The sequence below is a fragment of the Miniphocaeibacter sp. genome, assembly GCF_049276255.1.
Classification (GTDB): domain Bacteria; phylum Bacillota; class Clostridia; order Tissierellales; family Peptoniphilaceae; genus Miniphocaeibacter.
Window position 1 is genome coordinate 120,344 of sequence record NZ_JBASWB010000054.1, and the last position, 57,671, is coordinate 178,014.

Below are 57,671 nucleotides of genomic sequence, written 5' to 3' on the forward strand. Positions count from 1 at the left end.
ATCAAATAACATTTCTATAAAGGAAGGGTAGTAGGATAAAAATTTATCTTCTTTTATTAATTTTATGATTTCATCCTTACTTGCCCATTTTACTCTTTCCACTTCCTCTTTTTGTAATTTTAATCTACTTATATCTATTTCTTTTTCTAGTAGAAAAATGTCATCAAATCCGGTAGGAAAGTTTAAGGTTAAATGAGGTCTAATATCTTTTAAATCCAATTTTATACCAAGTTCTTCAAAGGTTTCCCTCTCAGCAGCTTGGTAACTTTCTTCTCCTGTTATGGCATTACCACCTGCTGTTAAATCCCACAAACCAGCTCTTATTTTCATAAAGGCTTGTCTTTTTTGTATTAACATTTCCCCCTTGGAGTTAAATATACAAACATGAACTGCTAAATGGTATTGGTTATACCCTATTTTACAATCTGTACCTGTTACACCTATTTTATTTCTATATTTATCATATATATCCCAAGTTTCCATACTTTACCTCTAGAATTTTAAATATCTTTTGCTAAATTATATAAGGCTAAGGTATATATTTCAAGGTTTTTTAAAAGATCTTCTTCTGTCATATATTCATTTTCCTTATGAGCTATTCCCTTTTGTCCCGGAAAGGATGGTCCAAAGGCAACTATATTAGGCATTTTTCTTGCATAGGTTGCTCCAGTTGTTGTTACAGGTCTTCCATCTAAGCCGGTAGATTTTTCATAGGCATCCTGTAATAATTTTAGTCTTTTATCATCCTTTGGAAATATTACACTTGGCATTGATTTAATTATTTCCATTTGGCTGTTTTCAGGAATATTATTTTTTAAATTCCTAACTAATTCATCTTCTTTTATAGTTACAGGATATCTGGAACTAAATTGAATTTCTATTTTGTTATTTTCTTTTTTTATATTGGTTAAGGAAACTTGAGTTACTCCTGAATCTAAATCTTCAAATCTAATTCCTAAATTTTTTCCTTCATAATCTGAAAAGGAATCATAAAGCCAAGTCATATATTTGCTTAATTTATTATCTGAATCCTTTAAATCCCTTGCCATTAAAAGTATTGCATTGTTTCCCATTTCCGGAGCATTTGAAGGTGATTTTTTACCCTTGTATATTTTTTCTTCTTTGTTTTTATATACTATTTTTACCTTATCCGGTATAAAACTGGAACTAAATTCTCCACTTATTTTATTTATTATGTCCAGCTCATTATTTTCAAATAAAGTTGTTAGCTTTATTCTAACAACTCCTCTTTCGCCATAAACTACAGGATATTTACAATCCGGCGTATAGCCAAACACCGGAGGTTTTTCTTTTTGTAAATATAGGTCAATATCCTTTGAACCATTTTCTTCGTTGGAGCCGAAAATAATTCTTATTGGTGTTTTAGGAAGAATATTTAATCTTTTTAATATATATAATCCAAATAAATTAGCTAAAATCGGTCCCTTGTTGTCCAGTATTCCTCTGGCATAAAAGACACCGTCCTTTAAGGTTAATTTATATGGATTTGTACTCCAACCATCGCCTGCTGTTACTACATCTAAATGTCCAAAAATTCCAATGTATTCCTTACCTTCTCCATATTGAATGTAGGTCATTGCATTATTTACAATTTTACCTTTAAAGCCTAATTTTGTTCCAATTTCCAATATTTTTTCCAATGCTTTCTTAGGATATTTACCAAAGGGAGCATCTTCTTCAGCTTCTCCAAGTTCACTGGGTATTTCTATTATTTCTTCTAATACTTTATAAAAATCTTCTTTTATTATCTCTATTTCTTTTTTTATAGTATTATATATTTCCAATTTATTTTCTTCCATATTCATTTCCGTTCATTTCATAAAAATGATAACCTGCTCCTATTAAGTTGGCATCATTTCCATAATTTGCCTTTCTAATGTCAGGATATAAAGGAGAGCGTTGACCATATTGCATTATTTTATCCATTTCTTTTTCAATATTTTCAACTAGGTCCTCTTTTGCTGTAATTCCTCCACCAAGTACAATAATTTCTGGATCTATTATATATTGTAAATTATAAATACCTAAGGCCAGATAGTGAAATAATTCCTCTACAGCTTTCTTACATATTTCATCGCCTGAATCTGCTAAATTAAAAACCTCTTCTCCTGATAGTTCTATATTTTTAATTTTAGACACTTTTTCAGCCATATGAACTGCTGAGCCTAGTATTGCCCATTCATTTCTTCCATCAATTAACATCATCCCAAATTCCCCTGCGAAAGAATGAGAACCTTCCTGAATTTTCCTATTATATACTATAGAACCTCCAATTCCTGTTCCTATTACTACAAATATCATATCTCTCTTGTCCTTTAAGGATTCATGGTTAATTTCTGCAATACATGCACAATTAGCATCATTTTCAAAAGTTACAGGTATTTTAAACTCCTGTTCAAATATTGTAAGAAATTCCGGATTATGAATATATCTTAAAGAACTGGCACCATCTATTTTTCCTGTGTCATAATTAGGAATACCTGGAACACTAAAGGCTATACCTTCTATATTTTCTATTTTTTTATATTCATAAATTGTTTTAAATAATTCTTTTTCCATATCTGCCCAATTATCAGGCGATGAAAAAGATTTTTTGTTTTCTAATTTTTCATTATTCCATAAGGCGGTTTTTACACTGCTTCCGCCAATATCTATTGAAATTATCATATAATTATCCTAATCTAATGGTTTTTTTATTCTTTTTTCATAAGCGTCAAGCCATTCTTGAGAAGCTACTTCCACTAAGGTAGTTTTGTTTGGTCCCGGATTGGCAATGTAAATTTCTACTTCTTCAGTATCGGTACCAACTACAAAAGAAAATTCAACATTTGTAGCTATTCCCCATTCACCTTGCTTATTCATACATACTAAGGACATTGCTCCAGCTTTTCCCCTAAGTTTTTTTAATCTCTCATCAAAATCATATAAGGCTTTATTTGCAGCTTCTTGAGGGTGAAGTCCTTCTTTCATAAGCCTAACTATTTCATAGCTTAAACAGCCCTTCATTAAATCTTCACCAAGTCCTGTTGCAGCTGCTCCACCAATTTCACTATCACAGTAAAATCCTGACCCAGATAAAGGAGAATCTCCTATTCTTCCTTCCTTCTTCATAAATAATCCACTACTTGAAGTTCCAACTGCCATACTTCCCTTTGTGTCAAGAACAACCATTCCAATAGTGTCATGGCCGTCATAAGGAGATAAACCCTTTGATTCAATTTCCTTTAGTCTAATTTCCCACATTCTTTTAGCCCTATCGGAAAGCATGTTTTTTATTTCAAAATTATTTTTTGTAGCGTATTTAGTTATTCCATCGCCAACTAAAAATATATTAAACCTTTCATGACTTAGATTTTCAGCAACTTCTATTGGATTTTTTATATTTCTACTTCCTGCTATAGCACCTATGTCAAAATTATCTCCATTCATAAATGCAGCATCAAGCTCTACTATTCCTTCTTCGTTAGGAAGTCCACCAAAACCAACAGATTTAAAAAATGGATAATCCTCTGTTTTTTTTATAGATTCGACTAAGGCCTCTCCACAGGACAAACCTTCTTTTAATTTAGGAATAGTGTCTATAATTCCTTCATAGGCCATACGCCAAGTTGCTATCATTCCATATTTCATATATTTCACTCCACTAATTTATTTAAAGATGATAAATTTGAACATCAGATGCTAAAAATAGATTTTCTATTGATTTTTCCGGTTTTTTGTCTGTAAAAATACCATTAATATCATCAAAATGTGCATATTTATAGGATTCGTTAAAATAAAATTTTTCATTTTCTATCATAACGTATTTATGACGACTATTATTTATTATTGCTTTTTTAGTAAGACCATCCTCGGCCCCTAAAGTAGTAAAGGTACTATCTCTAATGTCTATTCCACAAGTTCCTAAAAAAGCCTTGTCAAAACTATAATCGCCAATATATTCTATTGTTAAGGCTCCCATAAAACCATTTACTTTTGAATGCATTGTTCCACCAGTTCCTACAGCTGTAATTAAAGGATTTTTTACTAATGTTTGCAATATATCTATCATATTACTTACAACTAAGATTTTTTTATTACTCTCTGCCAATAATCTGGCTAATAAAATATTAGTTGTTGAAATATCTAGAAATATTGTTTCATTTTCCTTTATGTATTCAAAAGCTTTTTTAGCTATACGTTCTTTTTGAGCAACATGGTACATTTTTCTATCTACTACTTCTCTTTGTAAGGGATAATCTTTAGACAATATTGCTCCACCATAAGTTCTTCTTAATTTACCATCATTTTCTAAAACTTTTAAGTCTTTTCTTATACAGTCATCAGTTACTGAAAAAATATTACTTAATTCTTTTACTTTTACTTTTCCTTCTTTTTTTAATATTTTTTCAATTTCTGCATGCCTTTCTTCAGCAAACATAATTAATCAACTCTTTCGTTTTTTAAGGTCACTTCTAATACTGTATCTATATTATCCGGTAATATAGGGTTTTCACCTAGATTGGCAAATACAATATTAGGATAATCGCTATGAACCCAGCTTGTAGATATTGGTACTTCTGCTCCTGAATATAAATATTTTATAAAATCTACCTCTTCATGTTTAATACCAATTAAAGGTAATGGACCTATTGAATTTTCGTAAATATGAAAATATACTTTATTTCCTTTTTGTGTTACTCTTCCATAATCTGGTTTTTCAATTGAAGATTTCCCACATCCGTATATACTTTCACCATTATCCTTCATCCAATTTCCAATTATTTCCAATCTTTCCATTGATTCTTTCGGAATATTCCCCCTTGCATCAGGACCAACGTTTAAAATCATGTTTCCACCTTTAGATACACATTCTACTAATTTTTTTATAAGCATATCTGCCGGTTTATAGAATTTATCTGTAGCATGATATCCCCAATTATTATTCATTGTAACACAAGCTTCCCATACTAAGTCTTCCCCGTTTACATCTTGAATACCATTTGGTGGAATCATTTGTTCCGGAGTTACAAAATCTCCATGATATGGTGTAGGGTTTCCTTCTGCTAGTGAACCATACCCTTCTCCACTTACTTCCAATCTATTATCTATTATTACATCTGGTTGTAATTTTCTAACCATATTCATTAATTCTGTTCCACGCCAAACTTCTCCTCGCATATTATCATAGGAGAAATCAAACCATAACAAATCTAATTTTCCATAATTTGTACAAATTTCCTCCACTTGTTTATGCATATAGTCTAAGTAATTGTCAAAATCTATTTCTCTTTTATTATATTCTTCATTATTTCTCATAGGATGAATTCTATCATTTAATGAGGGATAATCATTATGATACCAATCTATTAAGGTAAAATATAATCCGACTTTCAATCCTTCTGCTCTTACTGCTTCAACAAAATCCTTAACTATATCCCTTCCAAGTTTAGTGTTTGTTGATTTATATTCAGTATATTTACTATCAAATAAACAAAAACCATCATGGTGCTTCGCAGTTAAAACTACATATTTCATTCCTGCATCTTTTGCTGCTTTTGCCCAAGCTTTTGGATTATAATCTACAGGATTAAATTCGTCAAAATATTTTTGATAATCCTCGTTAGATAATTCTTCATAACTTCTTCCCCATTCACCTCTTGCAGGAATAGCATAAAGACCCCAATGTATAAACATTCCAAATCTAGCATCTACATACCAGGACATTCTCTTATTATATTCTTCTCTATTAAATTTATACATTAAACTTTTCCTCCATTTCCCTTGCATAATGACACCTTACAAAATGTCCCTTTTCTATTTCTATATATTCAGGTTTTTCATTTTTACATTTATCAGTTGCATAAGGACATCTAGTTCTAAACAAACAACCTGATGGTAGCTTTGTTGGACTTGGAATATCTCCTTTTATAACAATTCTTTTTCGTTTTTGCTCAGGATCAGGTATTGGAACTGCTGACAATAAAGCTCTTGTATAAGGATGGGTTGGACGGTCGTACAAATTATCTTTTGAGGCTATTTCTACAATAGTTCCTAAGTACATTACTGCAATACGATCTGATATCATCTCTACTACACTTAGGTCATGAGAAATGAATAGGTATGTTAAATCATATTCCTTTTGAAGATCCTGCATTAAATTTAAAACCTGAGCTTGTATAGAAACATCTAATGCCGATACCGGCTCGTCAGCTATTATTAATTTTGGTCTTACTGTTAAAGCTCTAGCTATTCCTATTCTTTGTCTTTGACCTCCTGAAAACTCATGAGGATATCTTTCTCCATGTAATGGACTAAGCCCAACTACTTCCAATAATTCATGTACCTTTTTTAATCTTTCTCCACTGGACATGTTAGTATGAACTAAAAGAGGTTCTCCTATTAAATCTTGGATTTTCATTCTAGGGTTTAAAGAACCATATGGATCTTGAAATATCATTTGTATTTCAGATCTTAAACTTCTCATTTCCTTTTCTTTAATATTTGATATATTTTTTCCATCAAATATTATTTCACCACTATCAGGAGAAACTAAATGATTAATTAATCTTCCTGTTGTAGATTTTCCACATCCGGATTCTCCTACTAAAGAAAAAGTTTCACCAGCAAAAATATCAAATGAAACATCATTTACAGCATGAACAAATTTTTTCTTACCAAATAATCCCTTGTTTACTGCAAATGTTTTAGATACATTTTTAACGGTAACTAATTTATTTGCCATTTTTAACTTCTTCCTTTCTATTTGATTTACTAACTAAATAACATCTACATCTTCTTTCTGGATTACCTTCAATATTCTCTAGTTCAGGTTCTTGTTCTCTACAAATATCCATAACGTATTTACATCTTGGTGCAAATTTACAACCTTTAGGTAACATTGATAAATCCGGAACATTTCCCGGTATTGAATTTAATCTTTTTATTCCACTACGTAAAATTGGTACTGAGGCTATTAATCCTTGAGTGTAAGGATGTAATGGATTTTTAAATAGATCTTTTACAGGTGCTTCTTCAACTATTCTTCCGGCATACATTACAATTACTCTGGAGCACATTTCTGCTACTACTCCTAAATCATGAGTAATCATAAGTATCCCCATATCTTTTTCTTTTCTAATTTGTTCCATTAATTCGAGAATCTGTGCTTGAATAGTAACATCTAAAGCTGTTGTTGGTTCATCAGCTATTAATATTTTAGGATTACATGACATAGCCATAGCTATCATAACCCTTTGACTCATACCACCTGACAATTGGTGTGGATAGCTTTTTAAAGTTACATTAGGGTCAGGAATACCTACAAGTTCCAAAGAATCAAAAGCTATTTTTTGAGCTTCTTCTTTAGAAATATCATTATGAAGAAGTATTGCTTCTGTAAGTTGTTTTTCAACTCTCATACTTGGATTTAATGAATTCATCGGTTCTTGAAAGATCATAGATATTTCACTGCCTCTAATTTTCATCAGTTCCTTAGTATCTAGCTTTAAAATATCCCTTCCTTCCATTAAAACTTCACCTTCGGGATTTCTACTGGTATCTTTGTCAAGCAATCTCATAATAGACAAAGATGTTACAGATTTACCACAGCCGGACTCTCCAACTAATCCTAATATTTCTCCACTATCTATATGAAATGAAACTTTATCTACTGCTCTTGTCCATGTTTTATCTTTTTTAAATTCCGTACTTAAATTTTTTACTTCTAATAATTTTCCCATTTTAGCCTCCTAGTTCATTTTTGGATCTAAAGTATCTCTTAAGCCATCACCTAATAGGTTAAAGGCTAAAACAGTAACAAATATTATTAAACCCGGAAATAGTACAATATGTGGAGCGGTGTTTAAATAATTTCTTCCTTGAGACAACATAGCTCCCCAATCAGGTTCTGTTACATTTGCACCAAATCCCAAGAAACTCAAAGATGATGCTGCTAATATTGCAGTACCTATTCTCATAGTAAAATTTACTATTAAAGATTGTATGGTTCCCGGAAAAATATGAACAAACAAAATTCTTCCATTAGAACAACCTATTGATCTTGCTACTTCTACATAAGTTTGTCCTTTTACTGAAATAACTGCACTCCTAACTATTCTAGCAAAAGATGGTACTGTAAAAACTGCTACTGCTATCATTACATTTATCATTCCTGGTCCAATTATTGCTACAACTGCTATTGCCAATAAAATATCCGGAAATGAAAATAAAACATCACAACATCTCATTATAAATCCATCTATTAAACCACCATAAAATCCGGCTATAAGTCCTAATATTACTCCTAAAGCAGTTCCTATAACAGTTGCTATTAATGCACTCGATAAAGATAATCTCGTTCCTGTTACAAGTCTACTAAACACATCTCTACCAAATTCATCTGTTCCAAATATATGTTTAGCACTTGGTCCTTGTAATATATTTGCATAATCAGCTTCAGATGCATTAAAAGGAGCTATATATTCACCAAAAATTGCAATTAAAAACAAAAAGATTATTACACAAAAAGAAATAACCGCTGTTTTTCTTCTTAAAAACTTCTTAATGAATTCCTTGGTTTTGCTTTTTGGTTTAGGTAATTCGTTTTCAGATAATATTACATTTCTATTTTCAGACATAAGAATCCTCCTAATCGTATCTAACTTTAGGATTTATTACACCATATAATAAATCAACTACTAAATTTATAACAATATATTCTAATGCAAAGAATAATAGTAGTGCTTGAACTACCTTATAATCCCTAAAGTTAATTGAATCAACTAATAATCTACCTAGTCCTGGAATAGAAAAAACTGTTTCTGCCATTACAGATCCAGATAATAACCCTCCTATTTGTAGCCCAGCAACTGTAATAATCTCTATTAATGAATTTCTAAATGCATGTTTCATTACTACAAATTTTTCACTAAGTCCTTTTGCTCTTGCTGTTCTTATGTAACCTTCTCTCATTGTCTCTAACATTGATGATCTTGTAAATCTTGCTAAAACAGCCATAATTCCAGCTCCCATTGTTAATGATGGTAGAACATAACTTTGCCAACTTTCAAGACCACCTGTTGGAAACCAACCAAGAACAACTGAAAATTTTTGAATAAGTTGAAGACCTAACCAGAATCCTGGTATAGATATTCCTGAAATAGCTATTATCATACCAATATAGTCTAGAGTCTTTCCATGTTTTATTGCTGAAACTATCCCTATTCCTATTCCTATAATTGTTGCCCATATCATTGATGAAATTGTAAGCATAATAGTTGGTTTTAATCTTGGTATTATTGTATCTGCTACTGTCTTATTATTTTTAACAGACATTCCTAAATCACCTTTTACTAAACCTGTCATATATTCTTTGTATTGGGTTAGTAATGGTTTATTTAACCCTAATTGTTCACGTACTAATTCCACTTCAGCTTTAGTGGCATCTGGTCCAGTAATCATTTTTGCTGGATCTCCAGGAATCATATGTACAAACATAAAGATTAGAAAAGATATTACTAATAATAAAGGGATAATACTTAAAATTCTTTTTATACTATAACGTAACATTATTACCTCCTAAAAATAAAAAGCCATCTAATTTCCTATATACTGGATTAATTAGATGGCAATCTTCTATTATTGTGCTAATTCTGCATTTGCAAAATTAAACGCTCCATCTGGTGCTACATAAACTCCAGAAAGATATGATTTTGTTGCATAAATTATTTGATCATTTCCTAAAAATAACCAAGGTGCCTCATCCCATACTATTTTTTGTGCTTTTGCATATAATTCGCTTTGTTTTTCTGTATCAGCAGTTTTTAATCCTTCATCTAGTAATTTATCAAATTCTTCATTTTGGAAATATGCAGAGTTTGCATTTGTTGGAGGTATCATTGTACTGTATAACAACGCTCTCATTGAACTATCCATTGTAAAATCTGATGCTGACCAGTTAACATACCACATATTTACTTCAGCTTCTTCTTTTTCAACATATATTTTGTCATTTCTTGTTGCTTCTTCCATTGGTAATACTTCAACTTCTATTCCTATTTGTTCTAACTGTTGCTTAACAAATGTCATTCCTTTAATTTCTTGAGTCGTATTATCTCCCCAAATAGTTAATTTAAAACCGTCTTCGTATCCGGCTTCCTTCATTAACTCTTTAGCTTTTTCTAAATTATACTCATATCCATCTTGTTCTACATAACCTTCAATTATAGAAGGAACTGCTGAAGTTGCAGGTTTTGCATATCCTGAATACATAAGTTGAACAAATGCCTCTTTGTCTATTGCATAATTCATAGCCTGTCTAACTCTTACATCGCTTAATTCTGGTATTAATTTATTTAAAGCGACAAATCTCATAATGTTAGAATCGTTCTTTAATATATTAATATCCTCTGAATCTTCAACTGCTGCTAATTGATCTGAAGTCATTGGGTAAACAAAATCAGCTTCTCCTGTTTGTAACATTGCAGTTCTTGAACCAGCTTCTCCTACTTCTTTTACAGTTACAGAATCCACACCTGGTTTTTCTCCCCAATAATCTTCATTTTTTACCATTTTAGTATGACTTCCTTGCTCCCATTCTACAAATTTAAACGGACCTGTTCCTACTGGATTATTCATTATATCATTCCCAAATTCTTCAATAGCCTTTGGACTTACTATACAGAATTGGCTTAATCTATTTAAGAATGGTGACCAAGGTTCTGTTAACTTAAATACTATTGTATAATCATCTGGTGTTTCTAAACTTTCTACTCTAAAATTTTCTGTACCATCATCTTTAGTTTCAACAAATGTACGTCTTTGACGTAATTCATTATCTTTATTTATAACTCTTTCATAATTTGCTTTTACAGCTTCAGCATTAAAATCTGTACCATCATGGAATTTTATACCTTCATTTAATTTAAATGTATAGGTTAAAGAATCTTCTGATATTTCCCATGATTTAGCTAATTGACTAACCATTTTTTGATTTTCATCAAATTTAACAAGATTTTCAAATATTCCTCTTGTTGTTGCTATAGAGTTAGTATCTCCTATATTTGCTGGATCCATTGAATTTATACTTCCTTCTATAGCTATTACTAAATCATTATCCGGTGATTTCGCATCACTATTAGATGCTGTTTTTAAATTACCATCTCCACTATCTGTAGTTTTCTTTCCATTATCTTTGTTTCCACAAGCAGTTAAACCTAATACAAGTAAACTAGCTAGTAAAACAAAAACTAACTTCTTTTTAAACTTCATAATTTCCTCCTAAATATGTAATAATTTAAACATAAAATCGTTTTCTTATGTTGATTTGATTATACTATATGAATATTATTATTGTCAATTGTTTTGTATTGTTTTATTCAAATAAATTATTGATTCATATTAGTCAATAATTTATTTTTATATTTCTACCGATTTTATTAGTTCTCATATTATAAAATAATAAAGAGTAGGACTGTTTTAAAAAAACAATCTTACTCTTTATTGTTTACTTCTTTCTTATTTACATTAAATTTTCAATTATAGGGAAAATAAATAGTTTTATAATAAATAATACGCCAAGTATCCACATTACTATTCCTGGTTTATTAGCTTCTCCTTGTACAACTTTAACTAATAAGTAGGACATAACTCCCCACATTATACCTGCAGAAATTGAATATCCAACAACCATAAATATAATAGCAAATACTCCTGGGATTATTACATCTGCTTTATCCCATTCAAAATCTCTCATAGGCTCACACATCATAATACCTACCATTATTAAGGCAGGAGCTGTTGCAAACCCTGGTATAGCACCAATAATTGGGAAAAATGGTATAGCTAGTAAAAATAGTATTGCAGTAACTACTGCAGTTAATCCAGTTCTACCGCCTTCTTCTACTCCTGATGCAGACTCAACGAAAGTAGTTACAGTTGAAGTTCCTAAAATAGCTCCACAAGTTGTAGCTATAGCATCTGATGTAAAGGCACGTCCTGCACCTGGGAAGTTGCCATCTTCATCAACTAATTTAGCCTTTGTTGCTACTCCGGCAAAAGTTCCTAAGGTGTCAAATATGTCTACATATAAAAATGTTAGTATTACCATAACAAACTGTAATACATTTTCAGGACTTGAAAAAGCTGTTTTCAAACCTGTAAAACACAGTCCAAATGTTGGGGCTATACTTGGTGGTAAACTTACTACTCCTGATGGAAATAGTGAGAATAATCCTGCATCTGGATTTACTTGATACCAACCGCTTACTTGAGCTAGCATACCTAAAATCCATGTAGCAAATATTCCTATTAATAAGGAACCCTTTACTTTTTTAATCCATAAAATAATAGTAATAGCAAGACCTATAATAGCTAATGCTGTTGCCGCTTCTGTTAAATTAGGATTAACTGCTACTAATGTTGCAGGGTCACCAACTATAATATTTGCATTTTGAAAACCTATAAACATTATAAATAATCCAATACCTGCTGATATAGCCAAACGTAACTGTTTTGGAATTGCTTCCATTAGTTTTGTTCTTACATTTGTAACACTAAGCAAAATAAAAATAATTCCTTCTACTAAAACAGCTGCTAGTGCAAAAGATGGTTCATAGCCCATAGTTAATACAACTGTATAGGCGAAAAATGCATTTAAACCCATTCCAGGTGCTTGAGCAAAAGGTAAACCGGCAAATAATCCCATTAGCATTGTACCTATAACAGCTGAAAGGGCAGTTGCCATAAATACAGCACCTGAATCTAGTCCAGATTCAGAAAGTATATTCATATTTACCGGTAATATGTAGGCCATAGTAACAAATGTTGTTATACCAGCTATAATTTCTGTTCTTACATTGGTATTTCTCTCTTTTAATTTAAAAAATCTTTCTAAACTTTCCATACATCCCTTCTTTCTTTAAAACTATTTTCCCTTACTTTTATTATATATTTTATAATTATATGTAGCAAGTTAACATATTATTAAATTTTAAATACTAATATGAATTTAATAATACTATTCCTTGATTTATTATTTTTTTTAAGTTATAATTTTTGTTATTAAGGGGAGTAGCTATAAAAGTTTAATCGTCAATACGGAATCTTCACTAGGAATTTTCCCGGTTAAACACCCAAAGTGGTAGCAAGACCTTTGCCTTCATTATAGTGAAAGCAAAGGTCTTTTTTTATTAAGCTTCCAACCCAAATTTTAAAGGAGGTATTAAATGGAGTGGTATAATAAAAAACCTGAGGAAATTGAACAAGAATTAAATTCAAATTATTCTCAAGGTTTAAGCTCTAGTGAAGCAAAGTCAAGACTTGAAAAATACGGTCCTAATGCTTTAGAAGAAGGTAAAAGAAAAACCATCTGGGCAAAACTAGCAGAACAGTTTTTAGATCCTATGATTCTAATTCTTCTTATTGCTGCTGTATTGTCAATTATATTAAAAGAGGTTTCCGATGCAATACTCATTATGCTTATAGTTATTGCTAATGCTTTACTTAGTATTTATCAAGAGGGAAAGGCAGAACAGGCTATTGAGGCTTTACAAAAAATGGCTTCTCCCAATGCTACTGTTTATAGAGATGGTGAATTTGTAAATATTCCTTCCTCTGAACTTGTTCCTGGAGACATTGTTGAGTTAGAAACAGGAGATATTGTTCCGGCAGATTTAAGACTTATTGAAAGCTCCAACTTAAAAATCGAAGAAGCTTCTTTAACTGGAGAATCCGTTCCTGTTGAAAAAGATGCAGAAATTACTTTTGATGATGTTGTTGAAATTGGTGACAGGGATAATATGTCCTTTAGTTCTACTATTGTTTCCTATGGTAGAGGTAAAGGTGTAGTAATTGGAACTGGTAAAGAAACTGAAATTGGAAAAATAGCAACTAGGATTCAATCTTTTGATGATGAGCAAACACCTTTACAAAAGAAACTTGCTCAACTTAGTAAAGTTTTAGGAATTATTGTCGTTGTTGTTTGTGCTGTTGTCTTTGTTACTGGTTTACTATATAAACATCAACCTGTGAAAATGTTATTAACTTCAGTTTCATTAGCTGTAGCTGCAATTCCTGAAGGATTACCTGCTATAGTTACTATAGTACTTTCCCTAGGAATGACAAGAATGGCTGAAAAAAATGCCATTGTAAAAAAACTACTAGCTGTTGAAACTCTAGGAACAACTACCTATATATGTTCCGATAAAACTGGTACTTTAACTCAAAATGAAATGACTGTTGTTAAAGCCTATGTAGATAATAAGGAAATTGAAATAACTGGAACAGGTTATGAACCTAAAGGTGAACTTTTAATTGATGGAGAAAAAATAGATGAAAATAATTCAGGAAGTCTATATACTTTCTTAAATATTGGTGCTTTAACTAATGATGCTAGACTTATTGAAGAAAATGGAGTTTATTCATTAGCAGGCGATCCAACTGAAGGCTCTCTTTTAACCTTAGCTGGTAAATTAAATATTACTAGAGAATCAGCTAATGAAATGTACCCTAGAATAGAAGAAATTCCTTTTGATTCTACTAGAAAAATGATGACAACCTTCCATGATAAATTTATAGATAAAAAAGTTGTTTCTTTCACAAAAGGTGCTCCTGATATTATTATTGACAAGTGTACTAAAATATTAATTAACGGTAAGATTAAAGATTTAGATGAGGTTACAAAACAAAATCTATTTGAGCAAAATATAAAATTCGCTAGACAAGCCTTAAGGGTTTTAGCCCTAGCTTTTAAAACTCATGATAGTCTACCAACTAATATTGATTCAGAAAATATTGAAAATGAAATGATATTTGTAGGACTTGCTGGTATGATTGACCCTGCAAGACCGGAAGTAAAAGATGCAATAAAAGAATGTAAAACTGCTGGTATTATACCTGTTATGATTACGGGAGACTATTTAGAAACAGCTTTAGCAATAGCTAAGGATTTAGGTATTGCTGAAAGAGAAGACCAAGCTATAATGGGTAAGGAACTTAACACTATGTCTGAAGAGGAAATTAGGCAAGTTGTTAGGGAAAAAACCGTATTTGCCAGGGTTTCTCCTGAAAACAAGGTACAAATTGTAACGGCCTTAAAGGAAAATGGAGAGATAACCGCTATGACTGGTGATGGTGTAAATGACGCACCGGCTATTAAAAAGGCAGATATTGGTATTGCAATGGGTATTACAGGTACAGATGTTGCCAAAAATACTTCTGATGTTATTTTAACAGATGACAACTTCGCTACAATTGTTCATGCTGTAGAAGAAGGTAGAATTATTTATTCAAATATTAAAAAGTTCGTTTCCTTCCTACTTAGCTGTAATGTAGGTGAAGTACTGGTAATATTTTTAGCTATAATATTTAACTGGCCTACTCCATTATTAGCAGTTCAATTACTTTGGTTAAACCTAGTAACTGACCTTTTCCCTGCCTTAGCTCTAGGAGTTGAACAAGGTGAGAAGGATATAATGGAACAAGATCCTAGGGACCCTACAGAACCGATTATAGATAAAGAATTAGTAATTTCAATAGCTGTTCAGTCTATTGCTATAACAGTTTCTGTTCTTGCAGCTTACTATATATCCTTAGAATTATATGCAGAAGGCTGGAGAGAATTACATGCTGGTGGAAAAGCAATGGAAGCAGCACTGGATATACAGTTAAGGGAGCCTAGATCAATTGCCTTTGTTACCTTAATAATGGCTGAACTTTTAAGATCCTTCTCTGTAAGAAGTACAAAATATACAGTATTTGAATTGGGACTAACTACAAATAAAAGACTTGTTCAAGGAGTTACTTTCTCCTTTATAATAACTTTAATTGTTATTTATGTTCCACAATTACATGACTTATTTGATACCTACTCTCTAGGTTTAAGGGATTGGGCCTTAATATTACCATTGTCCTTCCTACCGTTTGTCATGGGAGAAGTTTGGAAGGTAATTAAGAGAAAGAAAAAATAATTAAACTTAAAAATGTGTGAATTAAAATTCACACATTTTTTTCATGCTTTCCATTTTTTCGTAAATCTTAGAAAAAGTATTTCCATTTCTTAAGCTAGTATATTCATATCCTTTACTTTTAGCTAGTTTTGCATATAAACTCCTACTATATAATCTTCCATCCCTATATATTGAAGTCCAAAAAATAACATTATCTACTACTTCTATTCTATCTACCTCTTCATTTAAAGGCTGTAAATCTTTAACTATATCTTCTATTTTATAATTATCCAACACAAAAATTATATTATGTAGATATTCTTTATTTTTATTCCACCATACAGGTCTATTTTTCACTAAGTTTTCTATTTTTTCATTGCTGAGAATAATAATCTTTAAATCTATTTCAAATATTTCTATTAATTTACTTTCTATATTTTCTGTATTTACTTTTTCATCTGATTTAAAAATAACAACTCCGGTATTTCCTAAAGTTATTACATTTTTAAATCCTAAGTCTGTAAAAACTTCTTTTAATTTTCTCATTTCTATTTTATTTTTACCACCTACATTTATAGCCCTGATTAAACAAGTATATATTTTCATATCCTGCTCACTTTCTAAATTTAAATATTTTATAATATTCTAATGATATAATTATATATGAAAGGAGAATATTATGTATAAAAATATATTATTTGATGTAGATGGTACTTTAATTGATACTGAAAAGCCAATTATATATTCTTTACAGAAGGTTTTAAGGGAAGAATTAAACATACAAAAATCCTATGATGATTTACTTTTTGTTCTAGGAATTCCTGGTAAATATTCTTTAGAAAAATTAAATATTCCTAAGGATAAATTAGACTATATTCTTAATAAATGGTCCTATACAATATCCTTAAATCAAAATAAGATGAAATTATTTGATAATATGGAATATGTTTTGAAAAACTTATATAATAAGCAAGTTAATTTAGGAATAATTACATCAAAAAATGACGAAGAGATGAAAAATGAATTTAGTCCATTTAATATAGATAAATACTTTACCTGCATTGTTACTGCATCTGATACAAGGTTACACAAGCCAAATCCTGACCCTATTTTAAAGGCTATGGATAATTTAAAGATTACTAGAGACAGAACAATTTACATTGGTGACTCTGTTTATGATATGAAATCTGCAAAATCTGCCGGTATAGCTTTTGGTTTAGCAAAATGGGGTACTCCAACACCTAACGCCTTTAAAAATCCAGACCATTCTTTTAATAAACCTACGGATATTTTAAAATTAATCAAGTAATTTATTAAAGATTGTTAAAATAAATGTATTTTTTTACAATTACTATATTATTATTTTTCCAATAAGCTATAATATAGTAGAGGTGATAAAATGGATTTAAAATATGAAAAAAAGAATATTTGGCAAATTTCAAATCAAGAGGAATTAGACCAAATATACGATTACGGTGAAAGATATAAATCATTTTTAGACAGTTCTAAAACCGAAAGGGAAGCTTGTTCTGAAATAATAAGACAAGCCAAAGAAAATGGATATATTAGCCTTGAAGAAGCTTTAAAAAACAAGATAAAAAAAGGCGATAAAATCTATTTAAATAATAAGGATAAATCAGTTGTAATGATGATTGTTGGAGATGATTTATCTGAAGGTATGAATATTGTTGGAGCCCATATTGATGTACCAAGACTTGATTTAAAGCAAAATCCTCTTTATGAAGACGGTGACTTAGCTTTATTTAAAACTCATTACTATGGTGGCGTTAAAAAATATCAATGGACTACTATACCTCTAGCTCTACATGGAGTAATATTCACCAAGGAAGGTAAAAAAATAGATATTAGGATTGGTGATGAAGAAAACGATCCAGTATTTTATATAAATGACTTACTAATTCATCTATCAGCGGATCAAATGAAAAAAACACTATCTGAAGGAATTACTGGAGAACAACTTAATGTAGTAGTTGCCCATAATTCAAAATTCCCTGAAAAAGATGCTAAAAGTCCTATTAAAGATAATCTATTAAAATATTTAAATAAAAAATATGGAATAGTAGAAGAGGATTTTCTAGTTGCAGAGTTAGAAATAGTTCCTGCATCAAAAGCAAGGGATGTTGGTTTCGATAGAGCAATGATAGCAGCTCATGGCCATGACGATAGAGTTTGCTCCTATGCTGCATTAGAAGCTATTTTAAATACAGCTTCACCTAATAGAACTGCTGTAGCCTTATTTGTAGACAAGGAGGAAATTGGCTCTGTTGGAAATACTTCCATGGGTGCGATTTTCTTAGAAAATATGGTAGCTGAAATATTATCTAACCAAAGAGATGATTATTCCGATATTTTAGTAAGAAGAGCTATGGCTAATTCTAAAGTTCTTTCTGCTGATGTTACAGTTGCTTATGATCCAAATTTCCCAGAAGTATTAGAAAAAAATAATGCTTCCCTACTTGGACATGGAGTTACTATGGCAAAATATACAGGTTCTCGTGGAAAAGGTGGCTGTAATGACGCTAATGCAGAGTTTATTGCTGAATTAAGAGACTTATTTAATAAGGAAAATGTAATTTGGCAAACTGGTGAACTTGGAAAAGTTGATCAAGGCGGTGGTGGTACTATAGCTTATATTTTAGCTGGCTATGGTGCAGAAGTTGTAGATATGGGAACAGGAATGCTTTCAATGCATGCCCCTATAGAATTACTAAGTAAGGCCGATGCATTTATGACCTGTAAAGCCTACAATGTGTTTTTTAAATAGATAAGAAAAAAGTCGGAATTTTCCGACTTTTTATTTTATATCTTCTTCCCTATATATATTTTCAAATTCTATTTTGTTTTCCCTAGATAAATTTTTAATTATTTCAACATCTTCCGAATTTACATAGGCACAATTACCACAGGAAGAACTAATTTTTCTTGGTACAGGTCTTAATTGTACCTCTATCTTATTTTTTTTAAGTAATTTTTCAAACTTTAATACTTGACTTATAGTATGAAAAGTAAATATACTTTTTTCCATCATTATTTTTTACCTTTTATAGAAAATTCACCCTTATTTTCTTCAATTTCCACCTTGAACTTCTTTCCCTTTAAAAATCTAGTAACATTTTCCTTAGCTATATTTGTGTCTACCTTTACTTCTATTTCATCTGTATTTCCCTTTACTGCATTCATAGTTAATATAACCGGTTCTGGACAGGAAAGTCCTCTTGCATCTACTTCTATTTTTGCCATATTATCCCTCCTTGTTGGAAAAATTAGTCATAGTATAAGCTATAATTATCGTTAATACTAAACAGATTAGTACTGCAATTTTACCATTAGCTGTTGCTCCTTCAGCACTGGATGCCAATCCAAAATTATGAGCAATAGCAGAGCCTAAAATAATACCAAATATTGTTACTGTAGCATCTCCATCACCTTCTGATGAAAGTACAGTTTGCCTAATTGGACAACCACCAAGTAGGACTGCTATTAAGCCTACTAAAGTCATTCCTAAAAAGTTCCATAAGGTATTATTATGAGCTACTGGTTGATTTTCAAATCCAATATTTAAATGACCTTTTGTTAATATTAAACTTCCTAATAAAGCTGCTACAAAAATTCCTATTATTCCCCAAAGAAAATGCATATCCTTTATTAAAAATACATCTCTAAAAGCTCCACCTGTACAAATTCTTGTTCTTTGTAATATTACTCCTACTATTAAACCACCAATTAAGGAATATATTATTTTTGCATGCATTGAGCCTGGGCCTTCTTTTGAGAAAAATATAAATGCAGGTTTAATCAATAAGAAAATTAACAATATTACGCCTAAAGCCGGAATAATCATTCCTACAAGCTTAGATTCCTTTACTGATTTACCAAGGCTATATCCTCTTTTTAAGAAAAATATTCCTATTAAAACTCCAAAAATAAATCCTAAAAGTCCAATAACTGCATTTAAATCACCAGCTGCAATTCTAAATATCATTCTTAAAGGACATCCTAAGAATACCAAGGCACCTATGGACATAAATACACCTAGTACAAATCTTATAGCAGGATTTGAACCACCTCTGCCTTTAAAATCCTTTGATATTATTGATGAAATAAATGCCCCACCTATTATTCCAATTATTTCCGGTCTTATATATTGAACAACTTCTGCCCTATGTAAGCCTAAAGCCCCTGCTATATCCCTCCAAAAACAAGCTATACATATTCCCATATTATCCGGATTACCAAGATACATTAATAGAATTCCAATAATACCAATAATAAAACCACCTATAAAAATCTTAATATTTTCTTTTCTCATACCTTCCTCCTTTTATTGTATATTTAAATAAATTATAACATATTTTAATAATTCTTTTTAAATATTATACAATTAACAGCTTAATTTATAATAGCTGTGTTTTAAAAAAACTTTATTTGTGTTATAATTTTATACAAATAAAAATTTATGTGAAAGCATTAATCTATTGCTTTAAGAAAGGTAATTAAAATGAATTTTTTTAAAAAAAGAATATTTGAAGCAAAATATATATTAAAAAATGACCCTGCCTGTAAAAGTCTTTTTGAAGCTATGTTTTTATATCCTTCCCTAAGGGCAATTATGTCCCATCGTTGGGCTAAATTTTTCTATAATAAAGGACATACAACATTAGCTAGATGGATTTCTCAACGTTCAAGACATAAAACCGGTATAGAAATACATCCTGGTGCTACAATTGGCGACAATGTCTTTATAGACCATGGAACAGGTGTTGTTATTGGTGAAACTGCCATTGTTGGAGACAGAGTTACCATATACCACGGAGTTACTTTAGGTGGTACAGGAAAGGTTAAAAATAGAAAAAGGCATCCTACAGTAGAAAATGATGTTTTAATAGGAACTGGAGCAACTATTTTAGGTGATGTAACAATAGGTAGCCATAGTAAAATAGGTGCAGGTGCCTTGGTCTTACAAGATATTCCTGCTAATAGCACTGCTGTTGGCATGCCTGTTAGAATTATTCCTCATGGACCAGACTATGTTTTTTAAGAAGATTAAAAAATCCTAGGTTAAGATAACCTAGGATTTTTTGTAAATATTTTTTTGTAAATTGGATAAAGTACATACTTAGATAATAAATATCCTACTGTGTAGCCTATAAAATTCAATATTACATCATCAATATCGACCACTCTATAATTATATCCTATAAAGAAACCTATTAGTCCTTGAATAAACTCTATATCTATAGCGATTATTAAACCAAATACCAAATCCCTTTTTAAACTATTTTTTTTATTAAATAGAAATGGTAAATATATTCCTAAGGGAAGTAGTAATATTAGATTTCCTCCTATTTGTAATTTTATATTATACCAGGTTCCGGTTTTTAAAATTTCAAATATGCTTTTAAATGGAATAAAATTACTAATATTTTCTAAATTTTCTACTCTTAATATTTCCAAAAGTTCTTTTTGAAATGGAATAGGGAAAAACACTATTTTTATTACTACTAAAACATATATAATAAAAGTTGTTTTTATTAAAAAATCAGAAATTTTTCCTTTGTTTTTTATTAATACTATAATGTTTTTTAAAAATAAAATAACAAAAACAATAATTCCAAAAAATGTAAAATCTAACATATTCAATATTTCCTTACCTAATATTATTAAATAGAGCCTATACTCCTATGATTGTAACATATTTAAATTAAATTTATTTTTTAATATTATTACTATATATTAGATTTCATCCATGATTTTTAGTGTATCCTCTATTCTACCTTCATTTGTTTCTGACCCCATAACAACACATATATATTCCTTATTATTTTTTTCAGCTATAGTTGCCCAACAAAAACCAGCATTTTCCGTTGTTCCTGATTTTCCACCAATAATTTTAAAATCTTTTTGTTCATAATCCGAAAGAGCTGTTAATACAGTACTTTTTATTTCTATTCCTTCTGGATGGTCTAATGTAGAGGTTGAAATATATTCTTCCTTAGTAAATATTTCCCTAAATTCACTATTTTTTAATGAATTTTTTATTAATTCTGAAATATCCTTAGCCGTAGAATAATTATTTTCTTCATCTAATCCTTCTGGATTTGTAAAGTTTGTATTATTTAAGCCTATTTCCTTAGACTTTTCATTCATTAATTTTACGAACTCTTCAGTGGTTTTTGAAATATTAATAGCCAATGAATTTGCACATTCTCCACCAGAAGCCAACATTGTTCCATATAATAAATCCCTATATGTAGTTTGTTCCTTTCCATAAAAACCTGCCATTGAAGAATTTACCGCCACCATTTCTTGATAACTTGCCTTATCTACTGGAGCAAGGGCCGATAAATCATCTATATTTTCTAAAGATGCTATTACAGTCATTATTTTTGTAAGAGAAGCTGGAGCTACTTTTTCCTCCCCATTTATATTTAATACTTCCTTTTCATCTGTAATATTATAAACATAAATATTTTTACTTTCAAAGGTTAAATCCTTAAACTTATTATTTTTAAATATTCCAAAATAAACTAAAATCAATGCTGTTATTACTATTAAAAAAATTCCAATAATGAGTAATATTTTTCTGTTTTTTTTCATTAAATATTATCTCCTTTACTTTCACTTAGCCTAAATAAAATATTTTTCTTATTTTCATAATAGCACATTTATTTTATAAAATACCCTTTTATTCTAATTGTAGATTTTTCTTAACTAATTGTATATTTTTTAAAAACAAAAAAAGGAGCCTTGGCTCCTTAATTCCCCTTAATTTTTAACCTTTAGGTGGTTCGTTTATATCTCCAATTTCTTCCGGTCCTCTAATTTGTTCTTTATTTATTACTTCTAGTAATTTATCTGGTAATTTGTTTTTTCCACCTACAACTATTAATCTTGTAATATTACCATTTTTTATATATTTAACAATGTCTGAATCTATGGCTTTTGAATTAGTTAATAGTATTGGTCCATCTACATATTTTGATAATGTAGATGCTGATAATGCATCTGGAAAATCTTCCCCACTTGTAACTACAACGGTTTTTACATTACTAAATCCCTTTTTGGCTATATCTAAAGATGTTTTATATCTATCTGAACCTGAATAGGTTGCATAATTTACATTATTAGGAATTAGTTTTGGTGAAACTGAAGAAGTTCCTCCAACTATTATGGCCCTTCCTATATTATATTTATTTATAAAATTCTTATTATTAGTACTAAGGGTTTTATTATCTGTTAAAAGCAGTGGAATTTTTGTATTTGCTAAATAACCACCAACTGCAAGAGCATCTGCAAATTCATTTTCATTAGCTAGGGCAAAATATCTAGTATTTGATGTATAGTCTGTTAATGTTCTAATGAAATTTGCAACATTTGTTGCAGTTTCTGTTCTATCACTACCATCTATTCTTTTTATATTGTAGCCACTTAATGAACTTTCAACCTTTTTAGATACAGAGTTAGTTCCACCTACAATATATATATTTTTTACGCCAAGTCTATTTATTTCATTTTTTACTGATGTTGGTACTGAATCCTTCTCTGTTAGTAGTACTGGTCCATTTAAAACAGATGCTAATACTCCACCTGTTAAACCGTCTGGATGTTTTCTACCACTTACAAGTACTGCATTTTCAGATTTTTTATAGGATACATTACTTACTTCTACAGATGTTTCAAATCTATCGCCACCGGAAATCCTATAGATATATACTTCAGAGTCTGCCTTTGTATCTTTAGGAATTAAACCTATGCACATGGTAAATATTAAAATAAAACTTAAAATTTTCTTTTTCATAAAATCTCCTTGAATATGAAGAAATTAACTATTGGTTTCTTCAAGTTCTTTTCTAAATTTTTCTATTATTTTCTTTTCCATTCTTGAAACGGTCATTTGGCTAATTTTTAGTTCTTTTGCTATGGAAACTTGAGTTTTCTTTTCAAAATACCTGTCTATTAATATTTTTCTTTCAACCTCATTTAATTTTTCCATAGTTTTTTCTATAAAATCCTTAAGCTCTATTTTTGCAAAATCATCATCTTCTTCTCCAATTAAATCTTGAAGATTTACATCCTTATCGTCATTTTGTGAATCAAAGGAAATATCTAAAGACTGAGGAGCATAAACTCTACTTCCCTCCATAGCCTCTATTACTTCCTCCTCTGTTATTTCTAAATATTCTGCAATATCCTTTATTGTTGGAGAACGTTGAAGATTTTGACTTAGTGTAGTTTTAGCATTGTTAACTTTTTTAGATAATTCTTGAATTCTTCTAGGAACTCTAATTACCCAACCCTTATCTCTAAAATATTTTTTTATTTCACCTACTATAGTAGGTGTGGCATAACTAGAAAATTCAAATCCCTTACTAATATCGTATCTTTCTATTGCAAGGATTAAACCAATACTTGCTACTTGTAATAGATCATCGTATTCTATTCCTTTATTTACATATTTCTTTGCCAATATTTCAGCTATATATAAGTTTTTTTCAATTAATATATCTCTAGTTTCCTTATCCCTAGTTTCACTATATACTTTAAACAGATCTTTTATTTCTTGTTGTTCTGTTTGTCTAACATTATTGCTCATATAACTAACCCTTAAGTTTTTTTGACAGATGTATTTTATTTTCTCCAAATACAACTTTATCCATTAAAGTTTCGAGTATCATTTTTGCAAATTTATCTGAACTTTCATTTATTTCTTTTTTGTATAAATTTTCATTAATTACATCTATTTGTATTTCGTCATTAGTTATTAAAAATTCAATTTCAGTTTTTTTTGAAATATTTAATTGATAGTTTACAGCTTCACTTACTGAAACTGTAATATCTTCAATTTCCTCAATATTAAAATCTATTCTACTTGCTATAAATGAGGTATTTAATCTTACTAAAGATATATTTTCAGAAATATTATCAATTATTAATTTATAAGTTTTATCCATTTATTACTCCACTATGTTAAAAACTTTATCTAATTCTGTTATTTCGAATATTTTTTTAACATTTGATTTTATATTCTTTATAGTTATACTCTTCTCTTCTTCTTTTATTTTATTGTAAATACTTATTAAACTACCTAAACCAGTTGAGTCTATAAAATCTAATCCAGTAGCATCAAAAATTATATCTTTAGGAGTGTCTAAACTTTTAATAACTTCATTTTTAAAATCATCACTAGCATATGCGTCTAAATCACCATTTAGATCTATTACTAATTTGTCTACATTGTTTGATATATTATAGTTTAATCCCATACTATCCTCCTGTTTAATTAATCTTCAATATCTTCAATATACTTTGTTACTGCTACTATTTTATCATCTTCACTTTGAACGTCTCTTATTTTTACGCCCATTGTATCCCTACCTTTTGTAGAAACTTGTCTTACAGATAGTCTAATTATATCACCTTTTGCTGACATTAATATAATTTCATCTTCTAGGTTTACTAATCTAGCAGAAATTAAGTCTCCTGTACGTTTAGAAATCTTATAGGTTTTTACTCCCTTTCCACCTCTATTTTGTACCTTATACTTGTCTATATTGGTCTTTTTACCATAACCATTTTCTGATACTACCAATAAATATCTATTGTCATCAATAATATCCATGGCAACTACATAGTCATCATCATTTAATCTAATTCCCATTACTCCTTGGGCTGTTCTTCCTATTGGTCTAATATTATCTACCTTAAATCTTATTGATAATCCTTTTTTTGTAACCATCATGGCTTGAGCTTCTTTTAATACGGATCTTACAGCTATTAGCTCATCGTCCTCTTTTAAGGTTAAGGCTATTAAGCCAGATTTTCTTAAGTTTTTAAATAGATCCAATCTTACTTTTTTAACTAAACCGTATTTTGTAGCCATAAATAAATATGATTTACTATCAAAAGATTCAAAAGGTATTGCTGCTTGTACTTTTTCATCTCTTGAAATTTGAAGTAGATTAATTATTGCTTGACCTCTTGCCTGTCTTTTTCCCTCTGGTATTTCATAGGCTCTTAGACTGTAAACTCTACCCTTGTTGGTAAAGAATAAAATAGTACTATGGGTTGAAGTTATAAATAGTGTATCAACAAAGTCCTCATCTTTTAAATTAAGACCTATAACACCCTTTCCACCTCTATTTTGTACCTTATAGGAGTCTGCAGGTATTCTTTTTACATAACCATGTTTAGTTAAGGTAATTAATACATCTTCTTCTTCTATTAACTCTTCTAAATTAATTTCATTATAAGCAGGTTTGATTTTAGTTCTTCTTTTATCACCAAATTTATCTTTAATTTCATTTAATTCTGTTTTTATTATATTTAATAGAAGATCTTCATTTGCTAAAATCTCTTTTAATCTAGCTATTTCTTTAATTAATTCATTATATTCATCCTGTAGTTTTTCTCTTTCAAGTCCTTGTAACCTTCTAAGTCTCATATCTAAAATAGCTTGGGCTTGAATTTCAGAAAACTCAAATCTATCCATAAGTTTTTCTAAGGCGTCTGAATAAGATGTTCTTATTATATGAATTATTTCATCAATATTGTCTATGGCTTTTAATAGACCTTCAACAATATGAGCCCTTGCTTCAGCCTTGTCTAAATCAAATTGAGTTCTTCTAGTTACAACTTCTTCTTGATGTTCAACATAATAGGATATTAATTCCTTTAAGTTTAATACCTTTGGAACACCTTTAACTAGTGCTAGGTTTATAATACCAAAGGTTACCTGCATCTGCGTATATTTATATAGATTATTTAAAACTATTTGAGCATTTGCATCTCTTTTTAATTCTATAACAATTCTAAGGCCTTTTCTACCTGACTCATCTCTTAAGTCAGATATTCCTTCAATTCTTTTATCCTTAACTAATTCCGCTATTTTTATTATTAAATTGGACTTATTAACTTGATAAGGAATTTCTGTAACTATTATTCTTTCTCTGTTCTTATGTTCTTCTATGTCTGCAACAGCTCTTAATATTACTTTTCCCCTGCCGGTAGTATAGGCATTTTTTATACCTTCTTTTCCCATTATATGGGCACCTGTTGGGAAGTCCGGTCCTTTTATAATTTGAGATAATTCTTCAATACTTATATCCCTATTATCTATATATTCATTTATTCCATCTATAACCTCATTTAGGTTATGTGGTGCCATATTTGTAGCCATACCAACAGCAATACCTGATGAGCCATTTACAAGTAAATTTGGAAATCTTGAAGGAAGTACAACAGGTTCTTTTTCCCTACCATCATAGTTAGGTTCAAAATCTACAGTATTTTTATTAATATCCCTTAACATTTCCAAACATAGTTTAGCCATTCTAAGTTCTGTATACCTAGGAGCAGCTGCACCATCACCATCTATTGAACCGAAGTTACCTTGTCCTTGTACCAGTGGATATCTCATATTAAAGTCTTGAGCAAGTCTAACAACAGCATCATAAATAGCTGAATCACCATGAGGGTGGAATTTACCCATTACATCCCCTACTAGTCTTGCTGACTTACTAAACCCTCTGTCTGGGAATAAGCCTTGTTCCTGCATACCATAAATAATTCTTCTATGAACAGGTTTTAAACCATCTCTTACATCTGGTAAGGCACGAGATACTATAACGCTCATGGAATAATCTAGATATGAGTCTTTCATTTCTTTCTTGATATCCGCATCAAGTATATTACTGTGTTCTAAAATTTCATCTGACATATCCAAACCTCCTAAGCATCAATATTCTTTGCATAAATTGCATTTTCTTCTATAAATTCACGTCTCGGTTCTACCTTATCACCCATTAAAATATTAAAGGTTTCATCTATTTCAACCATTTCATCCTGATCTAAGGTAACTTTTAATAGAACCCTATTATCTGGGTCCATGGTAGTTGCCCATAATTGTTCTGCATTCATCTCTCCAAGACCCTTGTATCGTTGGACTTTTAAATTGCTACCTCTTCCTAATTCATCTAAGGATTTTTCAAGTTCTATATCATCATAGCAATACCTAACTACCTTAGTTCCTTTTAATATTCCATATAATGGAGGTTGAGCAATATAGATATGCCCCTTTTCAATTAATTCCCTCATATATCTAAAGAAAAATGTTAATAATAAGGTCCTAATATGGGCACCGTCAACGTCAGCATCGGTCATTATTATAATTTTTCCATATCTTAAATTATCTATATTAAATTCAGAACCAATTCCAGTTCCAAAAGCCGTTATCATATTTTTTATTTCATCAGAACTTAAAGCCCTGTCCAATCTTGCTTTTTCAACATTTAGAATCTTACCTCTAAGAGGAAGTATAGCTTGGAAATTACTATCTCTACCACCTTTAGCAGAACCGCCGGCTGAATCCCCTTCGACTATGAATATTTCGTTAATTCCTATATCTGTTTCTATACAATCAGCTAATTTACCAGGTAAGGGAGTATTATCTAAAATAGATCTTTTTCTTGTTAAATCCCTTGCTTTTCTTGCAGCCTCTCTAGCCCTTGCTGAACTTTGAGCCTTTTCAATAATTATTTTAGCTACTTTTGGATTTTCTTCTAGGAATGTAGAAAATCCTTCACCTAAAGCAGATTCAACAACTCCTCTACTTTCACTATTACCTAATTTAGCCTTTGTTTGTCCCTCAAATTGAGGTTCTGATAATTTTATAGATATAATTGCCGTTAGTCCTTCTCTAGCATCTTCACCTTGTAAATTATCGTCTTTTTCTTTAATTAAATTATATTTTCTACCATAATCATTAATAGTTCTCGTTAAAGCAGTTCTAAAACCAACTAAATGTGTACCACCTTCTGAAGTGTGAATATTATTAGCAAAGGAAAGTACATTTTCTGAATAACTATCGGTATATTGTAAGGCAATTTCTACGTAACTTCCTTCTCTTTCCCCATCTATATAAATTACATCGGAATGTAATGGATTTTTATTTCTATTTAAATACTCTACAAAGGATTTAATACCACCTTCATAGTGGAATTCCACCTTTGTACCATCTCTTTTATCTTCTAAAGTAAGTTTTATACCCTTATTTAAAAAGGCCATCTCTCTAAATCTTGTAAGTAAAATATCTTTTTCAAAATCTAAGGTTTCAAATATTTCAAAATCCGGTTTAAATTTTATTTCTGTACCAGTATCTGAAACTTTTTTTCCCTTTTGTAATTCAGTTACTACATTTCCTCTAGAAAATTCTTGAGTAAATTCATAACCATCTCTATGAACCGTTGCTATTAACCATTCTGAAAGAGCATTTACAACTGAAACCCCTACACCGTGTAAACCTCCTGACACCTTATAGGCGTCATTGTTAAATTTACCACCGGCATGAAGAATTGTTAAAACTGTCTCCAAGGTAGATTTTCCAGTTTGTGGATGTTTTTCTACTGGTATTCCCGAACCATTATCTCTAACAGAAATTGAGCCGTCTTCATAAATTATTACTTCTATTGTATCTGCTACTCCTGCCAATGCCTCATCTATACTGTTATCTACAACTTCATACACTAAATGGTGTAGTCCTTTACTACTTGTAGATCCAATATACATACCTGGCCTTAACCTTACTGGTTCTAAGCCTTCAAGTACCTTTATATCACTGGCAGAATAATGTCTTTTTTGACTCATCTATTCATTCCCTTTCTTAGTAATTATCCTTTATTCTTATTTTTTCATCTTCTAAAATAAAGGATCTGTAACTTTTATTTTCCATTATATTTTTAAAATCAAAATTAGTTGAAGTAATAATCGATTGGTAGTCTTCAACAACCTTGAGTAAATATTTTATTCTTGAATAATCTAACTCTGAAAATACGTCGTCTAATAAAATAACTGGCTTAATATTTTTTAGTTTTTTATATAGTTCTATTTGAGCTATTTTTAGACTTAGTATAATTGTTCTTTGTTGGCCCTGAGAAGCATAGGTTTTACTATTTTTACTATCTATTTCTATTAAAATATCATCTCTATGACAGCCTACTGTAGTAAATCCTATTTCCATATCCTTATCGATTTTTTCCATAGTTTCAATATAAAGAGTTTCTTCTAAATTTTTAAGACCATCCTTTAAGTATATCTCATCGTATTTAATATTTAAACACTCTTTATTATTTGTAATATCATTATGAATTCTATTACTTATTTTATTAAGATATAAAATATATTTATTTCTCATTTTTATAATTATAGAGCCTTCTGCCACTAATTGTTTTGTAACAGCTTTAATTTGCTCCATAAAATATCTTTTATTTTTTCCATATTTTAATAGATAATTTCTTTGATTTAAAATATTATTATATTTAATAATTAAATTATTATAGGAAGGGATTAAATCTGTAATTATCTCATCAATAAAATTTCTTCTATATGCTTTACTATCTTTAATAATTTTTAAATCTTCCGGTGTAAAGGTAACTATGTCAAAAAAAGTTCGAAGTTCTTTCATAGTATCAATTAAATTTTCATTTATTCTAATTTGCTTCTTTTTTTCCCTTGAAAGTTTTACTTCTATTTTTTCCTCAACACCATTAGACTCTATATCTGTTCTAATATAGGCATGTTCTTTATTAAATTTTATTAAATCGGATTCCTTTGAAGATCTGAAACTTTTACCTTTTGCACTAAAATAAATAGCTTCTAAAATATTAGTTTTCCCTTCAGCATTGTTTCCAATTATTATATTTGTTTTGTCTGAAAACTGTATATTTAAGTTATTAAAATTTCTAAAGTTTAAAAGATAACAATTTCTAATTATCAATTTAATCTCCTAATCAATAAGGAATTGTTCACCATTGTACTCTACAATGTCTCCTTTTCTAAGTTTTTTTCCCCTTCTTGTTTCTATTTCTCCATTTACTTTAACCTCTTCATTTTGAATTAACTCCTTTGCTAATCCACCTGAAGAAACAAGATTTGCTAATTTCAATAATTGTTCTAATTTTATAAATTCAGTAGTTATTTCTATTTTTTTCATTAATCTCTTCCTAATCTTACAGGTAAAACTAAATAAGTATAATCTTTTTCTTCATCAATAGGATGTATTATACATGGATTTAAAGAACCTGTTAATAATAATTCACAATTTTCACTTTCTATAACCTTAAGACCATCTAGTAAATATTTTGCATTAAAGGCTATGTCTATATCTTCGCCTTCTTTTAGGCATACTATATTTTCATTGACATTTCCATATTCTGAATTGGAACTAATGTTAAGATTACTGTCATTTATACTAATTTTTACTAAATTAGCCTTTTCTTCCCTAGCTAGTAGAGAGGCTCTTTCTAATGAATCCTGAAAATCTCTTTTATTTATTTCTACTCTACAATTATAATCATCTGAAATAATATCCTTATAATTTATAAATTTTCCATCTAATAGTCTTGAGTATACTAAAGTATTGCCTAAATCGAATATTACATTATTTTGAATAAAGTTAATATTTATTACTTCATCCTCTTCAAGTATTTTTTGCAATTCAACTAAAGCCCTTGAAGGAATTATTTCCTTAACATCTTCATCGTTTTTCATTTTAAATCTACTTAAGGCTATTCTAAAACCATCTAAGGCTACAAAATTAACTTCATCTTTAGAAAGTTCTACTAGTACACCTGTTAAAGCAGGTCTAGTTTCATCTAAAGAAGCAGCAAAAACAGTTTCTTTTATAGCATTTTTTACAATACTAGTATCCATATTAATGGAAATATCATTGTTCTTTTGTGGTAAAGGAGGATAATCAGAATAATCTTGACCTATTAAATTAAATTCTGAATTCATACATACTATTTGTATATTATCTCCAACAACATTAAATTTAATTGGTGCATCTGGTAATTTTCTAACTATATTACCTATCATAGAAGAATTTATAACTATTTTTCCTTCTTTTTCCACTAAACATTCAATTTTAGTTTCTATACTTAATTCTAAATCTGTTGATGTTAATATTAAATAATTATCTTTTGCTTCAAATAATATTCCTTCAAGTATTTGAATAGTAGTTCTAGAAGAAATAGCTTTTTGAGCAATATTAATATGTTTTAATAAATCTTTTTGATTTATTTCAAATTTCATAGTCTCCTCCGTGTATTAAAAACTATAATAAAATATAGTAGTAGTATTAGTAGTATATGTTCATAATGTGGATAAGTCTAATAAACAGCTAGAATACGATAAAATTCAGTCCGATAAATCTGTGGATAATAGGACAGAAAATATTGAGTTATCAACACTATCAACAAAAAAAATAAATTTTTTAATAAATTTTACTTATCCACAACTTATCCACAAGGTTGTTAACAATAAAATGTGGATTATTCATTTTTAATTAAATCTATAAGATCATTAATTTCCTCTTTAAACTTTTCATCTTTGGAAATATCCTTAGAAATTTTTTCAACACCGTGCATAATAGTTGTATGATCACGTTTAAAGGAATTAGCAATAGCTATTAAAGAAGAATCCGTAAGATTTCTACATAAATACATTGCAATTTGCCTAGGATAGGCAATTTGTTTAGATCTGTTTTTAGATGATAAATCAGAAACCGTTATATGGTATTGATCTGCTACAATTTCCTGTATTAAATCGAGAGTAATTGGTCTTTTTTCATTTTCAGCAATTACTTTTCTAAGAGCTATTTTTGCTCTTTCCAAATCTATATTAGGTTCATTAAGTAGCTTAGAATGAGCTATAACAGTCATTAAAGCACCTTCCAGCTCCCTAATATTGGATTTTACATTCATAGCTATGTATTCTAGAATATCCCTTGAAATATTGGCATTTTCCATATTTAGCTTGGCTTGTAAAATAGCTACTCTAGTTTCGTAATCAGGTAATTGAATATCTGCCATTAAGCCCCATTCAAATCTAGAAATAAGTCTTTCTTCTAAATACTTAATTTCCTTTGGTGGTTTATCGGAAGATATTATAATCTGTTTATTTTGAGCATATAAATCGTTAAAGGTATGGAAAAATTCCTCTTGAGTACCGGCTTTTCCAGCAATAAACTGTATATCGTCTATAAGTAGTACATCAATATTTCGGTATTTGTTTCTAAAGGCTGAGTTTTTCTTATTACTTCTATCACCTATAGATGAGATTAATTCATTAACAAATTTTTCGCTACTTATATATACAACCTTAGCTTCAGGATTATGGTCTATAATTTCATGGGCACAAGCCTGCATTAAATGGGTTTTTCCTAGTCCTGGTCCTCCATATATAAAAAGAGGATTATAGGCACTGGCAGGATTTTTAGCTACAGCTAAGGCAGCGGATAATGCAAATTCATTGGACTTACCCTTAACAAATGTGTCAAAGGTGTATTTTGGATTTAACATCTGTTCCATTTTTATTTTTTCTACATCAATAGGTTTTTTGCTACCATTATTTTCATTTACATCGGTAAAATACTGTTGCCCTCCAGGTTTTGTTTTTACCTGATACTGTTTGTAAGTATTATCTGTTGGCAATATAATTTTTATAGATGCATCCTTCTTTAATATAATACTTAGAATACCTATCATATCGTCTAAGTATTTAGATTCAATCATTTTTTTAGTAAAGCCATTTGGCGCTGAAATAATTAGTTCAGAAGAAATTAATTTTATAGGCTCTAAAGGTTCTATCCAAGTGTTAAATGCAACATCGGACATATTTACCTCTAGACCTGCTAAAAATTCAGTCCAAATTAAATTTAGGTCCATAAAAATAACCTCCAAGTTATCAACAAAGTAATCCACAATTTGTTAACTCTCTACAAGCTGTAAATTACATAATAAATAAAATTATCCACAAAACACTACACTTATCCACAATTTAAGTAAAGTTTATGATTTTTGCTTAAAAAAATAGAGAATTGAAGCATTTTTATAATGACTATTCTCTAAATAGTATACTTATCCACAATTTATCCACAAAATGTGGAACGATATGTTTATATTTTGTGTTTGAAAATTCTTAATATAGATATTATAACAAATATTGATGATTTATACAAATTAAAAACCGGTAAAAATGTTTATTTTTCAAGCTTTATAGCAAGTTGAATTAATAAAAAATACGATGGAATTATGAAAAAAAGTAAATATAGGATAAATCTATTATAATTTTCTTAAATAATATTAAAATTACAATATTTCTTGACAGTTAGCTCTTCCATTTATATAATTTAAACTAGTGTTTTGTATTTTAAATAATGTCTCAAGGAGGTGCTATTAAGAAATGAAAAGAACTTATCAACCAAATAGAAGAAGAAGAAGTAAAGATCACGGTTTTAGAAAAAGAATGTCAACAAAAGCAGGTAGAGCTGTATTAAAGAGAAGAAGAAAAAGAGGTAGAAAAGTAATTTCAGCATAGGCCATTAAAAATGGCCTTTTAAATTTTACATTTATGGAAAAAAATAAAAGATTAAGAAGTAATAGGGATTTTAGAATTATATACAGACATGGTAAAGGATATTTTAATAAGAACTTTACCTTCGTTGTAAAAAAAAATAAAAAACAAGGATCTCGTGTTGGTTTCTCTATTACAAAAAAATATGGAAATGCCGTAGAAAGAAACAAATTAAAAAGAAGACTAAAGGAAATATTTAGACATAATTTTGATTTAATTGAGAATGGCTACGATATAGTAGTAATTCCAAGACAAAACACTAAAAAATTATCTTATGATGAATTAGAAAAGTCTGTAAAACATTTACTTAAAATTGTTTTTAAAAGGTGATGAAATGAAAAAAATACCAATTTTATTAATTAGATTTTATCAAAAGAATATTTCACCATATTGGGGTTCAGGTTGTTGTAAATACTATCCTACTTGTTCCCAATATGCATTACAGGCTTATGAGAAATATGGAATAATAAAGGGAACATTCTTAGCAGTTTGGAGAATTTTAAGATGTAATCCCTTTAGTAAAGGCGGCTACGATCCATTAAAATAATAATTTAGGAGTAAAGATGACGAAATTTTTAAGCTCTATAATTGGAAAGATATTAGAATTTATATATCATACAGTTTCCAATATAGGAGTAGAACCAAAGTCAATATCTTATTTTGCAATATCCTTATTAATATTGACGCTTATTTACAAATTGGCAATGTTGCCGGTAACATTGTCAAATGCTAAAATGACCAAAATCAATGCTGAATTGCAGCCGGCAATGAAGAAGCTAGAAAAGAAATATAAACATGACCCACAGCTTTACCAACAAAAGGTAATGGAACTACAAAAGGAAATGGGTTTTAGTCCCTTTGCTTCATGTTTACCTATGATAGTTCAGCTTATTATTATCTGGGCTTTGTTCCCTGTAATGAGAGAACCAATGAAATACACAGGACTTTCAGAAACAATTGCAACAAATTTTTTTTGGATTCCGGATTTAACAGCTGCAGATCCAACTATAATTTTACCATTATTAATGGCCGGTTCTCAAATGCTTTACAGTATTTTACTTACACCAAGTACTAAGAAAAGTGAAGATGGCCAACAGGATCCAATGCAGTCAATGAACTTTATGATGAAGTATGGTATGCCAATAATGTTTTTCTTCTTTGCAAGAAGTTATCAAGCAGGTTTGGCACTATATTGGACAGCAGGTAATGTTATTGAAATTGCCATTAGATTAGTTCTTAAACTAGTAAATAAAGAGGAAGAAGTTGTTGAAGAGGTTCCAAAGAAGAAAAAATCTTCAAGTAAAGAAAAAATTTCAGAGGGACAGGCTTCAAAGAAAAAAGCTAATAAAAAGAAGGGAGCCTAAATGAAATCAACGGTAAAAGTTGCAAAGACAGTTGAAGAAGCAGTTAATTTAGCTATAAAGGAACTTAACTGTACAAAGGAAGAAGCAATTGTTGAAATTTTAGAGGAGCCAAAAAGCGGTTTTTTTGGTTTAATAGGTTCTAAAGATGCCGTAGTAAAGGTATCCTGTGAAGAAAATATTGAAGAGTTACTTAATGAAGTTGTTTCCAATAATTTTTCTACTAAGGAAGAAGAAAAAGAAGAAGTTATAGTAGAAGAAACTAGTAGTATAGTAGAAGAGGAAATTATCGTAGAAAAAACTTCAAAAAAAGAAACTAAAGTAGAGGATTCTATCCAAGAGGATATAGAAATAGATAGTTTAACTAAAGAGGAAATCAAGGTTAAAACTAAGGAATTTTTAAGGGATATAGTTTCAAAAATGGGTATTAAGGCCAATATTGAAACATTTAACGATGAAAACTTTACAAGATTTAATATTATTCCTGAAAATGAAGGAGATATTGGAATTGTTATTGGTAAAAGAGGAGAAACGCTAGATGCTATTCAGTATTTAGTTAATCTAGTAGCTAATAGAAATTCCAAAGAATATATGAGAATATCTGTAGATTCTAATAACTACAGAGAAAAAAGAGTTAAATCTTTAGAATCATTAGCAGTAAAAATGGCTAATAAGGCTAAAAAGTACAATAGAAATATGAAATTGGAGCCAATGAATCCATATGAAAGAAGAATAATACATTCTGCTTTACAAAATGTTTCTGGGGTATATACTGTTAGTGAAGGTGATGAGCCTTATAGAAGAGTAATAATAAAAATTAAGAGAAAGAAAAAATAAAGTCTGCATTTGCAGGCTTTATTTCTTTTAGAATGTAGTATAAATGCTTAAATATATTAGCATTAAGGTATGTTATAATTAAAAAGAATATTAGGAGGGTTATTATGGAACATACCATAGCTGCAATATCGACTGCTACTGGAGAAGCAGGAATAGGAATTGTAAGAATGAGTGGTTTAACGAGTTTTGAAATAGGTAAAAAAATTTTTAAACCAATTAAAAAAATAGATGATAAAGATTTAGAAAATAGAACTTTAAGATACGGCCATATTTATGATGACGATAAGTTAATAGATGAAGTGTTAATTGCCTTTATGAAGGGACCAAACACCTATACTAGAGAGGATATTGTAGAAATATACACCCATGGTGGTATTATTTCCGTTAAAAAGGTTTTGGATTTAACCTTGAAAAATGGGGCGAAAATTGCTGAAAAGGGAGAATTTACAAAACGTGCCTTTCTAAATGGAAGACTGGATTTAAGTCAGGCGGAAGCTGTTATTGATATGATTAAAGCTAAAACCGACAAGGCTTATGAGGCTTCTATTAATCAACTGGAAGGTTCTTTAAAGAAGGATATTAAAAAATATAGGGATGGACTTTTAAATTTACTTGCCCATGTTGAATACTCCATTAATTTTACAGAAGACGGTCAAGAGGAATTGGACAATTCTGTAATAATTAAGGAAGGGGAGGAAATATTAGAAGGTCTTAAAAAACTATATAATTCCTCTAATAGAGGTAAAATCATAAGAGATGGTATTAATACAACTATTATTGGTAAACCAAATGTTGGAAAATCTTCTCTTTTAAATAATTTGGCCAAGGTAAACAAGGCAATTGTAACAGATATACCCGGCACTACAAGGGATATTATTGAAGAGTATATAGACATAGACGGTGTTGCTTTAAAAATAAGCGATACTGCTGGAATTAGGGATACAGACGATATTGTTGAAAAAATTGGAGTAGACAGATCTTTAGACTTTGCACAAAGTGCAGACTTAATTATTGCAATTTTCGACTTATCTAAAAAATTAGATGAAGAGGATAAAATTGTACTGGATTTATTAAAGGGAAGAAAGGCAATAGTCCTTTTAAATAAAGATGATTTAGAAAGTAAACTGGATATTGACAGTTTAAATATAGATGAAAATATACCTGTTATTAGAATTTCCATTAAAAATAACAAGGGTATAGACAAATTAGAAGAAACAATTTCAAAAATGTTTTTACAAGGAGAAATAATATCAAGTAATGAAACTCTAGTAACTAATATTAGACACCAAGATATTTTAGGAAGGGCAATTAATCATTTGGAATCATCTTTAAATGATATGAAATTAGATGTTCCTATTGACTGTGTAGAAGTGGACTTAAGGGATTCTTGGGAAATATTAGGAGAAATAACAGGAGAAACTATAGAGGATGATGTACTTGATAAAATATTTAAAGATTTTTGTATTGGAAAATAAGGAGAAATATGGAAGTTATTAAATATAAGGAAGAAGCTGTTGATGTAGTTGTCATAGGTGCCGGACATGCAGGTTGTGAAGCAGCTTTAGCAACAAGTAGAATGGGATTAAAAACCGTAATATTAACTATGAGCCTAGACTCTATTGCAGACTTGCCATGTAACCCTAATATAGGGGGAACAGGAAAAGGTCACTTAGTAAGGGAAGTTGATGCTCTAGGTGGTGAAATGGCCTTAATTATAGACAAATCCTTTATTCAGTCTAGAATGTTAAATACATCAAAAGGTCCGGCAGTTCATTCTTTAAGGGTACAGGCAGACAAGCCTAAGTACCATATGGAAATGAAAAAGGTTATTGAAAATCAAGAGAATTTAGATTTAGTTGAAGCTGAAGTTACAAAAATAAATGTAGAAAACAAGCAGGTTACAAGTATAGAGACTATGTCCGGTGCTATTTATGAGACTAAGGCAGTTATTGTAGCAACGGGAACCTATTTAAAGGGACTAATTCTTATGGGAGAATTACAATACGAGTCCGGTCCCCATGGTTTAAAGGCGGCAACCCATCTATCCCAATCCTTAGAGGATTTAGGAATAGAATTAAGAAGATTTAAAACAGGTACGCCAGCAAGAGTTCATAGGGATAGTTTAGACTATACCGTAATGGAAGAACAAAAAGGTGATGATGAAATAGTACCTTTCTCATTTATGAACTTTGGTAAAAAATTTGATATTAAACAAGAGCTTTGTTATTTAACCTATACGACTTTAGAAACTAAGAAGATAATAGAGGCTAATTTAGAAAGAAGTCCAATGTATGCTGGAATTGTTAAAGGGGTAGGACCAAGATATTGCCCATCTATAGAAGATAAGGTTGTAAGATTTAATGAAAGAGATGAGCATCAGGTATTTGTAGAGCCAGAGGGAATAAATACTAAGGAAATGTATATTCAAGGAGTAAGTTCCACCCTACCTGAAGAAATACAAAAGCAAATGTATAAGACTATAATAGGTTTTGAAAATGTTAAGTTTATGCGTTCAGCCTATGGAATAGAATATGATTGTATAGATCCGACAATATTAAAAAGAACCTTGGAGCATAATGAAATAAATGGGCTTTATTTTGCCGGTCAAATAAATGGTTCCTCCGGTTATGAAGAAGCGGCTGGCCAAGGTTTAGTAGCGGGAATTAATGCTACAATGAAAATAAAGGGAAGAGAGCCTTTTATACTAGATAGGTCCGATGCCTACATTGGTGTTTTAATTGATGATTTAGTAACCAAAGGAACTAATGAGCCTTATAGGATGATGACCTCCCGTGCTGAATACAGACTTACCTTAAGACAGGACAATGCCGATTTAAGACTTACTGAAAAAGGCTATGAAATAGGTCTTGTAACAGAAGAAAGAATGGAAAAAACAAGAAGGAAAAAAGAAAGTATCTATGGGGAGTTAGATAGGTTAAAGAAAATACAGGTAAATCCTACAGAAGAAAATAATAAAAAATTAGTAGAACTTGGTTCCGGACCAATGAAGTCCTCCCATACACTTTATGATTTAATAAAAAGACCGGAATTAACCTATGAAGCCCTAATTGTTTTTGATGAAAACAGACCAGAACTTTTAAGGGAAGTTAGAATGCAAGTAGAAACCCATATTAAATATGAGGGCTATATTGCTAAACAAAAACATCAAATAGAACAGTTTAAAAAATTAGAAAGAAAGAAAATAGACTTTATAGAAGATTATTCACAAGTTAAGGGACTTTCTAACGAGGCTATACAAAAACTAAATCAAATTAAGCCAGATTCATTAGGTCAAGCCAGTAGAATTAGTGGTGTTAGTCCGGCAGATATAAATGTTATATTAATATATTTAGAAACAAGAAAAAGGAAGAACAATGAGTAAATTAGAAGAATTATTAGTAAAAAATGAATTTAACCTAGAAGAAAAACAATTGGATAATTTCGAAAAATATAGAGAGTTACTAGTTGAAACTAACAAGGTTTTAAACCTAACCTCTATAACAGAGGAAAGAGAAGTTAATTACAAACATTTTTTAGATTCTATTCTTCCTTTAAAGTATATTGATATAAAAGAAAATTCTTCCTTAATAGATATAGGAACTGGAGCAGGACTACCGGGCCTACCAATTAAATTTATCCGTAAGGACCTTAATATTGTTTTAATGGATTCCTTAAATAAGAGAATTAAATTTTTAGATAGGGTTATAGGAGAATTAGAGCTTCAAAAAATAGAAGCAATTCATGGTAGAGCAGAAGAAATGGGAAGAAATGGAAAATATAGGGAAAAATATGACTATGCTATTTCAAGAGCTGTTTCCAGGCTTAATACCCTAGTAGAATATGCCCTACCTTTTGTAAAAGTCGGTGGATATTTTATATCTATGAAGGGGCCATCAGGTCATGAAGAATATGAAGAAGCAAAAAATGCTATAGAAACCCTTGGTGGAAAGTTGGAAAAAATTATTGATTATAATTTAGACTACGAGGACTCTGAAAGAACATTAATAGTAATTAAGAAGATAAAAAATACAAATAAAAAATATCCTAGAGCTGGTGGAAAACCAAAATCTAAACCCTTATAAAGAAAGCACTTAAATAATTAAGTGCTTTTTTGCAGTTTTTAGACTTTCCTTTTCTAAAAGATAGAACAATAAAGGAAGTACTGGAGAATAAATAATAGTAAGAATCCACAATTTTATTGGGTATAAACAATTCAAAATGGTAAGTAATAAAGAATAGAGATAATTATTATAGAGGATAATTAAAAGAAGGGGTCTAAAATGTATTATCAGGAAGATTGGCTATTAAGACAGATAAATTCAGTTATAAATACACTAGCAGTTCTGTTTACAGGGAAGAAACTTACATCTGAATCTGTAAAAAATATAGAATCACAAATTTCTTATAGTGAATATTATAAAAAAATATTTAAATTAGTAGAAATTGGTCAAATACATAAGGCAGAAGATATGATATTTTCTCTTATTGAAAATATAGAAAAAGAAAACCAGTCAGAAATTTTACTTGTTACATTATTATTTTATTATAATCTTAATGAAATGTCAGATGAAGAATTAGTAAAAAAGAATTTTTCAAGGAATGAAATAATGGAAGGAATCGAGTCGATAAAAAAATTATTTATTTAATTTAGTAGGAAAATTATTTAGAAAAGCAAGCCACTTACATTTTGTAAGTGGTTTCACCCTCTTAAATCGGCAATTAACCTGTCTGTGTATATAAATAAGTCCATAGCATCAAGTATTGATGTTACACAAATATCTGAAATATTTACTATTTTCCCATAGGCCCCTTCTTTACCGATTATTCCAATGGAAAGAGCTGCAACTTCTAGCATTTCCATGTCATTTCTGCCATTTCCAATACAGGCACAAGAATTAGGATTTAATTTTAATACTATATCCTTTTTAGAAGCAGATGCCTTGTCTCCTTTAAAGGTATGAATTTTTACCGGTAGGTTTTCACAAATTTTTTCCACTGTTCCATAAGTATCGGAAGTTAGTATATAAATTTCATAATTCTTTGAAAGCTCTATTAATTTATTTTTTGTAGAGCTATCGATTTTTCCATTAACAGCTAAAGTGCCATTATAGTCAAATATTATTTTATCTATATTTAAATTTTTATAGCCTGGTATATTTATTTTCATAATCCACCTTTAATTATTTTTTCTATATATTTCCTTGTAGCTTACTTTACGATTAATTATTTTTGACTCCATTAAACTAATATAATTTATATTTGTAGAAAATTTTGAATTTAAGATTGGTTTTACCTTAGAAGGGAGAACTACTTTTCTTGCTAAAGTAATATGGGGAGAAAAGGGTTTGGATTCCAGTTTAAAACTTTCCCTTAATAATTTTTCGTATAAACTATTTTGTAAACTTAAAAGCTCCTTGTTTTCTTCTAAACCAAGCCAGTAAATATCACCATTTCTACGTTTGAATTTCCCTATTTTATCAAATACTAGGTTTAAGTTATTAAACTTAAGACTATCCATTATATTTTTTATAGTTGGAAGTCTTTTTTCTTCAACTTCTCCTAAAAAAATCAAGGTTAAATGGATATTTTCTATTTTCGTAGGAGAACCTTTAGAATATAATTCTACTAAATTTTTTTGGACCTTAAGAATTCTTTCTTTAGTTTCCTTATTAAAATTAATTGCAATAAATAGTCTCATAATATTCCTTTCAATTTTTTATATTATATCATAGAAAAAAACCATTGTTGATTTTTTCAACAATGGTTTAAATATCTAGGAATAATTTAGGATTTACAAAGTTTGAGCCTATGGAAGCTGCTATTGAAAAAGATAATATAGCCTTATTAGACTCCTTATCCCCCTTTATATTTCCAATAATATCTGTATCTGTTACTTTATCTCCTACATTAATATATACATTATCTAAATTTGAATAATGGGATAATAGTCCATTTTCATGTTGGATAACTATATATTTTCCATTACTATTATCTTCTGAAACCTTAACAACCTCTCCTCTATTTATAGAGTACACATAGGTGTTATAAGGAACTTCAAGATCTAACCCTTTAAATTTATTTTCTGTAATACTTGTATTAAAGTCATTTAATACTTTAAATTCAGTTGATACAGGTGATTTGAAATTTTCTTTATAGTATTCACTTCTTAAAATAATTGTTTTGTCTTTTCTTAAGAACTTATTCTCATCTTTGATTTCTGGATTAAATTCTTTTAATTCCTCTAAGGAAATACCTGTTTTTTCGCTGATTGTAAGTAAATTTTCCTTATTTTTTTCTTTAACAGTATAGCTAACTGGATAATCGAAGGAAGCTAAATTATAATCTTCAATTAACTTATTAAGCTTATTGGCATATTGGCTATCTGTTGCATACCTTCCAGTTAAAGCAGCTGTTGCTTCTTGGTAAGTACTAGCATTTGATTTCCAAGCACCTGAATAATAATTTTCATCAAAATCAGAGCCTTTAAGTAATAAATCTGCATAATCCTCCATTGATTCTTTAAAAGAAGGATAAATTCTAAAACTATCTACAATATCTACTCTTCCACCATAGTCTTCCCATGTTTGGAAATCTGAAGAATTTCCATTATATTCTCCTTTTATGCCAAATAGATTATTATTTGGATTTTGAGATAGTCCACTTTTACCAAAACCAGATTCTAAACAAGCCTGAGCAATCATAACAGAAGCGTAAATATTATTTTCTTGACCTATTCTACGAGCTTCTTTTCCAAGTATATTTATAAATTGTTCAGCTGTATATTCTGATTTTTCAATATTTTGTTCAATGTTTTTTGCATTATTAGCAAAGTTTTCTTCACTATTTTCTGCACTAGAAACAACAGGCGTAAAGAAAATAGCTGATGCTAATAATAACGCCGTAATTTTTTTGTTCATAAATTCCCCCAAATCTTTTACAAGTTGATAGTATACCATAGAATTAAAATAAATAAAAGGAAAATAGGCTTTTATAGGATTTTTATAGTAAAGTGTTAATATTTTATAAAAAATAACAAAACTGTAATAAAGACAATTATTTACTTTATTGCAGTTTTAAATTTAAATTTAATATCTGCTAGATTATTTTTTCAAAAGCTATAAAGTAAATAATTCTTTAGTCTATAATTTATAAAAACTTTATTAAATTGTTAAATAATAATTTATTTATTTCAAAACTTAAAATGATATAATATACTTTGATGGTGTTAAGGGGTAATTATGAAAAGAGAAAATTTAAATTTAAAAATTCTTAATGCTTTTATAGATAACGGAGAATTTAAGTTTGCAAGAAATTATATTAGAGATAATTTAAATCTTTCTGACGAAGAGGCCTTAAAGTATTTACATAAATATATTAATGAAAACAATATAAGTATTAATAGGGGTAAATCTATCAAAGATATTAATATAGGCTATGAAAAAATAGTATTTTACTCCCTAGTAGTAGGATTAATATTTATTTTTATTTTTTCCCTTACTATTTATTTAATATATAGTATGGGTAATAGTATTAATATGCTTTTTCTCACCTTATTAATCTTATTGAATTTAATATGCCTTCTTTATTTTAGTATATTGATTTTAGATATATTAAAGGGAAATACTACAGTTATAGAAGGAAAATACAAAAGTATTAAAACCAATTCAAGATTTTCAGCTAATTATATTGTAAAGTTTGATAGTGGTGAAATAGTAGTTGTTTCTGCTAGTATTTATGAGATACTTAAGGACTACAATAGTTGCAAAATAGAAAGATTTAAATACAGCAAAAAAATTAAAAGTATAAAAAATATTAAATATTAAGGAGAATAATATGATACATGGTTTTAAATTAATTGAAGAAGAATATATTAAAGATGTAGATTCCAATATTAAGATATTTGAACATGAACAATCTGGTGCCCGATTAATGGCAATGGAAAATGATGACAATAACAAGGTTTTTGGTATAGGTTTTAGAACACCACCAGATAATTCTACAGGAGTAGCTCATATTTTAGAACATTCTGTTTTAAATGGCTCAAGAAAATTTAAAACAAGAGAACCTTTTATGGATTTATTAAAAAGTTCCTTACAGACTTTTTTAAATGCAATGACATTTTCTGACAAAACTATTTATCCTGTAGCAAGTAGAAATAATAAAGATTTCCATAATTTAATGGATGTTTATTTAGATGCTGTTTTCTTCCCTAGGGTGAAAACTAAAAAAGAAATATTTTTACAAGAAGGCTGGCACTATGAAATAAACAGTAAAGAAGAAGATATTAATTATAAAGGTGTAGTTTATAACGAAATGAAAGGTGCCTATTCTTCACCAGATGCAATAATGTACTATGAATTTGCCAAGGGACTTTTCCCAGATTCTATATATGGAAACGAATCTGGTGGTAATCCTTACAATATTCCTGAATTAAGCTATGAAGAATTTATAGATTTTTATAATAAATACTACCATCCTGTAAATTCCTATATATTCTTATATGGAAAAATGGACTTAGAAGAACAGTTGAAATTTATTAATGATGAATATTTAAGTAATTTCAATAAAATAGAATTGGATTCCTCTATTAAAATACAGAAGGAATTTGAAAAACCAAGAAAAATTGAAGTTGAGTATTCTATAGCATCAGACGAAGATCCAAAAAATAAGGACATTTTAATTTATGGTGTAAGAAGTGGTAAAAAATCCAATATTTTAGAAGCCTATACAAATGAAATACTACGTTCAGTTTTATTTTCCAATGACGGCTCTCCACTTAAATTGGCCTTATTAAAAGAGGGAATTGGTGAAGATATAGATGATCCTTCTACTGATGGCTTAGAACTTGGACTTGGTATTACAGCAATTAATACTTCTAAGGAAAAAGTAGAAGATTTTACAAAGATGATAGAAGAAGAATTAAAGAAAATAATCGACAAGGGAATCGATAAGGAGCAATTAGAAGCTGCCTTAAATAGAATGGAATATAATTTAAGAGAAAATGGTAATTTTCCAACTAAGGGAATAATATATTTCATTTCTTCCTTAGATACTTGGCTTTATGACGAAGATCCTACAATTCAATTTAAGTATGAAGATGTATTAAAAGAATTAAGGGAAAATATTAAAACCGATTATTATGAAAAATTTGTTGAAACAAATATTTTAAATAACAACAATAAAGTAATTATTTCACTAGAAGCAAGTCCTGGATTAAATGCTAAAAAAGATGTGGAAGTTGCAAAAAAATTAAAGGAATACAAGGAAAGTCTATCAGAAGAGGAATTAAATAATTTAATTGAAGAAAACAAGGCTCTTGGAGAGTTTCAAAATAGAGAAGACACACAAGAGGAAAAAGATACAATTCCTTCCTTAAAATTATCGGATATAGATTCAAATGTATTAGAAATACCTTCAATTGAAGAAAAGAAGGACAACTACACTATTTTATATCATCCATTATTTACAGGAAAAATCAACTATATAGATTTGGTTTTCGATTTAGAATTTATAAAGGAAGAAGAAATAAAGTATCTAGCCTTATTATGTGATTTATTAACTATGGTTGATACGAAAAACTATCCTTATACTGATTTAGATACTAGAATTTTCCTAGATACCGGTGGAATTAATGTTACAGCTTCTACAATCTATAATTTTAGAAAAGAAGGTGGATACTTTAAAAAATTAATGGTTTCAAGTAAGGCTACTGTTGATAAAACGGAAAAGATGTTTAATTTAATTGAGGAGATTATCTTTAATTCTAAATTCGATAATATAAAGAGAATTAAAGAAATATTACAAATAATTAAATTGAAGTTTGAATCCGACATAGTAGAAAATGGTCACCAATACGGTATTAACCTAACTAATAGTTACTATTCACAACAGGGAAAATACAATGAAAACCTTAATGGAATAACTTACTATGACTTTATTGTTGACTTGGAGAAAAACTTAGAAGAAAAATTCGACTCCTTACAGGAAGAATTAAAATCCATTAGTGGAAAAGTATTTAACAGTAATAATATGATTTTTAATATTACTACAGATGAGGAAGAAAAGGACAAGGTAATACACTTAAGTGAAAATTTAATTTCTAAATTATCTAAAGAAGAATTGGAAAAACATGATTTAGTATTTAACTTAGAAAAGAAAAATGAAGGAATAATGACCTCCTCAAATGTTAACTATGTAATTAAATCATATAATTTAAAAGAAATAGGTTATGAATACAAGGGTAGTCATGTAGTTTTATCTAATATTCTTTCAAGTTCCTACCTATATAATAATATTAGGGCACAAGGCGGAGCTTATGGAACTGGAATGGGAGTTAACAACTCGGGGAATATATTCTTCTATTCCTACAGAGATCCTAATATAAAAAATACAATTGATGTGTATAATAAAACAGGAGAATTTTTAAGGAATTTAGAATTAGACAACACTGAATTAACACAATTTATTATTGGTTCAGTAACTAAATTTGACCCTCCAGCAACAAATCCTACAAAGGGTAAGGTAGCTTTAACCATGTATATTTCAGGACAAACCTCCGATGATTTAAGAAAGAATCTAGAAGAAGCCCTTAATACTAATTTAGACGAATTAAAAGAATTTGCAAAAGATATTGATTATGCAATGGAAAAAAATTATATGGCAACAATTGGAAATACAGAACAAATAAAAGAAAACAAGGAATTGTTTGGAGAAATAAGACAATTGAAGAAATAAAGAAAGAACTACACCTAAAATTAATTTTAGGTGTAGTTTTATATAGGAAGAATCTTTAAATTTTTGTACATTTTCAATTTTAGAGTAATTATTTTTTCCTCTTCATTCCTACTTCAAAGTCCTTTAAATAATTGAATTTGAATTTAGAATAGAGTTTGTCAGCAGGTTTATTTGCAATTAAGGAAATATAACATTCCTCATTACAATTTTCCTCAAAATACCTATTAATTTTCGTCATTATTAGTTTCCCAAGGCCTTTTCCTTGATGGGATTTGTCTACCATAATATCGGAAACAACATAGGTTATTCCACCATCGCCAACAATTCGTCCAAAGCCTATTAGTTTATTATTATCGTAGATAGATACAATAAAGAGAGAATTTTCCAAGGCTATTTCTGTAGGTTCAAGGTTTTTTTCTCCACCGATTCCGGAACTTTTTCTTAAATTATTATATGCCCTAGGACTAGGTTTAGTAAATAGTATTTCCATATTCCCCTCTAAAATTGTAAGGCCATTAAAATAGCATCTCCATAGCCATCTTCATATTTAAAATAGTTTTCAAAAAATCCTATTTCTTCAAATCCAAATCTTTCGTAGAGGCTAATAGCTGCGTAATTATCCGACTTTACTTCAAGTTCTACTATTTCAATATATTCGTTATTTACAGCATAGGAAAGAAGAGCATCAATTATTTCCCTACCAATACCCTTGTTCCAATAATCCCTTCTTACAGAAACTCCTAAGGAAACCCTATGACCCATAGGAGAATCAAGGTTATTGCCCTTTAAATTTCCCATTCCAATTATTTCGTTATTTAATTTTGCTACTAACATTATACTTGTAGGACTATGGTTATAGGAGTCAATTATTAACTCTTCATCTTTTACACTTAAGTCCCTTACTTGCTTAGAAGTTATAGTTAGGTTGTTACTTTCTTCTGTAATTATTTTTAAGTATTCAATTAAATCCTTAGCATCTTCTAATTTTACTCTATCAATTATATAATTCATTGGAACACCTTCTTTTATTTTATTAGGAATATTTTATAATAAAAAATTACTTTTTAAAAGAAAAGCACTTTGTACTAACAAAGCGCTTAAAAATACTTATAAATTCATTTTATTTATATAATCTATAAAAATAGCAAAGTTTTTATTTAAAGAACCTGCCTTATCTTCCATTAACATATTATTTTCTACACTATCTTGTACTTTTGGAAAATAAACCTCTACTCCCGGTACTACAACTGCCTTATGTCCATTGGACCTTAATATTTGTCTTAGATGACCTTGGGCTCTAATAGTTCCCCAATGGCCCATAGAACCTCCTGTTATCATAACAGGTTTATTAATAAATACCCTTTTCTTTCTGGAACACCAGTCAAGGTAATTCTTTAAAACTGAAGGAACAGAGTAGTTATTTTCTGGTGTAACTATTATTATTCCATCAGCCCATTCAACATCCTCCCTAGCCTTGTCAACAATAGGCCAGTCCTCTTTTTCTATATCTTCAGAAAACATTGGTATTGTAGCAATATCGGCCTGTCTAAAGGTATAGTCGCCCTTATACTTTTCCATAATATAATTAGCAATCATTTGATTGTAGGAGCCTTTTCTTGTACTACCAACTACAAGTAAAATATTCATAAAACCTCCTTTTAATTACAACTAAAACAATAACCATTGTCAGGTTTAATATAGTCAATAAAATTTATAAATGCAGTATTTAAGGATTCGACCTTATCATCTAATAATTTTCCATCCTTAATCCTGTCTTGAATTGCATTAATATATACTTCTGTATTTGGTACAGCTATTGCCTTAACACCAGGAGAAAGCAAGGCTTGTCTTAAATGACTTTGAGCCATTACCGTTCCTAAATGCCCTAAAGTTGCACCAGTTACCATTGTTGGTTTTCCCTCAAGAACATGTTCTACCCTAGAGCACCAGTCTATAAAGTTTTTCATTAAAACAGACATTGTAAAATTATGCTCAGGAGTTAACAATAAAACACCGTCAGCCCAATTAACATCTTCTCTTAACTTAGTTACAGAAGGAAAGTCCTCTTTTTCAATATCTTCAGAGTAAACAGGTAATGATTTTAAATCAGCTTGTTTAAAATCTATAGTATCACCGTATCTATCTTTTAAATAATCAGCTATTAGTTGGTTGTAGGAACCCTTCCTACTACTGCCAACAACTAATAGTATTTTTACTTTTTCATCTTTATTTATATTAAACATCTTCTACCTCTCTTATTATTTTTAACATTTATTAAATTATTTTTCTTTAGAAAATTTAGCAAACCTTTTAGTATTTACATCATGGACTACTTCATTTGATTTTTGTTTTAAAATATAGTTATTATAGTTAACTTATTCACATATGTTTTATACCCCTAGTTAGTAATAACAAACATATTGCTACAAATAAAAAAAAGCTAGTGTAATCACTAGGCTGCTAAAATCTTAAATTGTAAAACCTTCAGCTTCTACCCTTAACTTATATAAATATTGTATCCACTCAGGTTCTTTTTCTATTGAATTTTTAATTTTTTTAATACTGTTTTTTTCCAGATTATTATTTAATAATAATAATATTTTTTCTAAAGAACTAGAGGAATTAATTTTATAATTAGTATTTTTTCTAGAATATTTTTTAATAAATTCCTGTAAATTCAGTTCTTTGGATATAAATTCCTCAGTGATTTTTTCATTATCGGCATAAACTGTAACCCTGATTAAATTGTCATTCTCTAAATCACGAGAAAACTCATATTTAATCCTACCATTTAGAGAATGACATATTAAATCCACTTCTAATTGTTTTTTAATTTTATTTAAATTTTCTATCATATATTTCCTTTCTATAGATTTAATTAATATTTAATAATTTTAAAATTATTAATAATATAACAAAGGGAACCATAATTATTAAAGTTAATTTAAAAGCTTTCATAATATACTCCTTTCCTTGTTAAATAGCCTCCCTTTTCTTTACTATATTATCTCTAAATTTCTTTAAATCTATATTATAACTATGTAAAATTTGCATTAAAAAAATCGGTAATAAATACCGACTTTAAAAAATAAAATTAAATATAGAGAAGAAAGAAATTCCAAAAACAAGCATGACCAACCAAAAGAATATATGTCCTACTATTCCTACTATTCCAGTAACAATTCCAGCAGTTGCAAAACCATTACCTTCTTCACCAGAATATTTTATTTCATCTTTAGCTATAAATCCAAGAACTATTGCAATAATTCCTACAATAAAGGTAATATCAAATAGTAATGATACAATTCCAAGAACCATAGAAATAGTTGCTTTAGTATTTGTTCCTCCTTGATTATTCATATACATTCCTCATTTCACTTAATAATATATTAATTATACCAAAGAAATCAACTATATTTAATATAAAAAAGAACTGGATTTCTCCAGTTCATCTTCTATAAATCATCTTCTATTATAGAGCTTTTTGCATAAGCTGTTACTTTACCTTCAAAGAAGTCTGTTTTTACTTTATTAGGGTCTGAATATTCACTTACCCACTTCATAGATTCCGGTTCGTTTTCAAAGCCAGGATAAATAACTCCAAAACCTAATCCTGTTGAGCGTAAATTACCAAGGTATTTAATATATTCTTCTATCATTTTCATATTAATTCCTTGAATATTGTCCCCTAGAACATATTGTCCCCAGGCAATTTCCTCTTCTACTCCCTGCTTAATCATGTTTTTAAACATTTCTATATTTTCAGGAGTAAATATTTCAGGTTCTTCTTTTTTTAATTCCAATAGTATGGATCTAAATAACCATAGGTGAGTATTTTCATCTCTATTAATATATCTTATTTCCTGAACGGTTCCCGGCATTTTTCCAATTCTTCCAAGGCTGTAGAAGAACATAAATCCAGAATAGAAGTATATACCTTCAAGTATATAATTTGCTACCATGGTTTTTACTAGGGCAATTTTTGACTTATTGTCTAAAAATTCATTATATGAATCACCTATGAATTTATTTCTTGCCAGTAGGTGAGGGTCGTCTCTCCATTGGTATAATATTTCAGATCTTTCTTCAGGTGAGCAAATAGTATCTAGTATATAGCCGTAACTTTGGCTGTGGACAGCTTCTTGAAAGGCCTGTATAGTTAAACATAAGTTAACTTCGTTTGCTGTTATATATTCCCCTACATTGGGAAGGTTAGCTGTTTGAATACTGTCTAGGAAAACAAGGAAAGAAAGGGTTTTGTCATAAGCTCTTCTTTCATGTTCATCTAACTTTCTGTAATCCTTAATATCTTGAGTAAGGTTTATTTCCTCAGGAATCCAGAAATTATTCATAGCCTGTCTATACCAATCGGAAGTCCAAGTATATTTTATATTGTTAAAATCATTAAGATTAGTGGTATTTCCATTTATCATTCTTCTTTTACTAAGTTCAATGTCTCCATTTTCATTAAAGAGACCTTTTCTTTTTAAATCTGCCATTATTTCCTCCTATGCTGAACAAGAATCACATTCTTTTACTTCTAAAGACTTACTTCTTACATAATATATGGTTTTAACCCCTTCTTCCCAAGCCTTAATATAGAGGTTTAAAATCATACGCATTGTAAAATCTGTTGTTATATAAAGATTAATAGACTGACCTTGGTCAATATGTCTTTGTCTTACACCGGCTGCTTTTACTACTAGACTTTGGTCAATGTCGTGGGCATTTTCATAGGTCCAAAAAGTGTGAGGATTTAGTCCCGGTGCAACTCTTGGAACTATGGAACCTTTCTTTTCCTCTAGGAAATATCTGTTCATAACAGGGTCTACTGCAGCAGTAGTTCCGGCTATAATAGATGTTGAACCTGTAGGAGCAACAGCCATTATATAACCATTTCTAAGTCCATATTTCCCTATATTAGCTTCCAGTTTTTTCCATCTTTCAGATGTGTAGGACCTTTTTGAAAAATAATCCCCTGTTTGCCAGTCGGAGCCTTCAAAATATTCATAGGAATTTTTTTCCTTAGCTATTTTCATACTAGCTTCTACTGCATAGTAATTTATATTTTCATATAATTCATTGGCAAACTCTATGTGTTTATCAATATCGGACCACATTATTCCCTCTTTTACTAAGGCATGGTGGTAACCGGAAGTTCCTAGTCCAATGGAACGATACTTTTTATTTGTTATTTTAGCATAGGGAACAGGATAATAATTTAAATCTATAACATTGTCCAGTCCCCTTACAGCTGTTTCAACAACGTATTGTAATTCATTTTGATTGTTTATATCTATATTTCCAAGGACTAAAGAAGCTAAATTACACACTACAAAATCACCGGCTTTTGTTTTTGTTACAACAATAGTGTCGCCATTTTCATCTTTTATTTCCTGAGAGACTGTTTCTATTTCACTCATATTTTGTAAAATTTCCGTACAGAGATTTGAGGAATAAATAATCCCCTTATGTTTATTTGGATTCATTTTATTTACAGTATCTCTGTTAAAGGCAAAAGGAGTTCCTGTTTCCGATAGGGATTTAATAACAAGTCTTATTAAATCCTTAACAGATATTATCCTTTTATCTATATTTGGATCATTTACACAGTCCCAATATTTTTCTTCCCATTCCTCACCATAGGAATCCTCTAAAGACCAACCTTTAACAGTCATTATTTCGTGAGGGTCCATTAAGTACCAATTAGCATTAATATCGTCCTTAGCTAATTTCCAGAATAAATCCGGATAGCAGACAGCAGGAAAAACATCATGGGCCTTTAACCTGTCATCACCACTATTGGTACGAAGTTGTAAAAATTCAGGTATATCCTTATGCCAAACATCTAAATAAACTGCAACAGAGCCTTGTCTAACTCCTAGTTGGTCTACAGCAACTGCAGTGTCATTTGCCAGCTTAATCCAACGAATAACACCGCCGGCTACACCTTTGAAACCTCTAATATCTGAACCTGTAGCCCTAACTTTTCCAAAATACATTCCCATACCGCCACCGTGTTTTGAAACTTGGGCAAAATTATCAATAGAACGATAAATCCCCGTAAGGCTGTCAGGTACTGTGTCAATAAAACATGAACTTAGTTGGTGGAATGGCTTTCTAGCATTACTCATAGTAGGTGTAGCTACAGTAACTTGTAATTTACTGTATATATCATAAAATCTTTTAGCCCATTTAATTTTATTTTCACCTTCCGGTATAGCTAAGTGCATTGCTATTCCCATAAACATCTCTTGAGGTGTTTCCATAATTTTATTATCGTGAGTTTTTATTAAGTATCTTTTAGAGATTAATTCAATAGAACTATAGGTAAATAACCTGTCCCTTGAATTATTCATATATTTGTCAAGAAGGTCTATTTCTTCATTAGTATAATTTTCTCTTATATATTTTCCGTATAGTCCTTCTTCTTCTAAAAATTTTATTTTTCCCTTAAAATCGTGAATATCATATCTTATACATTCTTCTTCAATGGAAATATTTAAATCATAGCAAAAAAATCTGGCAGAAATATATTCCCAATCCGGTGCTTCTTTACTGGTTAATTCCGAAGAAGCCCTAATTAAAACCTTTAAATAATCCTTGTTATTCATTCCGGACTTAACAAAGGAGGTAAATTTTATATATAATTGTTCAATTTCATATCTTGTTCTATCATAATCGTCTTGAATACTTTTTATTATTTCTAAAATATTTTGATCTGTAATATAATCTTCAAACTGCTCAATGACCTTTCTGTCCATACTATGTTGAGCCCTATAAAGAATATAGCTTTTAACAACAGCATAATGATTATGGTCAATTAAAGTTAACTCTACTAAATCTTGAATTTCCTCTACAGTGGGAATATGTCCCTTAGGATATTTTGTTTTAAGAGTATTTTCCACAATATTTGCCATTGTTTCCAATTCTTCTCGAGAAATAGTTTTATTTACAGAATTAAAGGCTTTTTCCATAGCACGAATTATTTTTTCAATATCAAATTCTACATGGGTGCCATCTCTTTTTATTATTTCCATTCTTTTCTCCTAACTAATTAAAATACACTATATATAGTACCATATTTAAAGCTTCACAAAACATCTTGTACTTTCAAATATTAGTAAAAATTTTATAAAATAAAAAAATATTTTTAAACCAATGACTAAATTTCAAGTTTTAAAAAAATAAAACATAGTAATATTCTTCCATAATCTATTTTATAACAATTATATAAATTATAAAAATTTTTTCATTTTCAGATAAAACAATAAATATTTATTGACTTACGATAAATAATTGTTATACTATAATAAAAGAGAGGAAGTATAAAATAAAAAGAATTTATTACTTAATGTCAAAATAAAGGAGAAGATAAATGGAATATAAGAAATATACGAGAATTTTACAAATAGTCTCAACAATATTATGTTTAGCAATACTTTTTGTTTTGTTTAAAGTTGTTCCGGATATTGGTCTTGAAATTATTGGAGATGATAAAGAATTTTATTATGCTTTTTATCCTTGGTTAATTATAATTTGCCTAGAAGGTTTACCAATAGTTTTATGTGGTTTAATATGTATAAGAATATATGAAAATATTGGTAATAATCGTATATTTGTTAGAGAAAATATCAAAGCTATTAAATTAATAGATAAAATATTGCTTGTATTAATGGTATTTATAGTTATAGCAAATATATTTGCATTAATATTATTAGAACATCATCCAGGCTTATTATTAATTCACTTAATATATTTAATAGTACTTTTCTTAATTCATATATGTATTAAACTTTTATTAAAAATATATACAAATGCAGTGGAATTAAAAGAAGACCAGGACTTAACGGTATAGGTGATAATATGATAAGAGTTAATATAGATGTAATGTTAGCAAAGAGGAAGATGTCCGTAACGGAACTTTCTGAAAGGGTAGGAATTACTATGGCAAATATATCCATTTTAAAAAATGGTAAGGCCAAGGCCTTCCGCTTTGAAACTATGGATAAAATCTGTAAGGCCTTAGACTGTCAGCCAGGGGATATTTTAGAATATATTCCCGATGAAGAATAGGAGCAAATATGACTATTAAAGATATTTTGAAAAACAGTTTTTCAGATTTAAAATATACAATTTTAAGATTTCCCCTGGCTATATTATCGGGAATACTTCTTACTATTGTAACGATTTATGGCAATTTCCAAGAGGAGATTACCTACAGATACACAGTTTTACTAGCTGTTTTTACTGTGGGAATATTTCTCTTTATTTTTATATCCCTGCTAAATAGTTTTCTACAGACGGTTTTCAACAAGACATATTATAAGTATTTAACTAATTTACTAGGAATAGTAATACTTATAGTGTTGTATTATTTTGGGAAAAATAGTAACTTAAATTCCCAAGTCTACCCTAGTATATTTCTTATAGATTTATTATATATAACGAAGAAATTTGGAACTATAGTATATGGACTAATAGTCTTTTTTATTATTTCATCCTTATATGTAGAAAAGCTAAATAATCCAAAGGGAACGGATATTTATATCTATAAGATTATAAGGGCAATAGGAATATCTGTAATATTTTCTATAGTTATACTAGTTGGTACACAACTAATACTCTATGCTTTATCTACCTTGTTTTTTGACTTTATAGACTATAGGTATTTTATGTCCAATATTAATTTAATTATGATTTTAGTTAACTTAATAGTATTTTTGTCTAATTATCCAAAGGCAAGTATATACGAAGATTATATTGTGCCTAAGTTTTTTAAAAAGCTATTAATTAATATAGTAGTTGTATTATTAATAATATTTGGTTTAATCCTATATATTTATTTTGCAATGATTTTAATTCAAAGGAATATTTTAGTAAGGCAAATTGCATATTTAGTAATTGTTTATGGCGGTTTTACCATTGGAACCTTAATCCTTTTAAATATAGTAGAGGATAGTAAATTTAAAAGGACCTATATGAAAATAGCACCAATATCCATAATTCCACTATTGGGAATGTTGTTTTACTCAATGGGAGGAAGAATAAAAAATTACGGTATAACAGAAAATAGATATTTTGTAGTTTTAATAGGATTGTGGCTACTATTTTCATCTGTTTATTTTATTATTAACAAATATAAAAATAACCTACCTGTTTTAATGGTGTTTTCCCTACTTACTCTAATTGGAACTGTTGGACCATTAAGTGCCTATAATGTTTCTAGTAGAAGCCAAAAAAATAGGCTGGAATATTACTTAAATAAAAATAATATGTTAAAGGATGGAAAGCTAGTTCCAAATAGTGATGTTTCCAAGGAAGATAAACTTGAAATAACAAATATTTTAGAATATTTTATTTATAGTAAAGATGAAAAAGAATTACCTTATATTGCAGAAATTGGCGATGATTTTACGCTAGATACAAGTAAGTATTTAGGTTTTGATTTCTATTACTCCTATGAATATGAAATGGGGGAAAATCCGGAACCGGAAACCGGAATAGGAATAAGCTACCAGCCAGATAAAATACAAGTGGACAATATTAATGACTATAATCATATGGACTTACAGACGGTTTTTAACAATAGTATTATTGGAGATTATACTTTTATTGTTAAAGATGATAATTTGGAAATTCATAAAAATAAAGAGGTAGAAGCTATTTCCTTTGAAGAAATAAATGAGAAAATCAATACAAGTATTTCATCCTTAGATTTTGAATTGGAATTTTCAGATGGGAAAATAAAAATATTATTTTATATGATAAATGCCTCATCAAATGACCCTGAAAGCTTTATGGCAACCTTATTATTATTTAAAGATTAAGTAGAAAAATACCGGCCTTAAATTATAGATCGGTATTTTTAATTTATCTAACTAAAACATATAAATAAAAATATATAAATAGTTTTAATTTGACAGTGTAAAATATTAGCAATATAGTAGTAGTAATATATTTTTTGAGGTGTAAGATGTTTTGGGTATTTATTAATGCAATAGGAATTGCTATTGCCGGTACTTTTGGTATGATTTTAAATAAGTTTATTTCAAAAAAACAAGGGGAGTCCCTTATTTTAATATTGGGTTTGTTAATAATAGTAATGGGAATTCAGGGAGCTTTGGAAATTAATAGTATGTTATTAATGTTGGTTTCTTTAACTATAGGTACATTTATTGGAACGACCTTAAAAATGCATGACCGAACTGAAAATTTAGCCAATAAATTTTCCTCTGCCAATGTTAATAGCGATATTATAAAAAACGCAATTACTATAATTATTATTCAATGTTCAGGCTCCTTAAGTATATTAGCAGCAATGAATATGAGTTTAAAAGGAGACCCTAGTTTACTACAGTTT

58 protein-coding genes (2 of these 58 running past the window's edge) are annotated in these 57,671 nt (G+C 29.3%); 19 read left to right on the forward strand and 39 right to left on the reverse strand.

Annotated elements, in window-relative coordinates; translation table 11 throughout:
• The 12 genes from WAO56_RS06425 to WAO56_RS06480 all read right to left on the reverse strand — a co-directional run.
• Positions 1-483, reverse strand: partial view of an NUDIX hydrolase gene (locus WAO56_RS06425; RefSeq protein ID WP_422143266.1) — the 5' portion only. Its footprint begins 33 nt before the window's first position; the window shows 483 of its 516 coding nt (coding positions 1-483); it begins with the start codon at positions 481-483; its stop codon lies off the left edge, out of view.
• Between the two features lie 17 nt (positions 484-500).
• Positions 501-1,820: a Sapep family Mn(2+)-dependent dipeptidase gene (locus tag WAO56_RS06430; RefSeq protein ID WP_422143265.1), complete on the reverse strand. Its 1,320-nt coding sequence runs from the start codon at positions 1,818-1,820 to the stop codon at positions 501-503.
• Positions 1,807-2,688 carry an ROK family protein gene (locus tag WAO56_RS06435; RefSeq protein WP_422143264.1) on the reverse strand — a complete coding sequence of 294 codons (882 nt, stop codon included), beginning with the start codon at positions 2,686-2,688 and terminating at the stop codon, positions 1,807-1,809. The genes WAO56_RS06430 and WAO56_RS06435 overlap by 14 nt, the downstream gene beginning before the upstream one ends.
• A gap of 9 nt (positions 2,689-2,697) precedes the next feature.
• A complete protein-coding gene (locus tag WAO56_RS06440) occupies positions 2,698-3,651 on the reverse strand; it encodes a N(4)-(beta-N-acetylglucosaminyl)-L-asparaginase (protein WP_422143263.1) in 954 nt (317 codons plus the stop codon).
• 22 nt (positions 3,652-3,673) lie between these two features.
• On the reverse strand, positions 3,674-4,441 hold the full coding sequence (locus WAO56_RS06445; protein ID WP_422143262.1) for a DeoR/GlpR family DNA-binding transcription regulator: 768 nt from the start codon (positions 4,439-4,441) through the stop codon (positions 3,674-3,676).
• Between the two features lie 2 nt (positions 4,442-4,443).
• A complete protein-coding gene (locus WAO56_RS06450) occupies positions 4,444-5,763 on the reverse strand; it encodes an alpha-L-fucosidase (protein WP_422143261.1) in 1,320 nt (439 codons plus the stop codon).
• Positions 5,756-6,745 (reverse strand): ABC transporter ATP-binding protein, encoded by a 990-nt coding sequence (locus WAO56_RS06455; RefSeq protein ID WP_422143260.1) that lies wholly within the window; start codon positions 6,743-6,745, stop codon positions 5,756-5,758. The genes WAO56_RS06450 and WAO56_RS06455 overlap by 8 nt, the downstream gene beginning before the upstream one ends.
• Positions 6,735-7,742 (reverse strand): ABC transporter ATP-binding protein, encoded by a 1,008-nt coding sequence (locus WAO56_RS06460; RefSeq protein WP_422143259.1) that lies wholly within the window; start codon positions 7,740-7,742, stop codon positions 6,735-6,737. The genes WAO56_RS06455 and WAO56_RS06460 overlap by 11 nt, the downstream gene beginning before the upstream one ends.
• A 9-nt stretch (positions 7,743-7,751) precedes the next feature.
• Complete coding sequence (locus tag WAO56_RS06465; RefSeq protein WP_422143258.1) at positions 7,752-8,639, reverse strand: ABC transporter permease; 888 nt, start codon at positions 8,637-8,639, stop codon at positions 7,752-7,754.
• Between the two features lie 10 nt (positions 8,640-8,649).
• Complete coding sequence (locus WAO56_RS06470; RefSeq protein ID WP_422143257.1) at positions 8,650-9,570, reverse strand: ABC transporter permease; 921 nt, start codon at positions 9,568-9,570, stop codon at positions 8,650-8,652.
• A gap of 69 nt (positions 9,571-9,639) precedes the next feature.
• A complete protein-coding gene (locus WAO56_RS06475) occupies positions 9,640-11,271 on the reverse strand; it encodes a glutathione ABC transporter substrate-binding protein (protein WP_422143256.1) in 1,632 nt (543 codons plus the stop codon).
• 250 nt (positions 11,272-11,521) lie between these two features.
• Complete coding sequence (locus WAO56_RS06480) at positions 11,522-12,904, reverse strand: NCS2 family permease (protein ID WP_422143255.1); 1,383 nt, start codon at positions 12,902-12,904, stop codon at positions 11,522-11,524.
• A 322-nt stretch (positions 12,905-13,226) separates the two neighbouring features.
• On the opposite strand from WAO56_RS06480, the gene WAO56_RS06485 reads away from it, so the two are divergent.
• On the forward strand, positions 13,227-15,968 hold the full coding sequence (locus WAO56_RS06485; protein ID WP_422143254.1) for a cation-translocating P-type ATPase: 2,742 nt from the start codon (positions 13,227-13,229) through the stop codon (positions 15,966-15,968).
• 21 nt (positions 15,969-15,989) lie between these two features.
• Here WAO56_RS06485 and WAO56_RS06490 read toward each other — a convergent pair whose 3' ends face one another.
• Positions 15,990-16,553, reverse strand: coding sequence for a DUF1697 domain-containing protein (locus WAO56_RS06490; RefSeq protein ID WP_422143253.1), 564 nt, complete (start codon positions 16,551-16,553; stop codon positions 15,990-15,992).
• A gap of 73 nt (positions 16,554-16,626) precedes the next feature.
• Between WAO56_RS06490 and WAO56_RS06495 the strand changes: the two genes are divergently transcribed.
• Together WAO56_RS06495 and WAO56_RS06500 are read left to right on the forward strand one after the other, a co-directional pair.
• Complete coding sequence (locus tag WAO56_RS06495) at positions 16,627-17,256, forward strand: HAD family hydrolase (RefSeq protein ID WP_422143252.1); 630 nt, start codon at positions 16,627-16,629, stop codon at positions 17,254-17,256.
• Between the two features lie 90 nt (positions 17,257-17,346).
• Positions 17,347-18,732 (forward strand): aminopeptidase, encoded by a 1,386-nt coding sequence (locus WAO56_RS06500; RefSeq protein WP_422143251.1) that lies wholly within the window; start codon positions 17,347-17,349, stop codon positions 18,730-18,732.
• A 30-nt stretch (positions 18,733-18,762) separates the two neighbouring features.
• Here the strand turns inward: WAO56_RS06500 and WAO56_RS06505 are convergent, their stop codons facing one another.
• Genes WAO56_RS06505 through yedE form a run of 3 tightly spaced genes read right to left on the reverse strand, consistent with a single transcriptional unit; the run spans position 18,763 to position 20,277 of the window.
• Positions 18,763-18,993 (reverse strand): DUF3343 domain-containing protein, encoded by a 231-nt coding sequence (locus WAO56_RS06505; RefSeq protein ID WP_422146300.1) that lies wholly within the window; start codon positions 18,991-18,993, stop codon positions 18,763-18,765.
• A gap of 2 nt (positions 18,994-18,995) precedes the next feature.
• Complete coding sequence (locus WAO56_RS06510) at positions 18,996-19,208, reverse strand: sulfurtransferase TusA family protein (protein ID WP_422143249.1); 213 nt, start codon at positions 19,206-19,208, stop codon at positions 18,996-18,998.
• Between the two features lies 1 nt (position 19,209).
• The gene (gene yedE / locus WAO56_RS06515; protein WP_422143248.1) at positions 19,210-20,277 is read right to left on the reverse strand and encodes a YedE family putative selenium transporter; all 1,068 of its coding nucleotides are present in this window, start codon (positions 20,275-20,277) and stop codon (positions 19,210-19,212) included.
• Between the two features lie 189 nt (positions 20,278-20,466).
• Here yedE and epsC point away from each other — a divergent pair, with 189 nt between their 5' ends.
• Positions 20,467-21,006, forward strand: a complete 540-nt coding sequence (gene epsC, locus WAO56_RS06520) for a serine O-acetyltransferase EpsC (RefSeq protein ID WP_422143247.1) — start codon at positions 20,467-20,469, stop codon at positions 21,004-21,006.
• A gap of 20 nt (positions 21,007-21,026) precedes the next feature.
• Here the strand turns inward: epsC and WAO56_RS06525 are convergent, their stop codons facing one another.
• The 12 genes from WAO56_RS06525 to dnaA all read right to left on the reverse strand — a co-directional run bounded on the left by WAO56_RS06525 (position 21,027) and on the right by dnaA (position 33,688).
• Complete coding sequence (locus WAO56_RS06525; protein WP_422143246.1) at positions 21,027-21,602, reverse strand: VanZ family protein; 576 nt, start codon at positions 21,600-21,602, stop codon at positions 21,027-21,029.
• Positions 21,603-21,701: 99 nt separating this feature from the next.
• On the reverse strand, positions 21,702-22,565 hold the full coding sequence (locus tag WAO56_RS06530; RefSeq protein ID WP_422143245.1) for a D-alanyl-D-alanine carboxypeptidase family protein: 864 nt from the start codon (positions 22,563-22,565) through the stop codon (positions 21,702-21,704).
• A 175-nt stretch (positions 22,566-22,740) separates the two neighbouring features.
• Positions 22,741-23,766: a cell wall-binding repeat-containing protein gene (locus WAO56_RS06535; protein WP_422143244.1), complete on the reverse strand. Its 1,026-nt coding sequence runs from the start codon at positions 23,764-23,766 to the stop codon at positions 22,741-22,743.
• 24 nt (positions 23,767-23,790) lie between these two features.
• On the reverse strand, positions 23,791-24,561 hold the full coding sequence (locus WAO56_RS06540; RefSeq protein WP_422143243.1) for a SigB/SigF/SigG family RNA polymerase sigma factor: 771 nt from the start codon (positions 24,559-24,561) through the stop codon (positions 23,791-23,793).
• A gap of 4 nt (positions 24,562-24,565) precedes the next feature.
• On the reverse strand, positions 24,566-24,919 hold the full coding sequence (locus WAO56_RS06545; RefSeq protein WP_422143242.1) for an anti-sigma factor: 354 nt from the start codon (positions 24,917-24,919) through the stop codon (positions 24,566-24,568).
• A gap of 3 nt (positions 24,920-24,922) precedes the next feature.
• Positions 24,923-25,231 carry an STAS domain-containing protein gene (locus tag WAO56_RS06550; RefSeq protein ID WP_422143241.1) on the reverse strand — a complete coding sequence of 103 codons (309 nt, stop codon included), beginning with the start codon at positions 25,229-25,231 and terminating at the stop codon, positions 24,923-24,925.
• A gap of 17 nt (positions 25,232-25,248) precedes the next feature.
• Positions 25,249-27,684, reverse strand: coding sequence for a DNA gyrase subunit A (gene gyrA, locus WAO56_RS06555; protein WP_422143240.1), 2,436 nt, complete (start codon positions 27,682-27,684; stop codon positions 25,249-25,251).
• Between the two features lie 11 nt (positions 27,685-27,695).
• On the reverse strand, positions 27,696-29,609 hold the full coding sequence (gene gyrB / locus WAO56_RS06560) for a DNA topoisomerase (ATP-hydrolyzing) subunit B (RefSeq protein WP_422143239.1): 1,914 nt from the start codon (positions 29,607-29,609) through the stop codon (positions 27,696-27,698).
• 16 nt (positions 29,610-29,625) lie between these two features.
• Positions 29,626-30,738: a DNA replication/repair protein RecF gene (recF, locus tag WAO56_RS06565; protein WP_422143238.1), complete on the reverse strand. Its 1,113-nt coding sequence runs from the start codon at positions 30,736-30,738 to the stop codon at positions 29,626-29,628.
• 9 nt (positions 30,739-30,747) lie between these two features.
• Positions 30,748-30,954, reverse strand: a complete 207-nt coding sequence (gene yaaA, locus WAO56_RS06570) for a S4 domain-containing protein YaaA (RefSeq protein WP_422143237.1) — start codon at positions 30,952-30,954, stop codon at positions 30,748-30,750.
• Positions 30,954-32,054 carry a DNA polymerase III subunit beta gene (gene dnaN, locus WAO56_RS06575; protein ID WP_422143236.1) on the reverse strand — a complete coding sequence of 367 codons (1,101 nt, stop codon included), beginning with the start codon at positions 32,052-32,054 and terminating at the stop codon, positions 30,954-30,956. Before dnaN ends, yaaA begins: the two co-directional genes overlap by 1 nt.
• A gap of 239 nt (positions 32,055-32,293) precedes the next feature.
• Entirely contained in the window at positions 32,294-33,688 is a 1,395-nt protein-coding gene (dnaA, locus tag WAO56_RS06580; protein WP_422143235.1) for a chromosomal replication initiator protein DnaA, read from the reverse strand.
• 517 nt (positions 33,689-34,205) lie between these two features.
• On the opposite strand from dnaA, the gene rpmH reads away from it, so the two are divergent.
• The 9 genes from rpmH (at position 34,206) to WAO56_RS06625 (ending at position 41,220) form a co-directional block, all read left to right on the forward strand.
• Positions 34,206-34,340 carry a 50S ribosomal protein L34 gene (rpmH, locus tag WAO56_RS06585; RefSeq protein ID WP_243661972.1) on the forward strand — a complete coding sequence of 45 codons (135 nt, stop codon included), beginning with the start codon at positions 34,206-34,208 and terminating at the stop codon, positions 34,338-34,340.
• 33 nt (positions 34,341-34,373) lie between these two features.
• Positions 34,374-34,706: a ribonuclease P protein component gene (gene rnpA, locus WAO56_RS06590; RefSeq protein WP_422143234.1), complete on the forward strand. Its 333-nt coding sequence runs from the start codon at positions 34,374-34,376 to the stop codon at positions 34,704-34,706.
• Between the two features lie 4 nt (positions 34,707-34,710).
• A complete protein-coding gene (gene yidD / locus WAO56_RS06595) occupies positions 34,711-34,923 on the forward strand; it encodes a membrane protein insertion efficiency factor YidD (RefSeq protein WP_422143233.1) in 213 nt (70 codons plus the stop codon).
• 16 nt (positions 34,924-34,939) lie between these two features.
• The gene (locus WAO56_RS06600) at positions 34,940-35,740 is read left to right on the forward strand and encodes a YidC/Oxa1 family membrane protein insertase (RefSeq protein WP_422143232.1); all 801 of its coding nucleotides are present in this window, start codon (positions 34,940-34,942) and stop codon (positions 35,738-35,740) included.
• Positions 35,741-36,574 (forward strand): RNA-binding cell elongation regulator Jag/EloR, encoded by an 834-nt coding sequence (jag, locus tag WAO56_RS06605; protein WP_422143231.1) that lies wholly within the window; start codon positions 35,741-35,743, stop codon positions 36,572-36,574.
• A 104-nt stretch (positions 36,575-36,678) separates the two neighbouring features.
• Positions 36,679-38,049, forward strand: a complete 1,371-nt coding sequence (gene mnmE / locus WAO56_RS06610; protein ID WP_422143230.1) for a tRNA uridine-5-carboxymethylaminomethyl(34) synthesis GTPase MnmE — start codon at positions 36,679-36,681, stop codon at positions 38,047-38,049.
• An 8-nt stretch (positions 38,050-38,057) separates the two neighbouring features.
• Positions 38,058-39,956: a tRNA uridine-5-carboxymethylaminomethyl(34) synthesis enzyme MnmG gene (gene mnmG, locus WAO56_RS06615; RefSeq protein ID WP_422143229.1), complete on the forward strand. Its 1,899-nt coding sequence runs from the start codon at positions 38,058-38,060 to the stop codon at positions 39,954-39,956.
• A complete protein-coding gene (gene rsmG / locus WAO56_RS06620; RefSeq protein ID WP_422143228.1) occupies positions 39,949-40,656 on the forward strand; it encodes a 16S rRNA (guanine(527)-N(7))-methyltransferase RsmG in 708 nt (235 codons plus the stop codon). The genes mnmG and rsmG overlap by 8 nt, the downstream gene beginning before the upstream one ends.
• 198 nt (positions 40,657-40,854) lie before the next feature.
• On the forward strand, positions 40,855-41,220 hold the full coding sequence (locus WAO56_RS06625) for a DUF6483 family protein (protein WP_422143227.1): 366 nt from the start codon (positions 40,855-40,857) through the stop codon (positions 41,218-41,220).
• A gap of 53 nt (positions 41,221-41,273) precedes the next feature.
• On the opposite strand, the gene WAO56_RS06630 is transcribed toward WAO56_RS06625, so the two are convergent.
• From WAO56_RS06630 to WAO56_RS06640, 3 genes are all read right to left on the reverse strand, one after another.
• On the reverse strand, positions 41,274-41,741 hold the full coding sequence (locus WAO56_RS06630) for an HAD family hydrolase (RefSeq protein WP_422143226.1): 468 nt from the start codon (positions 41,739-41,741) through the stop codon (positions 41,274-41,276).
• 9 nt (positions 41,742-41,750) lie between these two features.
• Entirely contained in the window at positions 41,751-42,272 is a 522-nt protein-coding gene (gene thpR, locus WAO56_RS06635) for an RNA 2',3'-cyclic phosphodiesterase (protein ID WP_422143225.1), read from the reverse strand.
• A gap of 67 nt (positions 42,273-42,339) precedes the next feature.
• A complete protein-coding gene (locus tag WAO56_RS06640; RefSeq protein WP_422143224.1) occupies positions 42,340-43,491 on the reverse strand; it encodes a glucosaminidase domain-containing protein in 1,152 nt (383 codons plus the stop codon).
• A 321-nt stretch (positions 43,492-43,812) separates the two neighbouring features.
• Between WAO56_RS06640 and WAO56_RS06645 the strand changes: the two genes are divergently transcribed.
• Entirely contained in the window at positions 43,813-44,397 is a 585-nt protein-coding gene (locus tag WAO56_RS06645) for a hypothetical protein (RefSeq protein ID WP_422143223.1), read from the forward strand.
• Between the two features lie 10 nt (positions 44,398-44,407).
• Positions 44,408-47,308 carry an insulinase family protein gene (locus WAO56_RS06650; RefSeq protein WP_422143222.1) on the forward strand — a complete coding sequence of 967 codons (2,901 nt, stop codon included), beginning with the start codon at positions 44,408-44,410 and terminating at the stop codon, positions 47,306-47,308.
• 88 nt (positions 47,309-47,396) lie between these two features.
• Here the strand turns inward: WAO56_RS06650 and WAO56_RS06655 are convergent, their stop codons facing one another.
• From WAO56_RS06655 to WAO56_RS06690, 8 genes are all read right to left on the reverse strand, one after another.
• Positions 47,397-47,798, reverse strand: a complete 402-nt coding sequence (locus WAO56_RS06655; RefSeq protein WP_422143221.1) for a GNAT family N-acetyltransferase — start codon at positions 47,796-47,798, stop codon at positions 47,397-47,399.
• An 8-nt stretch (positions 47,799-47,806) separates the two neighbouring features.
• A complete protein-coding gene (locus WAO56_RS06660) occupies positions 47,807-48,319 on the reverse strand; it encodes a GNAT family N-acetyltransferase (protein ID WP_422143220.1) in 513 nt (170 codons plus the stop codon).
• A 96-nt stretch (positions 48,320-48,415) separates the two neighbouring features.
• Positions 48,416-48,955: an NADPH-dependent FMN reductase gene (locus tag WAO56_RS06665; RefSeq protein WP_422143219.1), complete on the reverse strand. Its 540-nt coding sequence runs from the start codon at positions 48,953-48,955 to the stop codon at positions 48,416-48,418.
• Positions 48,956-48,966: 11 nt separating this feature from the next.
• On the reverse strand, positions 48,967-49,551 hold the full coding sequence (locus tag WAO56_RS06670) for an NADPH-dependent FMN reductase (RefSeq protein ID WP_422143218.1): 585 nt from the start codon (positions 49,549-49,551) through the stop codon (positions 48,967-48,969).
• A 225-nt stretch (positions 49,552-49,776) separates the two neighbouring features.
• Positions 49,777-50,163, reverse strand: a complete 387-nt coding sequence (locus WAO56_RS06675; RefSeq protein ID WP_422143217.1) for a hypothetical protein — start codon at positions 50,161-50,163, stop codon at positions 49,777-49,779.
• A gap of 226 nt (positions 50,164-50,389) precedes the next feature.
• Positions 50,390-50,668 (reverse strand): DUF4190 domain-containing protein, encoded by a 279-nt coding sequence (locus WAO56_RS06680; RefSeq protein ID WP_422143216.1) that lies wholly within the window; start codon positions 50,666-50,668, stop codon positions 50,390-50,392.
• 95 nt (positions 50,669-50,763) lie between these two features.
• Complete coding sequence (locus tag WAO56_RS06685) at positions 50,764-51,807, reverse strand: ribonucleotide-diphosphate reductase subunit beta (protein ID WP_422143215.1); 1,044 nt, start codon at positions 51,805-51,807, stop codon at positions 50,764-50,766.
• A gap of 9 nt (positions 51,808-51,816) precedes the next feature.
• Entirely contained in the window at positions 51,817-54,348 is a 2,532-nt protein-coding gene (locus tag WAO56_RS06690) for a ribonucleoside-diphosphate reductase subunit alpha (RefSeq protein ID WP_422143214.1), read from the reverse strand.
• Between the two features lie 338 nt (positions 54,349-54,686).
• Between WAO56_RS06690 and WAO56_RS06695 the strand changes: the two genes are divergently transcribed.
• From WAO56_RS06695 to WAO56_RS06710, 4 genes are all read left to right on the forward strand, one after another.
• A complete protein-coding gene (locus tag WAO56_RS06695; RefSeq protein WP_422143213.1) occupies positions 54,687-55,166 on the forward strand; it encodes a DUF2975 domain-containing protein in 480 nt (159 codons plus the stop codon).
• Between the two features lie 32 nt (positions 55,167-55,198).
• Positions 55,199-55,384, forward strand: coding sequence for a helix-turn-helix domain-containing protein (locus WAO56_RS06700; protein WP_422143385.1), 186 nt, complete (start codon positions 55,199-55,201; stop codon positions 55,382-55,384).
• 8 nt (positions 55,385-55,392) lie between these two features.
• Positions 55,393-57,138 (forward strand): DUF4153 domain-containing protein, encoded by a 1,746-nt coding sequence (locus tag WAO56_RS06705; RefSeq protein WP_422146301.1) that lies wholly within the window; start codon positions 55,393-55,395, stop codon positions 57,136-57,138.
• Positions 57,139-57,284: 146 nt separating this feature from the next.
• Positions 57,285-57,671 carry the 5' portion of a DUF554 domain-containing protein gene (locus WAO56_RS06710; RefSeq protein WP_422143210.1) on the forward strand. The gene runs 303 nt beyond the window's last position, so only the first 387 of its 690 coding nucleotides appear in the window; it begins with the start codon at positions 57,285-57,287; its stop codon lies beyond the right edge, outside the window.

Bases quoted from the DNA above. Each gene is read 5' to 3' on its own strand.
- WAO56_RS06465 (WP_422143258.1), bottom strand. From the start codon at position 8,639: ATGTCTGAAAATAGAAATGTAATATTATCTGAAAACGAATTACCTAAA.
- WAO56_RS06675 (WP_422143217.1), bottom strand. From the start codon at position 50,163: ATGATAGAAAATTTAAATAAAATTAAAAAACAATTAGAAGTGGATTTA.
- WAO56_RS06510 (WP_422143249.1), bottom strand. From the start codon at position 19,208: ATGGCAAAAATAGAAGTAGATGCAAGAGGACTTTCCTGTCCAGAACCG.
- WAO56_RS06650 (WP_422143222.1), top strand. From the start codon at position 44,408: ATGATACATGGTTTTAAATTAATTGAAGAAGAATATATTAAAGATGTA.
- WAO56_RS06430 (WP_422143265.1), bottom strand. From the start codon at position 1,820: ATGGAAGAAAATAAATTGGAAATATATAATACTATAAAAAAAGAAATA.
- thpR (WP_422143225.1), bottom strand. From the start codon at position 42,272: ATGAGACTATTTATTGCAATTAATTTTAATAAGGAAACTAAAGAAAGA.
- mnmG (WP_422143229.1), top strand. From the start codon at position 38,058: ATGGAAGTTATTAAATATAAGGAAGAAGCTGTTGATGTAGTTGTCATA.
- WAO56_RS06485 (WP_422143254.1), top strand. From the start codon at position 13,227: ATGGAGTGGTATAATAAAAAACCTGAGGAAATTGAACAAGAATTAAAT.
- WAO56_RS06490 (WP_422143253.1), bottom strand. From the start codon at position 16,553: ATGAAAATATATACTTGTTTAATCAGGGCTATAAATGTAGGTGGTAAA.
- epsC (WP_422143247.1), top strand. From the start codon at position 20,467: ATGAATTTTTTTAAAAAAAGAATATTTGAAGCAAAATATATATTAAAA.
- WAO56_RS06630 (WP_422143226.1), bottom strand. From the start codon at position 41,741: ATGAAAATAAATATACCAGGCTATAAAAATTTAAATATAGATAAAATA.
- WAO56_RS06550 (WP_422143241.1), bottom strand. From the start codon at position 25,231: ATGGGATTAAACTATAATATATCAAACAATGTAGACAAATTAGTAATA.
- WAO56_RS06495 (WP_422143252.1), top strand. From the start codon at position 16,627: ATGTATAAAAATATATTATTTGATGTAGATGGTACTTTAATTGATACT.
- WAO56_RS06525 (WP_422143246.1), bottom strand. From the start codon at position 21,602: ATGTTAGATTTTACATTTTTTGGAATTATTGTTTTTGTTATTTTATTT.
- WAO56_RS06700 (WP_422143385.1), top strand. From the start codon at position 55,199: ATGTTAGCAAAGAGGAAGATGTCCGTAACGGAACTTTCTGAAAGGGTA.
- WAO56_RS06440 (WP_422143263.1), bottom strand. From the start codon at position 3,651: ATGAAATATGGAATGATAGCAACTTGGCGTATGGCCTATGAAGGAATT.
- WAO56_RS06670 (WP_422143218.1), bottom strand. From the start codon at position 49,551: ATGTTTAATATAAATAAAGATGAAAAAGTAAAAATACTATTAGTTGTT.
- yidD (WP_422143233.1), top strand. From the start codon at position 34,711: ATGAAAAAAATACCAATTTTATTAATTAGATTTTATCAAAAGAATATT.
- WAO56_RS06645 (WP_422143223.1), top strand. From the start codon at position 43,813: ATGAAAAGAGAAAATTTAAATTTAAAAATTCTTAATGCTTTTATAGAT.
- WAO56_RS06680 (WP_422143216.1), bottom strand. From the start codon at position 50,668: ATGAATAATCAAGGAGGAACAAATACTAAAGCAACTATTTCTATGGTT.
- WAO56_RS06460 (WP_422143259.1), bottom strand. From the start codon at position 7,742: ATGGGAAAATTATTAGAAGTAAAAAATTTAAGTACGGAATTTAAAAAA.
- WAO56_RS06705 (WP_422146301.1), top strand. From the start codon at position 55,393: ATGACTATTAAAGATATTTTGAAAAACAGTTTTTCAGATTTAAAATAT.
- rnpA (WP_422143234.1), top strand. From the start codon at position 34,374: ATGGAAAAAAATAAAAGATTAAGAAGTAATAGGGATTTTAGAATTATA.
- mnmE (WP_422143230.1), top strand. From the start codon at position 36,679: ATGGAACATACCATAGCTGCAATATCGACTGCTACTGGAGAAGCAGGA.
- WAO56_RS06470 (WP_422143257.1), bottom strand. From the start codon at position 9,570: ATGTTACGTTATAGTATAAAAAGAATTTTAAGTATTATCCCTTTATTA.
- rsmG (WP_422143228.1), top strand. From the start codon at position 39,949: ATGAGTAAATTAGAAGAATTATTAGTAAAAAATGAATTTAACCTAGAA.
- WAO56_RS06690 (WP_422143214.1), bottom strand. From the start codon at position 54,348: ATGGAAATAATAAAAAGAGATGGCACCCATGTAGAATTTGATATTGAA.
- dnaA (WP_422143235.1), bottom strand. From the start codon at position 33,688: ATGGACCTAAATTTAATTTGGACTGAATTTTTAGCAGGTCTAGAGGTA.
- yedE (WP_422143248.1), bottom strand. From the start codon at position 20,277: ATGAGAAAAGAAAATATTAAGATTTTTATAGGTGGTTTTATTATTGGT.
- WAO56_RS06535 (WP_422143244.1), bottom strand. From the start codon at position 23,766: ATGAAAAAGAAAATTTTAAGTTTTATTTTAATATTTACCATGTGCATA.
- WAO56_RS06640 (WP_422143224.1), bottom strand. From the start codon at position 43,491: ATGAACAAAAAAATTACGGCGTTATTATTAGCATCAGCTATTTTCTTT.
- WAO56_RS06500 (WP_422143251.1), top strand. From the start codon at position 17,347: ATGGATTTAAAATATGAAAAAAAGAATATTTGGCAAATTTCAAATCAA.
- dnaN (WP_422143236.1), bottom strand. From the start codon at position 32,054: ATGAAATTTGAAATAAATCAAAAAGATTTATTAAAACATATTAATATT.
- WAO56_RS06450 (WP_422143261.1), bottom strand. From the start codon at position 5,763: ATGTATAAATTTAATAGAGAAGAATATAATAAGAGAATGTCCTGGTAT.
- WAO56_RS06540 (WP_422143243.1), bottom strand. From the start codon at position 24,561: ATGAGCAATAATGTTAGACAAACAGAACAACAAGAAATAAAAGATCTG.
- gyrB (WP_422143239.1), bottom strand. From the start codon at position 29,609: ATGAGTCAAAAAAGACATTATTCTGCCAGTGATATAAAGGTACTTGAA.
- WAO56_RS06475 (WP_422143256.1), bottom strand. From the start codon at position 11,271: ATGAAGTTTAAAAAGAAGTTAGTTTTTGTTTTACTAGCTAGTTTACTT.
- WAO56_RS06545 (WP_422143242.1), bottom strand. From the start codon at position 24,919: ATGGATAAAACTTATAAATTAATAATTGATAATATTTCTGAAAATATA.
- WAO56_RS06685 (WP_422143215.1), bottom strand. From the start codon at position 51,807: ATGGCAGATTTAAAAAGAAAAGGTCTCTTTAATGAAAATGGAGACATT.
- WAO56_RS06505 (WP_422146300.1), bottom strand. From the start codon at position 18,993: ATGGAAAAAAGTATATTTACTTTTCATACTATAAGTCAAGTATTAAAG.
- WAO56_RS06445 (WP_422143262.1), bottom strand. From the start codon at position 4,441: ATGTTTGCTGAAGAAAGGCATGCAGAAATTGAAAAAATATTAAAAAAA.
- WAO56_RS06455 (WP_422143260.1), bottom strand. From the start codon at position 6,745: ATGGCAAATAAATTAGTTACCGTTAAAAATGTATCTAAAACATTTGCA.
- jag (WP_422143231.1), top strand. From the start codon at position 35,741: ATGAAATCAACGGTAAAAGTTGCAAAGACAGTTGAAGAAGCAGTTAAT.
- WAO56_RS06665 (WP_422143219.1), bottom strand. From the start codon at position 48,955: ATGAATATTTTACTTGTAGTTGGTAGTACAAGAAAAGGCTCCTACAAT.
- WAO56_RS06480 (WP_422143255.1), bottom strand. From the start codon at position 12,904: ATGGAAAGTTTAGAAAGATTTTTTAAATTAAAAGAGAGAAATACCAAT.
- WAO56_RS06600 (WP_422143232.1), top strand. From the start codon at position 34,940: ATGACGAAATTTTTAAGCTCTATAATTGGAAAGATATTAGAATTTATA.
- yaaA (WP_422143237.1), bottom strand. From the start codon at position 30,954: ATGAAAAAAATAGAAATAACTACTGAATTTATAAAATTAGAACAATTA.
- WAO56_RS06435 (WP_422143264.1), bottom strand. From the start codon at position 2,688: ATGATAATTTCAATAGATATTGGCGGAAGCAGTGTAAAAACCGCCTTA.
- WAO56_RS06625 (WP_422143227.1), top strand. From the start codon at position 40,855: ATGTATTATCAGGAAGATTGGCTATTAAGACAGATAAATTCAGTTATA.
- WAO56_RS06695 (WP_422143213.1), top strand. From the start codon at position 54,687: ATGGAATATAAGAAATATACGAGAATTTTACAAATAGTCTCAACAATA.
- WAO56_RS06655 (WP_422143221.1), bottom strand. From the start codon at position 47,798: ATGGAAATACTATTTACTAAACCTAGTCCTAGGGCATATAATAATTTA.
- gyrA (WP_422143240.1), bottom strand. From the start codon at position 27,684: ATGTCAGATGAAATTTTAGAACACAGTAATATACTTGATGCGGATATC.
- WAO56_RS06530 (WP_422143245.1), bottom strand. From the start codon at position 22,565: ATGAAAAAAAACAGAAAAATATTACTCATTATTGGAATTTTTTTAATA.
- rpmH (WP_243661972.1), top strand. From the start codon at position 34,206: ATGAAAAGAACTTATCAACCAAATAGAAGAAGAAGAAGTAAAGATCAC.
- WAO56_RS06660 (WP_422143220.1), bottom strand. From the start codon at position 48,319: ATGAATTATATAATTGATAGAGTAAAATTAGAAGATGCTAAGGATTTA.